This is a genomic window from Pseudoalteromonas sp. SR45-1 (assembly GCF_014163655.1).
Taxonomy (GTDB): Bacteria; Pseudomonadota; Gammaproteobacteria; order Enterobacterales; family Alteromonadaceae; genus Pseudoalteromonas; species Pseudoalteromonas distincta.
Map to the genome: position 1 here is coordinate 88,975 of NZ_JACJDR010000005.1, position 57,671 is coordinate 146,645.

Sequence of the window (57,671 nt, forward strand, 5' to 3'; positions counted from 1 at the left end):
CAATCTTTAAAATTGAACGTGCCTTAGCACACAGTTTTGTGTGCCGACTTAGCTCAGCTGGTAGAGCAACTGACTTGTAATCAGTAGGTCAACCGTTCGACTCGGTTAGTCGGCACCATTTATTTTAGGTAACTTGAAGCAACTGACTTGTAATCAGTAGTCTGTATAAGTTATCCGTTCGACTCGGTTAGTCGGCACCATTTATTTTAGGTAACTTAAAGCAACTAACTTGTAATCAGTAGTCTGTATAAGTTACCCGCTCGACTTCGTTAGTCGGCACCATTTATTTAAAAGCCTCGCTTATAGCGGGGCTTTTTTGTTTTTGTATAGTTAATCTCTTAAACACATTACAAAAAGTTAATTTTAGTATTAAAAATTGCTGATCATTTACTCATTTTTACCGTATAACTGGCTATTATGTTAATTCATCGCTAGCTATGTAATGTTATGTAAAGTAAGTTGAGCAAAATTTGCCAAAGTGCTTGAATTACGTTCATAAATAGCAGTAATTTAGGTTTAATTATGATCTGGCAATGCAAGCCAACCCTACTGGCAATTAGTGTGATGCTGCTCAGCGGCTGTGCGAGTGATTTAAACTCGTCTCAGCGCATGCAAGTCTCTAATAATATGCCTCAGCAATGGCAGCAAGAAGCATCAAGCTCAGTATTAAAAGTACAAGAGCAATGGCTTACACAATTACAAAATCCTACGCTTAATAAATTTGTACAACAAGCACTTAAAAATAACCAACAGCTTTTGCAAACGAGTTATGATGTTGAAATTCAAAAGCAGCAACTTATAGTCTCGGGCGCTGCACTTTGGCCAAGCCTTGATTTATCAACACGTACAAGCCGTAGTAAAGACAACCGCCCTGTAAGTTACGACAACGCAAGCTCAGCTAGTTTAAACTTAACTTACGAGGTTGATTTATGGGGTAAGCTCTCTGACGCCAAGCGCGAAGCTAATCTTAACTATTTAGCTCAGCAGGCACGGTTTGAGCAAGCTAAACAGCAACTTGTTGCTGATGTAGTAACAGGTTGGTTTGATGTGGTTACGGCGCAGCAATTACTGGATTTATTTAAGCGTCGCGAAGCCAACTCACAACAAAATCTCGATATTATTGAAGCTGGCTATCGCCAAGGCATAAACGAAGCGCTCGATGTGTATTTAGCGCGTAATGAGCTTAATAATGAACGCTCTCGCATTGCCACTCAAAAAGCGAGTTTATCGGCATCAGCACGTGTACTTGAGCGTTTACTTGGTGAATACCCAAAAGGCGCTATTACTGCTAGTAGTGACTTACCTGTTATTAATACCGATATTCCTCTAGGATTACCTTCTGAGCTTATAACGCGAAAACCTACTCTACGTGCAAGTTGGTATGAGCTTTTAGCAGCCGACGCATCATTGGCATATGCGCACAAACAACGCTTTCCAAGTTTAGATTTAACAGCTTCATTAAGTGATAGTACAGACAGAGTAAGCGACTTGTTTTCTCCATCAAGCCTTGCATGGTCTTTGTTAGGTAGTATTTCAGCGCCACTTTTTGAAGGTGGGCGCTTAAAAGCCAACGAAGAAATAGCGCGTCTTAATACTCAAAAGCAAGAGCAGCTTTATTTACAAACGCTTTATGACGCATTTGGTGATGTTGAAAATGCAATTTCGCAGCAGCAGTCCCTCAAAGCTCAATATACAAGCACGTTAGAGGCACAAGAAAACGCACTTGCTGCAGAGCAATTGTCGTTTGAGCAGTATCAAAGTGGCTTGGTAACTTACACGACAGTGCTTGATGCCCAAGACCGTTCTTTTGACGCGCAAAGCTCCTTAATCGATATTAAAAACCAATTAATAGCCAATAGAATTAACCTACACATTGCCCTTGGTGGTGATTTTGCAAAGCCCTCAAGTGAACTAAAGAGCAATAACGATGAAAACTAAAACAGCAAAAATTATTATTCCAGCGGTGGTTATTGTTGCCACAATTTTAATTGTTATGTTTATTAAGGGGAATCCACCAGAGGCTAAACGCTTTGGGACACCTCCGAAGGCATCAATAAGTGTGGCTGCGCTTGAGCTAAAACCACAAAATTATCAAGTTATGATAGACAGCTACGGTACGGTAAAACCACGTACACAAAGTTTGTTAGTGGCTCAGGCATCTGGGCAAATAATTGAAGTAAGTGATGACTTTAGAGAAGGCGGTTTTTTTGAAAAAGGCGATGTACTTTTAAAACTAGACGACAGAGATCATCAGGCTGAAGTTAAATCTGCTCAAGCCAATTTATTAACCGCAGAGCAAGGTTTGCTAGAAGAGAAGGCGCGTGGGCAACAAGCCATTACCGATTGGAAGCGCCTTGGCGGCTCAAATCAGGCAAGCAGCTTAGTACTACGTGAGCCACAACTAGCAGCCGCTGAAGCTGAGGTTTTATCGGCTCAGGCAGCACTTGAAAAAGCGATGCTTGATTTAGAGCGCACTAAAGTAACGGCGCCATATGCGGGGCGTATACTTAGCCGCAGTGTTGATTTAGGGCAAGTTGTTACTAACAACACACAGTTAGCAACCATTTACGCAATCGATAGCGTTGAGATTCGCTTACCAATTAAAAATAAAGATCTCCCATTTGTAAATTTACCAGAGCAGTATCGCGATGGTGCTAAAAACCAAGCGGGTTCAATTGTTAAATTTACTTCTGACTTAGTAGGTGAGCAAACGTGGCAAGGTCAATTAGCACGCACAGAAGGTGCTATAGATGAAGGCGCACAGCAGCTTTATGTAGTTGCTAAAATTAATGACCCGTATAAAGCAACAGCAAATAACCAGTACCCAATAAAAATTGGGCAGTATATAAAAGCGCAAATTACCGGCAGAACAGTATCTAACGCACTTATAATTCCTAACAGTACAATTTATCAAGGAACGTACGTTTACATTGTTGAAGGTGGCGTACTTAAGCGCAAAGACATCACACTAGCTTGGCAAAATGCGACTCAGGCGATGATAAAAACCGGTTTAAACGCAAATGATAAGCTTGTTATTACTCCACTTGGCCAAGTAAGTTCAGGAACTCAAGTAAGTATTTTAGGTGAACAAAGCGCAGATCAACCTAAAAGCCGTGGAGTGAATGGGCAAGGTAAAGGAAAGCGTCTGACTCCAGAGCAGCTTGAACAAAAAGCAAAAGAGCTTGGTATTAGTGTTGAAGAGTTAAAAAAACGCCGTCCAGCAAAGCAAGGAGATAAGCCATGATAGCTTGGTTTGCCAAAAACCATGTTGCTGCTAACTTATTGCTAGTAACACTGCTGCTGTCGGGGCTTTTTAGTTTATCGACTAAAATACCGCTTGAAGTATTCCCTTCATTCGAAACCGACATGATAAGCGTGAACGTAAGTTTGCGCGGTTCAACACCAGAGGATGTAGAGCAAGGCGTAACAATTCGTATAGAAGAAGCCGTACAAGATTTAGAGGGCATAAAGCAAATATTTAGCCGCTCTTCTGAAGGCTCAGGCTCTGTAACAATTGAAGTTGAAACGGGCTACGACCCGCGTGAGCTTTTAGCCGATATTAAAAGTCGTGTAGATGCAATTAATACCTTTCCAGCGGATGCTGAAAAGCCAATAGTGGCGCTTGCTGAGCGAATTCGCGAAGTTATCGCGGTTACCGTATCAAGTGATTACGGCGAAAAAGAAACCCGCGAATACGCAGAAACAGTACGCGATCAAATTCTACGTTTACCAAATGTGACGCAGGTAGAGCTAAGTGGTGTTCGTGATTACGAAATTGCCATTGAAGTAAGCCAAGACGTTCTTCGTCAGTACGATTTAAGCCTTGCACAAATATCGAGTGCTATTGCTAATTCAAGCTCTGATATTTCTGCTGGTAACTTGAAAACTGAAGGTGGGGACGTACTTATAAGCTCTAAAGGGCAAGCATATCGTAAAGATGAATTTGCCAATATTGTTGTTAAAAACCAAGCTGACGGCACGATTATTCGTTTAGGCGATATTGCAATAATTAAAGACGATTTTGAAGAAACCCCAGTACGTACTCGCTTTAATGGTAAGCAGGCTGCATTTATCGACGTATATCGAATTGGTCCGCAAAGTGCGATTACTGTTGCTGACGAAGTTAAAAATTACATAAAAGAGCAACAAAGCTCCCTTCCACAAGGATTTGAACTAAGTTACTGGGATGATGATTCGGAGCTGGTTAAAAGTCGAATTGCCACACTAACGACAAATGCCCTACAAGGCGGTATTTTAGTACTTGCTTTGCTTACTTTGTTTTTACGACCTGCAATTGCATTTTGGGTATTTATTGGTATTCCGGTTTCGTTTATGGGCGCGTTTATAGCGATGCCTATATTTGGCGTAACCCTTAATATTATGAGCTTATTTGGCTTTATATTAGTACTTGGGATTGTTGTTGATGACGCCATAGTTACTGGCGAAAATGTCTATACCCATTTAAAAACAGCTAAGTCGGGCGAGCAGGCTGCAATTTTAGGTACTCAAGAAGTCGCAACACCAGTAACATTTGGTGTATTAACTACCGTTGCCGCCTTTTTACCTTTGGCCTTTATTGAAGGGGCGCGCGGTGCTTTGTTTGCACAAATACCGGTAGTGGTTATTCCGGTATTATTGTTTTCATTGATTGAATCTAAATTTGTACTACCCGCACATTTAAAATATATAAAACTACGCCACGAAAAAGGCGAACCTTCAAAGTTTGATGTTATTCAACAGCGTTTTGCAGATGGATTTGAAAACGCGATTTTAAAATATTACCAACCCACTTTAAATTTAGCACTGCGCCATAAATTGGCTTCGGTAAGTTTGTTTGTTGGTGTGTTTATAATAATTTTAACCATGATCACTAGTGGTTGGACTAAGTTTGTATTTTTCCCGCGTATACCAAGCGAAACAGTCCGCGTTAACTTAACACTACCAACAGGTACGCCGTTTGAAGTCACTAATAAATACGTAATTGATATGTCGCAAAAGGCGCAGCAATTACAAGAAAAATACCGCGACCCAGATACAGGTGAAAGCGTTATTTTAAATATATTAGCCACAACAGGTGGGCGCGGTGGTGTATCTAATTCAGGTTCAGTACGCTTTGAAATAACACCGGCTGAAAAGCGTGAATCAGACATAGGATCAAGAGAGCTAGCCAGCGAATGGCGAGATTTAATTGGTGTCATTCCAGGCGCTGAAAGCTTAACGTTTAGAGCTGAAATTGGCCGAAGTTCTGACCCAATTGACGTGCAGCTGAGCGGGACTTCGTTGACTATTTTACAAGACGTGGCTGATCACATTAAAACCCGTTTATCGACCTACCCAACGGTATTTGATATTGCCGATAGCATGTCTGATGGTAAAGAAGAGTTACAAATAGAGCTTACGCAGCAAGGCTTAGCGCTGGGCTTAAATAGAGTCAATGTTGCAGGTCAAGTGCGTAACTCGTTCTTTGGCTCGCAAGTCCAACGTATTCAGCGCGGACGTGATGATGTACGAGTAATGGTACGCTTGCCCATAGACGAGCGCCGCTCTGTAGCCGATTTACAAAATATACTCATCAATACACCTACTGGTGGCTCGGTGCCGTTATCGCATGTTGCAACCCTTACCGCAGGGCAAAGCCCGTCAACTATTAACCGAATAGACCGCTACCGTACTTTAAATGTAACAGCGGATATCGAAAAAAATAACACCAACATGACCATACTTCAGGCTGACCTAACGGAGTATTTAGATGAATTAATGCAGCAATATCCTGGAGTAGATTACAAACTAGAAGGTGAGGCTAAAGAGCAGCGAGAGTCGTTTGGGTCATTGGCTTGGGCGCTTGTGTTTGTATTTTTCATAATTTATGCGCTATTAGCAATACCGCTTAAATCTTACTTACAGCCAATTATAGTAATGAGTGTAATTCCATTTGGCATGATAGGTGCTGTAGTCGGGCATTGGATTATGGGCATGGATTTAACCATTATGAGCTTGCTTGGTATGCTCGCTTTAACTGGGGTGGTAGTAAATGACTCCCTTGTACTAGTTGATTTTATCAATAAAAAGCGCAGTGAAGGCGGCAAATTACTAGATGCGGTTAAAATTGCAGGTGCATCGCGTTTTCGCCCTGTAATGCTAACTAGTTTAACGACCTTTATTGGCTTAATGCCGTTATTATTTGAAAAAGCGACTCAGGCGCAGTTTTTAATACCTATGGCGGTAAGTCTAGGGTTTGGGATTATTTTTGCGACCTTTATTACTTTATTGTTAGTGCCAATAAACTACATGATGATGGAGCGCTTTCAAGGTTGGTTTAAGTAAATAAGCGTAAGCATTTAAAATTTAGCTGTAAGTAAGAAATTGCTTGCAGCTTTTTTTTGCCAAAAATTATAAAAATAATGTACGAAGGTATAGCAAAAAAATGAATAAGTAATAAGAGGGAGTATAAAAATAAGAAGGTGTTCCCCAAGATACGGTACCCGGTTTCAGTCCTGAAACCAGAAGGTTTCAGGGCGGAAATCTGCGGTTTACCGTAGGCTTCTCGGTACATGCCGAGCTTGCACAATAGTAGACGAACAGAAATCCTGGTATAAAATTTATCGGCTCAGGGACTTAACCAAGCTCCGGTACCCCAGGGAACAATTTAAGTATATAAGACATAATCCAATCCTTAAACCCTAAACGTAAAAAATTAAACCGTTCGCTTAGTTTTCCCGCACCTTTAACTCGTCATTTACTTTATCGCATGGTTTTTGAGCTTGATCATACAATTAATTGGAGTTGCTTTTTATCGAGTGGTAGCATTGCCTTAACTTGCAAAGCGAAGATTCGATTATGAACGATTTACCCGATTACGAAAAAGCTCAACTGCTTTTAGAAAAAAACGAAATATTTGTATCACCTGCCGAAGCGCATGGTGTAATTAGTGGTTTACTTGCGTGTGGTTTAACCATTGACGACAAAGAATACTTAGGCCTTTTGAGCGATGTGTTTAACGATGGTGAATCATTTAGTAACGATTTAAAGCAGTTTTTTGGCACTATTTATAAGCAAGTAGTTGCGAGCTTTAATGATGACGAATTTCAGTTTGATTTATTTTTACCAAACGATGACGAAACACTCATCGATCAGGCTAATGGCCTCGTATCATGGGTAGCAGGGTTTATGCTTGGTTTTGGCTTAAAGCAAAAAGATTACGGTAAGTTATCAAGCGATGTTAAAGAGGTTATTACTGACTTTAGCGAAATCACTCGCCTAGATACCACTTTTGAAGAAACCGAAGAAGACAGCCAAGCGCTGCACGAAGTGATTGAATATGTGCGCGTATCAGCACTACTTTGTTTCGCAGAGCTTGGTAAAGAGCAAAACACGCAAAGTACTAAAAAAACACTTCATTAGTTTAAAAAGTTAAACGGATTGGTTAATAATGGTTGAAGTACAAAAGTCAGAATTTAAAGCACGCCGCGAGCGTTTACTTGCGCAAATGGATAAAAATAGCGTTGCTATTATTCCTGCTGCGAGCGAAGTGACGCGTAGCCGCGATACCGAATATGCATTTAGACAAGATAGCGACTTTTTCTATTTAACAGGCTTTAACGAACCCGACGCTGTACTTGTACTATGTAACAACAGCGATGCACCCAGTACTTTATTTTGCTTAGATAAAGACAAGCTTGCAGAAATTTGGCATGGCCGCAGAGTTGGCTTTGATAAAGCTAAAAGCGACTACTTGTTTGATGAAGCTTACCCGCTAAGTGAATTAAACGATAAGCTGCTCGATATACTAAATGAAAAAGATGCGATTTATTTTGCACAAGGTGCTTATCCTTCATTTGATACCAAAGTGTTTACGTTACTAGGTACACTTAGAAGTGGTGCGCGAAAAGGCCTCAAAGCACCGAGTACTTTAAAAGAAATACGCGGCCTTATTCATGAAATGCGTTTGTTTAAATCGACAAGCGAGATAGATGTTATGCGAGAAGGTTGTGAAATTAGTGCGCGAGGGCATATGCGCGCTATGCGTTTTTCACACCCCGGAGCTACTGAATTTCAGCTAGAGGCTGAGCTGCATCATCATTATGCCATGAATGGTGCGCCGCACCCGGCGTACGGCACAATTGTTGGTAGTGGCGACAACGCCAATATTTTACATTACACGCAAAATAGCGACGTATTAAAAAATGGCGACCTGGTACTTATAGACTCCGGTTGTGAGCTACAAGGTTACGCCGCCGATATTACACGTACTTTTCCAGTAAATGGTCAATTTAGCGAAGAGCAAGCCGCGCTTTATAATATTGTTCTTAAAGCGCAAGAAGTTGCTTTTGATGAAGTAAAACCAGGTGGTTACATGTCGCATGCTAATAAACTCGCAATGGAAGTAATGACTCAAGGTTTACTTGATTTAGGTATTTTAACCGGCGACTTTGACGAGCTAATGGCAAAAGGGGCATGTAAAGAATATTACATGCACGGGCTGGGGCATTGGCTTGGTTTAGATGTACATGATGTTGGCGATTACAAAGTAAATAACGTTGAGCGTGCATTTGAGCCGGGTATGGTACTCACTATAGAGCCTGGGCTTTATATCAGCGAAGACTCAAGCGCACCGCAAAAATATAAAGGCATTGGTATTCGTATTGAAGATAACTTGCTAGTTACCGAAACAGGCCATGAAAACTTGACCCTAAGCGTGCCTAAAAAAATTAGCGATATAGAAGCACTTATGCAAAGTGCTAAAAACGTATAAAGCTCGGAGAGTAAAGTGGCTAAGCAGTTTGATGTAGTTGTTATTGGCGGTGGTTTAGCGGGAGCAAGCTGCGCGTTAAGTGTGGCTAAAACTAATCCCGCGTTAAATATTGCCGTTGTAGAAGCTAATCAAGTTACCGGCGATTACCACCCAAGCTTTGACGACAGAAGCATTGCACTTGCTCAGCAATCGGTAGAGTATTTACAAAGCCTCAATTTATTTGAACAAAATGCCCCTTACACCGCCGCAATCAAAAAAGTGAGCGTGTCTGATAGAGGGCACTTTGGCAAAGCGCACATTAATTGCGACGAATTTTCTAAGCCTTCACTTGGTTACGTAGTAGAAGTTAACCCTTTTGGCCGAGCGCTCCACCTGCGTTTAACGCAATCAAATATTACGCTTTTGTGCCCCGATAGCGTAATTGCCATTGAGCAAACTCTGCATAGCAATACACTTACCCTGCAAAGCGGCGAGCAATTAAACGCAGCGCTATTGGTTATTGCTGATGGTGCACAATCACCCACACGTAATTTACTTGAGCTTGGCTTTAATACCCAGCCTTATGAACAAGGCGCAATTATTGCCAATGTAGAAGTAGTTGGTGGGCATAATAATCATGCCTTTGAGCGTTTTACACAAAGCGGGCCTATGGCGTTATTACCCATGAGCAATAACCGTTATTCGTTGGTGTGGTGTATGAGCCAAGATCAGGTTGAACAGCACATGGCACTTAATGAACAAGACTTTATAAGTGCCCTACAAAGTGCGTTTGGTTATCGCGGTGGTCAATTTACTAAAGTAGGCATGCGCACGAGTTACCCGCTCGTTTACGGGCAAGTCGAGTCTTTGACTGCGCACCGTACAGTGGTTATTGGTAATGCCGCACATGCTATTCATCCTATTGCAGGGCAAGGTTTTAATTTAGGCCTTCGCGACGTGCAAGTACTAAGTAATTTAATAGCAAACAGCCAACACGGTTTAGGCAGCTATGCGTTTACACGTGAATATTCTAAAAAGCGCAGTGATGATATAAAAACCGTAATGAGTTTAACCGATGCACTTGTTAGGCTTTTTTCAAACTCATCGCGAGTGCTCGCATTGGGGCGCAGTATTGGGTTGTTTTCGATGGATTTATTTCCCGCATTAAAAGCGCCATTAGCCAAACAGTTAATGGGGCAAGTTAAACAAGGTAGGCGTTTATGAAGCAAGCACAGGTTTGTATTGTAGGTGGTGGCTGTGTAGGGCTAACACTGGCACTTGGATTGGCAAAAGCCGATATAAGCGTAGTTGTACTCGACGGCGCACCAACACAAGCGTTGCCAACTGACGAATATGGTTTGCGCGTAAGCGCGCTAAGCATTGCAAGTCAAACCTTGCTTGAGCAATTAAATGTATGGCCCGAAATTATCGCACAGCGAGCGTGCGCTTATACGCATATGGATGTACGTGATGCCGACAGTTTTGGCAAAATAGCGTTTGATAACAAACAACTTGAGCTTGAGCATTTAGGCCATATTGTTGAAAACGACATTATCCGCTACGCGCTTATAACAGTGCTAGAGCAACAACCAAGTGCCACGCTAATGTTTGATACGCAGTATCAGCAAATACATCAAAGCGAATCAGATGTATTTATAACGCTTAAAAGCGGCGAGCCAATTATTGCAAAACTGCTGGTGGCCGCTGATGGGGCAAACTCAGCTATTCGCAAACAATTTAATATGGCACTTAGCTTTAAAGATTACGATCACCATGCGCTAGTTGCGACTGTTAAAACTAAAGAGACGCACGCAAATACCGCACGCCAAGTGTTTTTACCAACCGGGCCGCTGGCATTTTTACCTCTGAGCGATGCAAATACCCATTCAATAGTATGGTCTACTAGCCCCAACCACTGCGATGAGCTGCTTGCAATGGATGACAGCAGCTTTAATAAAGCCGTAATGGCAGCCATAGATGGCCAATGCGGGCTATGTGAAGTGCAAAGTGCGCGCGCAGCTTTCCCACTTAAAATGCGCTACGCTCAGCAATGGGTTTCAGGCAAAGTGGTCCTCATTGGCGATGCTGCACATACAATCCATCCACTTGCAGGGCTTGGTATGAATCTAGGCCTAAAAGATGCGGCTTATTTAATTGAGCTACTCACAAGTGATAGTAAGGAGTTTGCAAGCACGCGCACACTTCGCGATTACGAACGTACCCGTAAGCTCGATGCGCAAAAGCACATAGCCATGATGCAAGGGTTAAAAGAGCTATTTGAAGGTGCAAACCCGATTAAAAAACTTATCCGCGGAGTAGGGCTATCATTAGTTGATAATTTAGGCCCAATAAAACACCTGTTCGCCAAAGAAGCGATAGGAAAGTAACGTAGGTTGGGTTGAGCGAAGCGAAACCCAACGGATAAAGTAAAGCGATGAGCTTGATTAAAAAAACCGATGTTTAATTTAAACATCGGTTTTTTTTATGAAGGTTTTAAATATATTAAAAGCTGCGCTTTTCACGCGAGCAAGCTCAGCGTCTATATGCAAAGTTTAACACTGAGCTTAATTTTACCTGTAGGCGTTTAGCTTGCTGACGCGACGAGCCTAGCTCGTAATTACTATCGTTAGCTAAAAAGCGCTTTGCGTTAAATCAGTTACAAATTCTTTTGTGCTTCATTCACCATATCCTTGAGAGCATCAATTAACATTGGATCTCGCGAGTTTTGCTTAGCAAGTTCTAATGCGTGTTTCATACTAGTGACGGCTTCTTTGAACTGCTTATTTGCAGTATAGCCTTGCGATAAACGCATGTGAGAATAGGCTGCATTTGGGTAATGGGTAGTAAAGTGTTTAAGCGTGGTAATAGCTTTGGCTGTGTTACCAAATTTTTGCTGGCTATGAGCAAATTCTACATATACATCTTGTGGAATTTTAAGCTCAAACCCATATTTATCACTCAGTGCTTGGTAGTAACCTGTAATAAGCGATACATCAGCAAATCTTCCGTGCTCGTCAGTAACGCTAAAAATTAGGTCGCCAAATAAGTGAATTAGGCTATCGCTAAGGGCTGGTAGTATGGTGCCCATATGACTAAAAGTAGGGTAATGCTTATATTCCCATTTTAGCTGTGTTGGCATTTGTTGTTCTAAATTTACTAAAGTATTTAATACACCTGTATAAAAGCGTGACCCTTCACTTGCTACACTAATAAATAACGATTGACCGCCTTTAGGGCTTTTAGTGTATTTTATAATATTATTTTTTAATTCTTCATCACTCCACCAACTGTTTGGGCTTATAGCTATATAGTTATTAAATAACGCAGGCTGATTAACTAAAGTATAAAGCGCTAAAGTACCTGCATTAGAGTGGCCAATTAACGTGTTGTAGCCGTTAGTTGAGTAGTTAGAATTTATGTATGGCATAAGTTCGTCAGAAACAAATTTCAAAAACTCGTCAGTTTGCCCCGCTTCAGGCCATTTATTTTTTACAAAGGTTTGAAACTCAGTCTTAGGCTCACCATCTACTTTAGGTAAGTAATCACGAACGCGGTTAGTTGTATCAATACCAACAAGCAAGGCATTAGGTATCTGCTCGTAATCAACAAGGGATTTAATAACACCAGACGCCGTATGAAAATGCTCAACACCATCAAGTAAATAAATAACATAAAGCGGCTGATCGTCTTTTACAGTGTCAGGTATGAAAATTTTAATGGGTCTGTCTTCGTTAAGTATTTTTGATTGCAGAATGACTTTTTTACCAACGGTTATGTCAGTTGTATTGGTTTTTGCGTGGCTTAAAAATGGTGTACTAAAAGTAAGTATTAATACAAGCGATAGTAAGAGCTTCATAAATATCCTTATTTAATAATGTATTGCTTAATAATTGCACGGCTTTAAGTTTGAGTAAATACTTATATTTTGAGGCAGGTGTTAGACTTAAGTAATTCAAAGCTGCGCTTTTTTATGCGCGCAAGCTTGGCGTATATGATAAATATTAAACTGCGAGTTTAGCTTTTCCTTTAGGCCTACGGCTTGCTAACGGGATGAGCGAAGCTCGTAATAATTGCCTTTAAACTCTTATCTATAAAAGCTTAAAAAACCTGCTTGCTTAATTATCCGTCTAAGCGTAAAATGCGCGCTCATTTCGGCTTTTAAACTATTAATTCCTTGCCTTAAACCGACCGGCCGAAACGGTAGAAGGCTCTATTAACCGTAAGGAATATCCATGCGTCATTACGAAATCGTATTCATGGTTCACCCTGATCAGAGTGAGCAAGTAACTGGTATGATCGAACGTTATACTGGTTCTATCACTGAAGCTGGTGGTACTATCCACCGTCTTGAAGACTGGGGCCGCCGTCAACTGGCTTACCCAATCAACAAGCTTCATAAAGCTCATTATGTTCTTATGAACGTTGAAGCACCTACTGAAGTAATCAGCGAGCTAGAAACTACTTTCCGCTACAACGATGCAGTGCTTCGTAACTTAGTTATGCGTACTAAAAATGCTGTAACTGAAGCGTCTCCTCTTGCAAGAGAAGAGAAGAAAGAAGCACCAGCTGCTTAATTGTTTTGAGTCCTAGCATGGCATGTAGTCAGCAGTTATTATAATGGTTAGCCCATATATGAATCAGCTGGTTATATCTGGGGTAGTTTGTAAAACTCCCAAGTTTAGCCAAAGCCCTGCTGGCATCCCGCATTGTATTTTTGTTGTAGAACATAAATCAATGCAAACCGAAGCAGACCTTAACCGTAATAGTTATGTGAGGCTTCAGGTAGTTGCCAGTGGAAAGCAAATGCAACAACAGACTCAACATTTGCACGTTGGGCAGGCATTGCAAGTGAGTGGTTTTTTAAATCGCCACGAAGGTCGTAACGGCCTTAGCCAATTGGTTTTGCATGCTCAGCATATAGAAAGAATTATTTGAGGAATTAATCTCATGGCACGTTATTTCAGACGTCGTAAGTTCTGCCGCTTTAAAGCGGAAGGCGTACAACAAATCGATTACAAAGATCTAGCTACTCTTAGAAACTATGTTACAGAAAGTGGCAAAATCGTACCTAGCCGTATCACAGGTACTAGCGCTAAATATCAGCGCCAGCTAGCAACTGCTATTAAGCGTGCTCGCTACTTAGCCCTTCTTCCATACACTGACTTACATAAGTAAGCAGCGGATTAACAGTTTTTAAAAGGTGTAGAAACATGCAAGTTATTCTACTAGATAAGATCGCTAACCTAGGTAGCCTAGGTGAACAGGTTGTAGTTAAATCTGGTTTCGCACGTAACTTCCTTTTCCCGCAAGGTAAGGCAGTTCCTGCGACTAAAGCTAACATTGAAACGTTTGACGCTCGTCGTGCAGAACTTGAAGCGAAAATCGCTGAACAGTTAGTTGCTGCACAAGCACGCGCTGAAAAACTAGAAGCATTAGCAGAAGTTACATTAGTATCTAAAGCTGGTGACGAAGGTAAGTTATTCGGTTCAATCGGTACTCGTGACATCGCTGACGCTATCTCAGCTGTTGGTGTTGAAGTTGCTAAGTCAGAAGTTCGTTTGCCTCTAGGTACTATCCGTGAGACTGGTGAATTTGACGTATCAATTTCAGTTCACTCAGACGTAACGGCTACTATCAAAGTAATCGTAATCGCTGAAGCTTAATTTTTAATTAAGCTAAAAAAGCCGTGCTATTAGCACGGCTTTTTTGTGCCTATAATTTGGCTAACTTCATTAGTTGAGGGCACAATTTAATACAACCTCGCATAAGCCCCTTTTTATTCAATTATTTTTTCATTCCTTTTAAACCTTTTCGAACTGTCATTACGTCTAACTTATCAATACACTTAAATAGCAACTCAACAATAATAATTAAAAGGCGGCATCACGGATGTTACACGTTAAACCCGACCCAGCGCCTTTGTGCGAAGCTGCACTCATTGAGCGAGTTAAATCGGGTGATCAAGGCGCATACACAATGCTTTATGAGTTACATATAAAACGAGTATACGGTTTATGTTTACGCTTATTAGCAGACCAAGCACACGCCGAAGACGCCGCCCAAGAGGTATTTGTACAGGTATGGCATAAAATAGCATTGTTTGATGGGCGTTCGCAGTTTTCTACTTGGCTATATAGTGTTGCCAGTAATGTAGCGATAAGTTACCTGCGCAAGCAAAAAAACTGGTTACAAAAAGTAGTAAGTATTGAACACAGCGGTATGGATGAGCAATCAGCTAACGACTGCAAAGGCTTAAATGGCCTCGATAAGTTAATAGTAAGGCTTCCTGAGCGCGCACGTATGGTATTTGTATTATTTGCTATTGAAGGTTACAGGCACGAGGAAATCGCGGAGCAATTAGGTATGGCTGTTGGTTCAAGTAAGTCACAATATCATCGTGCTAGGCAGTTATTACAAGAGTGGTATGAAAATGAGTAAACCAAACTTTAACGACTACTTAAATAAGTCATTAAACACGCTTGATAAAGAAATTACGCCACAAAAAGATTTATGGGCGGGGATTGATCGAGCAATTGTTAATAATAAGCAGAACCCAAACAGCACTATTATTTGGCCAAAACTAACGGCAATAGCAGCGTGTACTGTGGCTGCTTTAATTGCTGTTAATATATTTGTTATAGCACCTGAACCACAGCCCGTAGTGGCTATAAGTGATTACTTTTCGGCTCAAAAAAATAGTTTGTTAGTTGAATACGAAAATAAAGAAGCATTAACCACTAACTGGCAAACGCAACTACAAGAACTTGAAGAAGCTGAGCAAGCAATAAAGCAAGCTCTTGAAAACGAACCACAAAACCAAGCGCTACTGACAATGTTAGCGCAAATATATCAACAACAACTTGATTTAATTAACAAGGTGCACGCGCCACGTTGGCAGCACATTTAGGAGTACGATATGAAAGCGATTTTATTAGGACTGAGCTTATTTCCACTGGCGGCATTTGCGGGTGAAAAAATAGATAAGCAAATAGACGTACCAAGTGGCGGCACTATTTTTATTGAAAACCAACGCGGTGATATACATATTACAGGCTGGGATAAAAACGAATTTAAAGTATCTGGCGAGCTTGATGATAAAGCACAGGGTTATGAGCTTAAAACAAGTGGTGATAAAACCCAGTTTATTGTAAAAATGCCCCGTAAATCAAATTGGGGCAATAGTGGTGACGGCTCAAACCTAACTATATTTATGCCTAAAAGCAGTAGTTTAGAGTTTGCTGGCGTTAATGTATCGGTGACTGCAAAGGAGCTTAAAAACGGCGCTGAAGTTGATGTGGTTAACGGCGAAATTACGGTAGATGATATTACTGGCAACATTAAGCTCACCACTGTAAATGGTGATGTGAACGCTGAGAACTTAAACGGGAATATTCAGTTTGAAACCGTAAATGGTGAAATTAACGATAGGCAATCAAGTGGTGAGCTGCGTTTTAGCGCTGTTAATGGTGATATTAAATCAACTTCAAGCGCTAATGATGTACGCCTTGAAAACGTAAATGGCGATATAGAATTTACGCTATCGGCTATTAAAAACCTACGTATTAATACGGTCAATGGCGAAGCAGAAGTACAGATTAACGAGCTTTTAAAAGGCGGTGATGTACGTTTTGAATCAGTAAGTGGTGATGCCGACTTTTATTTCCCACAAAGTGTATCAGCAAAGTTTGAAATTAAAGCCCATGCTAATGGTAAAATCATTAACAAAGTCAGTAGTGACAAAGTCAGTAAAGCTAAATATGGCCCAGCCAGTGATTTAGAGTTTAGTATCAATGGCGGTAATGCAAATGTTGAAATGGATACCATTAGTGGACGAATAGAGCTTCGTACCAAATAACACTCATTCCCCATCACGATTACAAAAAGCAGGAAAGATTTCCTGCTTTTCTATTTGCACAGCCCCTGCAAGTCGATAGAATAGAGCCATTCAATTTTACTACTGTGAAGTTATGGCCAAACCAGATAAGCAAGTCGATACTCTTAAAGTTCCTCCCCATTCAATAGAAGCTGAACAATCTGTTTTAGGTGGCTTAATGCTTGATAACCAAGCTTTTGACCGCGTAGCTGAGCTTGTTGTATCACAGGATTTTTATACCCGCACGCACAAGTTAATTTTTGAGGCGATGACGGCACTTGCTGAGATTGGCGATCCGATAGATTTAATCACTATTTCTGAAAGTTTAGAAAAAAATAATAAACTTGCAGGTATTGGGGGTTTTGCTTACTTAGCCGAAATTGCTAAAAATACGCCAAGTGCAGCCAACATTGATGCCTACGCAAACATTGTACGTGAGCGTGCTGTTGTACGTGAAATGATTGGCGTGGCAAATGAAATAGCCGAAGCGGGTTTTAATACCGAAGGGCGTACTAGTCACGACCTACTCGATTTTGCCGAAAGCAAAGTATTTAAAATTGCCGAGCAACGTACAAAAAGTACGGAAGGCCCGCAAAGTATTCATAACATACTCGAAAAAACCGTTGATAAAATAGAAGAGCTTTATCAATCGCCACAAGATGGTGTAACGGGTGTAAGTACAGGTTATGCCGATCTTGATAAAATGACGACGGGCCTGCAACCGTCTGACTTAATTATTGTTGCAGCGCGTCCTTCAATGGGTAAAACCACCTTTGCGATGAATCTTGCAGAACATGCCGCAATGACTCAAGACAAACCCGTGCTAATTTACTCGCTAGAGATGCCTTCAGAACAAATTATGATGAGGATGTTAGCGTCTCTTGGCCGTATTAACCAAACTAAGGTACGTACAGGTCAGTTAGATGATGACGATTGGGCGCGACTTTCATCAACAATGGGCTTGTTGATGGAAAAAGGCAAAATGTATGTTGATGATGCCTCGGGCTTAACACCTACCGATGTTCGCTCTCGTGCACGTCGTATTGCGCGTGACCACGGCGGCATTAGTATGATCATGGTCGATTACTTGCAGCTAATGCGCGTACCTAGCCTTGCTGATAACCGAACGCTTGAAATTGCTGAAATTTCGCGTTCACTTAAATCACTAGCAAAAGAGCTAAAATGTCCGGTTGTTGCGCTTTCGCAGCTAAACCGTACGCTAGAGCAACGTGCCGATAAACGCCCAATTAACTCAGATTTACGTGAGTCAGGGTCGATAGAGCAGGATGCCGATTTAATCATGTTTATTTACCGTGACGAAGTTTACAACGAAGACAGTACTGATAAAGGTATTGCTGAGATTATCATAGGTAAACAACGTAACGGCCCAATTGGTAAAGTGCGTTTAACATTCCAAGGTCAATTTTCTCGCTTTGATAATTACGCGGGACCAGCGGTAGATGACGATTACTAATGCGCTTAGCGACTGCTGAAATTAACTTAACGGCACTTGCGCATAATTTAGCGCAAGTTAAGGGCTTTGCACCTAACAGCAAAGTGATGGCGGTGCTAAAAGCAAATGCTTACGGGCATGGATTGGTAACGATTGCGCAGCATTTAAATAATGCTGACGCATTTGCTGTGGCACGTATAGATGAAGGGCTTGCCCTTCGAGCTGGGGGCTTAACAAAACCAATTGTTTTACTAGAAGGCTTTTTTAACAAAGCCGACTTACCGATTCTGCTCGCCAACAATTTTCAAACTATTATTCACGATGAGTACCAATTAGCGGCGCTTGAAAAAGCAAAGCTAGATGCACCAATAACATGCTGGTTAAAAGTAAATACAGGTATGCATCGATTAGGTATTGCGCCAGAGCAGTTTGAAGCCTTTTATAGCCGCTTGCAAAAAACACCTAACGCTAAAAATACCGTTAATTTAATGACCCACTTTTCGTGTGCTGATGACGTTGATAATGCTAAAACGGTTCAGCAAATTACGTTGTTTGATAATTTAGTGAATGGTATTGACCAAGCGCATTGTTTATCAAATTCGGCTGGTATTATTGCCTGGCCGAGCGGTCATGGCGATTGGGTGCGTCCTGGGCTTATGTTATATGGTGTATCGCCAATGGCAAATAGTATTGGGCAGCAACACAAATTAAAACCAGTTATGCGCTTAACTACGCGCGTAATTGCAGTGCGAGATGTGCCTGCTAATGAGGCTGTTGGGTATGGTGGTCGTTGGAAAAGCGATAAACCAACCAAGTTAGCTGTTGTAGCTATGGGTTATGGCGATGGTTATCCTCGGCATGCTAAAGAGGGGACACCGGTAATAATTGGTGAGCAGCGTTATGGTATTGTAGGTAGCGTAGCTATGGACATGATCAGCGTTGATATAGGCGCTAATGAGCATAATATTAAAGTTGGCGACAGAGTCACTATGTGGGGCCCTGAGCTACCAGTTGAAGAAATAGCACTGTGCGCTGATACTATTCCTTACGAGCTATTATGTAATATTACACCACGCGTAAGTTATGAGTATCAGCCATAGTTAGTTTTTAGCGTATACCAATTGGGTATAATTACTCTTTTATAAAGTAAATGTCGCTAAAGCCCATACGGGCAAATTCTTGGTCGCGAAAGTTACGAACAGAAGCAGACCCTTTTGAGGTCATTTCTATTTGGCGTACCATATTTAAGTAATTTGTTAAATCAATACCCTCGGCAGCAGCAATAGCTTGATACATGTCGTGGTATTTATCTTTTGCGAAGTTAATTTCGCGCGGTTGGTTTTTAAATGTATACGTTATTCTGCGTGCCATAATAAGCTCAGTTAAATTGAGTGTTAGTATAATTTTACACTGTATTGAACTGGCATTGAATGATTTGTTTAAATCAAATAATTAAAAAGTAGAGTTTAAAATGAAATTATCAGTAGAGATCAGTAAATATCCACTTCACCAAGATTACATTCCGTTTATTAAAGGCTTTATTGACCGCTTAAACGAATACGAAAATTTAAAAGTGATTACTAATACGCTATCAACGCAAATTTTTGGTGATTATGATTTAGTAATGCAGGTGTTAAATACCGAAATTAAGCGCTCATATGAAGAATTTGGTAAAGCTATTTTTGTATGTAAGTTTCTCTCTGGCGACTTATCGCCTGAATAATCTATAATACCAATCTGCATAAATCTTTGATCAATTTAACGAATTAAATTGCACTATAACGTCGTTAAAAATTTTTTATTTAGAACAACTAGATACAAAAATTTTTGCCTAGTTTTAGCGTGATTTTCTTAACGTTAAATAGACCCCGTATATAAGCAGATTGGTATAACAAATGGCGCAACTAAACGGTGATTGCATAATATGGACTTTTTAACACAAACCTTAAGCGGTTTTACAGCAATGTCGCATTGGGAATACATTGCGGTAGGATTGTCGATGGCGTACTTATTATTGGCAATAAAGGAAAGCTTATGGTGTTGGCCGGCGGCATTTTTTAGCACGCTCATTTATACAATTATGTACTGGAATGGCGCATTGCTCATGGAGTCGTTACTTAATTTTTATTATATGTATATGGCTGTGTTTGGATGGGTTGTATGGAGAAAAGGCAAAGCTGAAAATTTAAATATTACATCGTGGTCGATAAACCGTCATGCTGTTTTAATTAGTTTAACAACCGTAGCTGCAATTACAATTGGTTACGTTATGCAAAACTATACGCATGCCGATTTTGCTTACCTTGATAGTTTTACAACGTGTTTTGCCGTAGTAACTACTTACTTAGTTGCTAAAAAAGTCCTCGAAAACTGGCTGTACTGGATTGTAATAGATGCAGCTTCCATGTATTTATATTATGAAAAAGGCTATTACCCAACGCTTGCGCTCTTTATATTTTATACCATTATGGCCGCGTGGGGCTTTAAAACTTGGTACGAAGAGTACGAACAAAGCCAAGCTAAGCCGCTAGCTCAGCTTTAATTAATGATTGAGCATAATCAGCTAGTAAAAATGTGTAGGGCGTTTATAGAGCCTACTAGCGTTACTTCAAGCGAGCGACTACTAAATGGTTTTAGTAACGATAATTTTTTAATACGTACCAAACAACAAGGGTATTTATTAAAGTGTTATAAAAGCCATTGGCCAGCCATAGGACTTGAAGCACAGCGTTTTTTAAGTGAGCTTAATATATGTCCTGCGCCTGTTTGGCTCGATAAAAAGAATAGCCGTGCGGTATTTAATTATATTGAAGGTAATACAGCGCAATCGGATATAACGCTTAGCTTTATTAATAAACTTGCTCAAGTGCACAATTACAAAGTGTCTACTGCGCCAATGAATATAGCTAAAGAGCTGCATTTTTATCAAAGCACCGGCGTATATACGCAATATAAACCTCAAATAGAGCAGGCACTCAAAGTAGTTGCAGCCATGCAATTTGATGAAGGCTTTTGTCATAATGACTTGGTAAAAGATAACATTATTGTAAATGCTTCGGGCATGTATTTAATTGATTTTGAGTACGCGCAAACTAACGATGTATATTTTGATTTGGCAGCCCTTGCAGTGAGCTTTAATCTTAATGAGAGCAGTGACAGTACATTGTTAAACAACTATAAAAATAGCGTTGATAAAACAAGCACGTTTTACCCATCAATAGATAAGCTAAATTACTATAAACTGTTTTTTTTGGTGTTATGTATTGCTTGGTATGAGGAGCGCAACATAACTAGTAAATCTATAATGTTACGTGCGCAGCTAAATAAACTTGTTACTAATACTTTTTTATAAAAGTTACAAACCACCAAAGCGTTCAGCGAGCTCTTTGTACTTTGTTACTTCGGCCGCATCAAATTGTGGTTCGCCATTCTCGTCTTCAGATTTAGCAATTAATAAACTTTCTCTAGAGAGACGTTTTACACGCTCTACTTTTACACCTAAAAATTCAGCGACTTGCTCAGTAGACATTAAACTCATTATTATTTCCTCGTATTAAACTAATCCTCACAGCGACAATCATAATTTTAATGTTACTAAACCGTTACTGTTTCTTATCTAATAAGAATAAATAGCGTGTTTTTAAGCCTTTGTGAAGTGTTTTATTTAAAAGAGTTTAATTAATAAGCATATAAGCTGATCTTACTGGTATTTATTTAAAGATCTCTTTATCATTGCGGGTGCTAAAGCACTGATATCGCGAGTTGGTGCGGCGGCAACAAATGTGCTCTCGTGGTGAAATGGATATCACGTGGCCCTCCGGAGGCTGAGTTGTAGGTTCGATCCCTACCGAGAGCGCCATTTGCTTTTATATGTATTAATTATCCTCTCTATATTACCTAGCTTCTTATTAATTACTCTTGTATTTAAAAATGCATTTACTGCAAAAACTTTGAAAGTTAATTTTAAAAACAGCTTTCTAGTTATTTATACAATGCAAAATTAGCATCCAAAAATCATGTTGTAATTATTTGCATATAAGTTTTAGTGATAAATGAGGAAGACCGATTTAATGTTAAATAGTCAATTAGAGATACTAGCTCAAGGACACGCTTATCTTGAAGGTGTAACTAAAGAGGACTATTCCCAAGTCATCACTCCTAACTTTATTAGCTCGGCTGGAGCTCATATGCGACATATTATCGATCATTATCAATCTTTAATGACCGGCTTTAGCACGCAAAAAGTAGATTATGATTGCCGCTTAAGAGGAGGAGATATTGAAAACTCTCCAACTGCTGCAATAAAAAAAATTGCCGAAATAACAACGTGGATTGAACAGCTAAGTCCAGATGATTTTAATAAACCGTTATCACTTTCAAGCGAAGTTTCAATTAAATGCAAAAATGTACAAACAGTAACCACATCACTTGCGCGAGAGCTTATTTTTGTAGGCAGTCACGCTGTGCACCATTACGCGATGATTTCACAAATTTCTTTTGCTCAAAAGTCGCAGCTCGATCAAAGCTTTGGTTTAGCACCAAGTACAGCTACTTTTTTAAGAGAAAATAGCCAGCCAGCACAACCAAAATCGATGCAAAATTAAAATGTGCACGTTAAGCTACTTTTTAACTGATGATGGCTACGAGCTATTTTTTAATCGCGATGAGCAAAAAACACGAGAAACGGCAATCGCTCCAAGTAAGCACCAGGGCAATGCAATTTTCCCCATTGATCCGCAAGGAGGAGGTACTTGGCTTGGGGTATCGCATTTTGGGCAAACACTCGCATTATTAAACGATTACCAAAGTATATTTGATATAACTGCGGTAAAGCATAGTAGAGGTTTGTTAATCCCTCATTTACTGAGCAATAAAGCCCCTGCATTGTACCAATTACAAAACATGGATTTATCGGGCTACGCGCCTTTTAAGTTATGTATTTTTCCGGATGGACTATCGATAAATAACAATAACGTGGTTTTTGTTAGGTGGGATGCAAAGCAGTTGATCCACTGCCAAGTTGAACCACTTGCTACGTCATCAGGTGTTGAGCTTGAAACGGTGACACAAAAACGTAAACAACAATTTAAGCAACTTATTGATTTAAGACATCCTGAAAGTGAGCAGTTTTTAGCGTTTCATTACAGTAAAGCCGAACAAGGGCAATATGGCGTAAATATGCTAAGGGAAGATGCAATGACGGTCAGTATTAGCCATATTAAAGTTGGTAACACTATACGTTTTAATTATTTTGATAAGCAGTCTCAGCTCATTAGTAGCATTGGTTGTTTAAAAGTGGCTGCTGCTTAACTAAATATTTTTATAGCTGTTACATAACTAAAAAAGTCGACGCAATTAATAGCGTCGACTTTTTTTGCTCAATTTTTACCTGCTATATTAATACAGCAGGTAAAAATTATGAGTGATTTATATAATCATCCTTTTTATCACCAAGGTAGAGCTTAAGTAGCTTTTCAGGCGCACTTGGTAGGTGCACACTTAAAAGTAATCCTGGCGTGTGATTAAAGTTGCTATCAATGCCCATGTAATGAAATTGAGCGCCTAGCTTATGGTATTGCTTTAATAAAATCGGTATGTCTTTTTTATCTTCTTCTATTCCCATAACCAATGCTGATACATGGCCTATGTTTAACGTGTGGTCATTAATAAAGTCTTCAAACTCTGGGTGGAGCTTATTATTAAAAGGCGTATTGGCGCTAACACCTTGTTTATTATTAACCATTGCATGGTCAATAATTGCAACAGAACGAGGGTCATAAAGTTTACTTAATGAAACAGTGCCATATAAAGTCCTATAGCGTGGATTTTGCGCCATAAACGCACCAATCCCTTTAAATAGCAGCAATAAACCATGGTAACTGCCCTGATGCTTTTGAACTATAAACGATCGACCCATTTCTAAGCACGGCTGTTGCTGATTAATAAAAGAAGGTTCGAAGTTAAACATTTGCGATAAATAAAGAGCGCTCACGTCGCTATTTTTTTGTAATAAATCGGTTTGTCCAATTCTATAAGCACCAATAATTTCTTCATTTTTATGATCAAAAATAAACAAATGCATGTAAGTCGCATCAAACTTATCTGTGTCGCATGGCTCGCCACTTCCTTCGTTTAATGTGCGAAAAGTTATTTCTCTGAGGCGTGTTATTTCAGTAACGCAATTAGGTATTTGCTCTTGGTAGCCGTAATAAACTGAGTAACCTTTAAAGTCGACTAAATGCTGCTCGCTTGGCAAGTTTGCAAGCTCATTTTTCATTTTTGTTTTATCAACTTCCTGCATAATGGCTTTGAGCTGTGTTGATTGGTTATCCTCTTGCCAAGGCGTTACAAAGCGCTCATCGTTTAAGTAACACTGCAAGCGTGTAAGTGCGTTTATGTCGTCAGTTTTTTCAAACTTATTTAATAATTTGGGTGTAAGTAAATTACCAGCGCTTAAGCTAATAGAGCTTTTTTGAATTTTAAGTAATTCGCGTATTAGCATTAATAATCTAAATCGGTAGTAAACACGCCCCAAGTTATAAAAGGTTGAGCTATTCTGACCGCTAATAAATACAGGCAATAAAGGAGCTTGTGTTTTTAAAGCTAGTTGAGCGGCTAAGCGATTCCATTGCCCGTCAGTTACACGTTGTTTTTCTGATTGAAAAAATGACACTCTTCCTGCAGGAAAAACCACAAGTAAGCCATCATTTTTAACATGACTAAAACACTGTTTTATTGCGCTGGTATTAATGGCTGCTTTTGGTTTTAGTGGGTTAGCAAAAATAAAATAGTCTTTAATTTCTTTAAATATTTTTAAACCCACGTTAGCCATTACTTTTGTATCGCTACGATAATGGGTGAGTAAATTTGCAATAATTACGCCCTCAATCATGCCATAAGGATGATTACATACCACTATGCAAGGGCCATGCTTTGGTATTTTGTTAATAACACCTTGTGCACCAAGCACATTAATACCTAATACATTTAACAGCTTTTCACTAAACTCTTGTTTATCTAAACCCGATAAATTATTAGAGAGGTATATATCACGCAGCTTATTGATGCCCAATAGGCTATCGAGCAGCGGAGCGGCTATTTTTAGTATATGACTCAAAGGAGAAACGGTGCTTATTGCCGCTACACTTAAGTTTGATACGGGGTGGTTTAATTTTGTCATATACGTTGATGCTCTTAAATTTTTATAGCTGTTGTGTATATTTAGACCGAGGAAAAACCACATTATGTTCAAATTAGGTTAATTAAGTTTGTTTAAAAGCGTAAAAATAATACCCAAATAGCCTTTTAAGTACTAAGTGGCTGTAGGTTATTAAGAAAATAGAAGAGGGTTTTAATTATCCATAAAATAAGGTTACCCACTACAGCTAATAAGAGTGATACAGCAAGTAATCCTTTGTAGTTATATATCACTACTTACAACTCAAAAACTAGACTTTTAAGCTTAATTAATGCTATTTAAGGTACATCTACTTTAAATGTAAAAAATCTCACCTTTATGCTAATTACTTTGCCTGTGTCTGAGCTCACCCCTGGTATGTACGTTGATAGTGTTACTAAGCAACACGAGGGGATCAATAGCATAAAAATTAAGACCAGTGGCTTGGTGCGCGACAAATCTATTATTAAGCGTTTAGTGTCTGAAGGGGTGCTCGAGCTGCTTATAGATTTTACTAAAGGTGATGCGCCAGTTCCTGCTAAATATAAGCCCCAAAGCGCACCTAAAACATCTAATAGCCAAAAAAAAGTAGAAAAAACCCCTATAGCTATTTCTATCGAACAGGAGTTTGCTAAAGCGACTGTAAATTACGATCAGCATGGCAGAAAGTTACAATCATTATATGGCGATTTAACATCTGGCCTGAGTGTTAATATAAAAGTGCTTGATGAAATTGCCAGCGAGATAGTCAGCTCAGTTTTTCGTAATGCTAACGCTATGACTATTCTTACTCGTATAAAAGACAAACATAGCTATAACTGGCGGCATATGATCAACTGCGCCATTTTTACTGCTGTATTTGCTAAATACTTAGGGTATGGAAAAGCTGTTGTACAAGAGCTTGCAATGGGGGCGTTACTTCATGACTTGGGCCAAGCTAAATTACCGCAGGGTATATTTTCCAAGCCAACTAAACTAAGTAATAACGAGCTAGCAGCAATTAAAAAGCATGTTGCCCAAGGTTTAGGTTTAGTTAAAGGTGAGAAGGGTATAACTCCCCTTATGCTCGATATGATAGTAAATCATCATGAGCGTTTAGATGGCTCTGGTTATCCGCGAGGCCTGCAGGCTGAAAAGTTAAGTCGCCCGGCGCGTATAATGGCAATTGTAGATGTGTACGATGCTATGACAGCCGATAGAATGCACCAAGAGGGTGATGAGCCTATTAATGCATTACGCTACTTATTAGCCAATAAGCACTTGTTTGATGGTGAGTTAGTTCAGCGCTTTATAAAGTGCTTGGGGGTCCATCCGGTAGGGACTATTGTAAAATTAACGAATGAACGTTTAGCCTTAGTGCTTGAGGGGAACGTATTAAATCCTATTAAACCTAAAATTAAGCTATTTTATAATGCTAAGCATAATCATCATGTTACACCTAAAGACATAGATTTAAGTGAGCACACCCAAGAGCTTAAAATACTAGCGAGTGTTAAGCCTCTTGATTATCAGATTAATTTGTCTCGCCTGCTAAAAGAGCATTTGTTGAACTAGTTTTACTGCATTGCCTTTTTTTAGTTTGTTTTGCAGAAATAAACGCACCCAAAAAACAACTCCCCATCAGTGTTAACCATAGCAAAGTACCTAACTCTACATGCAATGCAAAACAACAAAGCGCTAAAGAAATCAACGCATTTAACATTGCCCCTAACCAATAATGGTTTACGGGGTTATCGCATTGTCCTGCTTGAGTGCATGCGCAGTAGTTTGCTTTGTAAAAGCAAAATACACTCGCCCCACAAAATATTAGCCCTGTAATAATAAATAAAATGATCACAGTTTTACTTCCTTTGCGATTTTATAGTGAGTGTAATTTGCTATATATTTCAAGTCAATCTAAATGATAATTAATTACAATTAGAGCTTTAACTCTAATAACACATTTCTCATCCGATGAGTTTTAAATAGTTGTTAAAATGTCGTTAAATAACATGTTTTTTGCTGTTTTTTGACGCATTCATAGAGTTTTTTACAAAAAATTAAGGTAGTGTAGCAAAGTTTCAAATCCTAATAACAACACACATAGTACCCAGACAGTCAGTTTGGTTAAGGACTCAACAATGAAATTTTCTAAAACTCTTATTGCAGCTTCGCTTGCATTTGTTTCAGCTGATAGCTTTGCAGCTGCGTTTCAATTATCAGAGCAAAATGCATCGGGTTTAGGCCGTGCATACGCTGGTGAAGCTTCTATCGCAGACGATGCGTCTGTAGTTGCACGTAACCCAGCACTAATGACTTTATTTAAAGATAAACAACTAAGTGTTGCTGCTATTGGTGTAATTCCAGATGTAAGTATTGAAGGCGAAAGTACTAATAACGGTATTGACCCAAGTGCATTAGATGACGACAGCATTGCACCAAGTGCTGTAGTACCTGCTGTTTACTTTACTATGCCTTACAACGATAAAGTATCGATTGGTTTTGGCGCATTTTCTAACTTTGGTTTATCTACAGAGTTTAACGACGAATACGTTGCTGGCCAAATTGCTGGCGAAACAGAAATCTTTACTGTTAACCTTAATGCAAGCGTTGCTTATAAAGTAACTGAGCAATTCAGCTTTGGTATTGGTTTAAACGCTATTTATGCTGATGCAACTGTTATTCGTAAAGTGGGTGCTAATGCAAGCGGTATTGATTTTGGTGCTGATGCTGTAAACCTTCAAGGTGATGATACTGGTTTTGGTTTAAACGTTGGTTTAATGTACCAGCTAGATGATAACAGCCGTTTTGGTTTTAACTATCGTAGCGAAACAGACATCACATTTGATGGTGACTTCTCAAACGATCTACCAGCAGCTATTGGTGGTACAGGCGGCGCTAAGCTACCAGGAGCTGTTGATCTAACACTACCAGCTATTGCTGAGTTTTCTGGCTCACATCAGTTAGATGATAAGTTAGGCCTACATTACAGTGTATTATGGACAGGTTGGAGCAGCTTTGAATCACTAGAAGCACAAGTAACGTTACCAACTGGTGATAAGTTTGTTGCGTTTGAAAAGCAAGAGCAGTTTGATGACTCTTTCAGATACTCTGTAGGTGCTGATTACCAATACAACGAAGATTTACTACTTCGTGCCGGTGTTGCATTTGATGAGTCTCCAGTATCACAAACGCACCTATCAATCTCTATTCCTGATACCGATCGCTTTTGGTTCTCGTTTGGCGGTAACTACACAATTGATCAAAACTCTAACGTTGATCTTGGTGTAAGTATCATCCGTGGTAAAACACAAACGTTCACAGAAGCTGATGACTCGGGCAGCCAGTGGGGCTTCGAATCTAAAGGCCACGCGGTATTACTTGGCGCTCAGTATAACTACAAGTTTTAATGTAGAAGTGTCTCGTGGTTAATCACAGGGCACAAAAAAGCCGCTCACTTTAATTAAAGTGAGCGGCTTTTTTAATGCCTATTAAATAGTGTTAATAGGCATTTTATGAAAGCTTATAAGCTTTCTATTTTAGTTTTTTGCTCAAGTAGCTTAGTTTTAGCATCGCTAAACTCAGCCAGTTTTGCATTTTCTTTAGCAAGTACCGCTTCAGGTGCGTTATTAACAAACTTTTCGTTAGCGAGTTTGTTTTGCACTTGTGCTAGGCCTTTTTCTGCTTTTTCGAGTTGCTTATTAATACGTGAAAGCTCGGCTTCTACATCAATTAAGCCCGCCATTGGGATCATGATCTCAAGGTTGCCAACATAAGACGTTGCACATGCAGGTGCGTCGTCTTTGTTTTCAAGCATTGTAAACTCTTCAATTTTTGCAAGTGATGCTAAAAATGATTTGTTTTCTTCAATACGGCGCACGTCGTCGCTTGATGCATTAGCAAGTAATACGCTAAGCGGTTTACTTGGGCTAATATCCATTTCACCACGAATGTTACGAATAGCTAAAATGAATTGTTTAACCCACTCTAAGTCGTCCATCGCTTTAGCATCAACGCTTGCTTCATTATATACAGGGAACGGCTGAACCATAATGCTGGTGTTTGTTGTTTCAAGGCCTGCAAGAGGTGCAACACGTTGCCAAATCGTTTCAGTGATGTACGGCATCATTGGGTGCATTAAACGCAGTAAGCTTTCAAGTACGGTAATAAGTGTATTACGTGTACCACGTTGCTGCGCTTCATTACCTTTAAATAATACCGGCTTAGTTAGCTCTAAGTACCAATCACAGAACTGGTTCCAAGTGAATTCGTAAAGCGTATTAGCAGCTAAGTCAAAGCGGTAGTTATCAAGGTGCTCAGTGTATGTTTTAACTGTTGACTCAAATTGACCTAAAATCCAGCGGTCAGCTAATGAAAGCTCTTTTTGTGCATCGTTTGCAAAACCACAGTCTTGCTCTTCTGTATTCATTAATACGTAACGGCTAGCGTTCCATAATTTATTACAGAAGTTACGGTAACCTTCAAGGCGGTTCATGTCCCAGTTAATATCACGACCGGTAGATGCCATTGCAGCAAGTGTAAAGCGAAGGGCGTCGGTGCCGTGTGCCTCAATACCGCCTGCAAACACTTTACGCGTATCTTTTTCAATTTTAGCGGCAAGTTTTGGCTGCATCATGTTACCAGTACGTTTTTGTACTAGGTCTTCAAGTTCAATGCCGTCAATCATGTCTAGTGGGTCAAGTACGTTACCTTTTGACTTAGACATTTTATCGCCATTGTCATCACGTATTAAGCCCGTTACATACACGGTTTTAAACGGAACTTGTGGTTTGCCATTTTCGTCTTTCACAAAGTGCAGCGTCATCATAATCATGCGCGCAACCCAGAAGAAAATAATATCAAAACCAGTTACCAGCACGTCAGACGGATGGAAGGTTTTTAAATCATCGGTATTTTCAGGCCAACCTTGTGTAGAGAAAGTCCAAAGTGCTGACGAGAACCACGTATCAAGTACGTCTTCGTCTTGGCTTAGTGTTACGTTATCTGCAATGTTGTTTTCACGGCGTACTTCGGCTTCGTCGCGACCAACAAATACATTGCCTTCACTGTCGTACCAAGCTGGAATGCGGTGACCCCACCAAAGCTGGCGTGAAATACACCAATCTTGTACGTCGTTCATCCACGAGAAGTACATGTTTTCGTATTGCTTAGGTACAAATTGAATGTCGCCGTTTTTAACAGCGTCTTTTGCAGGTTCAGCAAGTGGTGCAACACGTACATACCATTGGTCGGTAAGCAGTGGCTCAATTACCACACCAGAGCGATCGCCGTAAGGAACCGTTAAACCATGGTCTTCAATTTTTTCAAGTAAACCTAGTTCTTCAAATTCTGCCACAATTGCTTTACGAGCAGCAAAACGATCTAGGCCGTGCAAGCGCTCAGGTATTGGTGCATCAAACTCAAGCTCTTTACCGTCAAAGGTGTATGTTTCACCTTGGGTAAGAATAGCGGCGTCTTTATCGAAAATGTTGATCATAGGCATTTGATGACGCTTGCCCACTTCGTTATCGTTAAAGTCGTGCGCTGGGGTTATTTTTACACAGCCCGTGCCTTTATCTTTATCGGCGTGTTCGTCAGCAACAATTTTAATACGACGATTAACGATGGGTAATAAAATCTCTTTACCGATTAAATCTGTGTAGCGCTCATCATCAGGATTTACTGCAACACCCGAGTCACCCAACATGGTTTCAGGACGTGTTGTTGCTACTACTATGTAGTCTTTTCCGTCTTGTGTTGTAACGCCATCAGCTAATGGGTAACGTAAGTTCCACATGTGGCCTTGCTTGTCTTTGTTTTCAACTTCAAGATCAGAAATAGCCGTGTGTAATTTTGGATCCCAGTTTACTAGGCGCTTGCCTCGGTAAATTAGGTTTTCTTTATGGAGGCGTACAAACACTTCTTTAACAGCTTCAGATAAACCATCATCCATGGTAAAGCGTTCACGATCCCAATCAACCGATGCGCCAAGGCGACGAAGCTGCTTAGTGATAGTACCGCCAGATTCTTTTTTCCATTCCCAGATTTTATTAATAAAATCTTCGCGGCCTAAATCGTGGCGTGTTTTGCCTTCTTCGGCATGCAGTTTACGCTCAACCAACATTTGCGTTGCAATACCTGCGTGGTCAGTACCTACTTGCCATAATGTGTTGTTACCTTGCATACGTTTAAAACGCGTTAGGGTATCCATTATTGTATCTTGGAAGGCGTGGCCCATGTGTAAGCTACCAGTGACATTTGGCGGCGGGATCATAATTGAATATGGTACGCCTTGGCCAGATGGCTTAAAGTAGCCTTTTTGTTCCCAGTCTTGATATAGAGACTGTTCAATATCTTGCGGATTGTAGGTTTTATCCATTACACAGAACCTTAAATAAGTACTTAAATTAGTTGGTTAGTTTGCCTGATTGGCTAGCTATTAATATCTTGCGTGGTGAGATTGGCACCGAGTTGGCGTAGCTTTTTAAAACGCTCGCGGGCTGCTTGCTTAGCAGCTGGTTCTACGGGTACAAAATCAAAAACTTGGTTAAACCGACGAATGTAATCCGGTAACTGAGTAGCCAAGTTAATTAAAACTTTACGATTGCCAACAGGTGGCGTAATACCAATTTCTACAGGTGCGCCGCCTTTAGGGCCTTCACCTTGTAAATTATGTGGCACAAAACTATCTGGATCGAATGCCCAAATTATTTCATCAATGGCACAGGCTGCTTCGTTATCGTTAACACAAATAAACACACGCTGCCCATTTCGATACTGATCGGCTGCAATTTGAGCTGCCAATGCAAAATGATCGTCAGCCTTCGCTTTAGACTCATCTTGTTGCTTTAGAACGAAAAATTTAGCGTTCATGTTCATTGTATCGGGGTTTCCCATGACATTGAATGTATACCAAATTGATATACACAAATTAAGAGGCAGATTTTGCCATATAACGGGGTTTGCTTCAATTAATACACAAATAAATAAGGCGCCAAATGGCGCCTTATAAATAGCTAAATAGATTATTAATCGTGCGTAGCTTCGCTTACACCCGCTCGATTTAATAAATACTGAGTAAGCATAGGAACAGGACGGCCCGTTGCGCCTTTTTTAGCGCCACTGCGCCACGCTGTACCGGCAACATCTAAATGTGCCCAATTATACTTTTTAGTAAATTTAGATAAGAAACATGCCGCAGTAATAGTACCCGCAGAGCGTCCACCTAAGTTCGTAAAGTCAGCAAATGGGCTTTCTAGTTGATCTTGATAGTCATCCCATAACGGTAACTGCCATGCACGGTCGCCACTTTGCTCAGACGCTTTTAATAAATCGTGCGCAAGTGGGTTATGGTTTGATAGTAAACCAGTAGCATGCGCGCCAAGGGCTACAATACACGCGCCAGTTAGCGTTGCTACGTCAATAACCGTATCTGGATTAAAGCGTTCAACATATGTTAGTGCGTCACATAATACTAAGCGGCCTTCAGCGTCGGTGTTTAATACTTCAACTGTTTGCCCTGACATTGTTGTTAAAATATCACCTGGACGATACGCATTTGAGCCAGGCATGTTTTCACAACCCGCTAAAACACCAATAACGTTAATCGGCAATTGCATTTGTGCAAGTGCACGCATTGCGCCAATAACGCCTGCTGCTCCGCCCATGTCGTATTTCATTTCGTCCATGCCTTCGCCTGGTTTTAATGAAATACCGCCTGAATCAAACGTTAGGCCTTTACCAACAAGTACAATAGGGGCTTGGTCATCAGCGGCGCCTTTGTAGTTAATAATCGACATAATCGATTCGTTATCACTACCTCGGCCAACAGCTAGGTAAGAATTCATACCAAGTTCTGCCATTTGCTTTTCGTCAATAAGATCAACAGTGATGTTGTCAAAATCAGTTGCCAGCTCTTGTGCTTGTTCACCTAAGTACACAGGATTACAAATATTTGGTGGCATATTAGCTACGTCTTTACATAGCTTACTACCTGCTGCAATGGCTAAACCATGCTCAATAGCGCTTTCGCCAATAGTTAGTTCGCGTCGTGTTGGTACGTTAAACACCATTTTACGCAGTGGACGGCGAGGGTCTACTTTTTTACTTTTCAGTTGGTTGAACGTATATAAGCAGTCTTGCGTTGTCTCAACTGCCTGACGTACTTTCCAGTAGGTGTCGCGACCTTTAACGTGTTGCTCTGTTAAAAAGCAGACTGCTTCCATAGAGCCCGTTTCGTTTAAGGTATTAATAGTTTTAGAAATGATTTGTTTATATTGCTTATCATCAAGCTCACGCTCTTTACCACAACCAACAAGCAATATGCGCTCGCTTAATACATTAGGTACATGATGCAATAATAAAACTTGGCCTGGCTTACCTTCTAAATCGCCACGGCGAAGTAAATTAGAGATATAACCATCACTAATTTTATCGAGTTGTTCACCAATGGGGGATAACCTACGTGGCTCGTAAACGCCAACCACAATACATGCGCTGCGCTGTTTTTCTGGGCTACCACTTTTTACGTTAAATTCCATTGTTACTCCTGGTTTTGAGTCGTTTAAGTTACTAAGTTGGGGCTAAAAAAGTATTTTCTAGTCTTATCTACGTAACTTATGTAAGGATAATTCTTATTTTAGCTGATTTTGTTAGACTCTTACTGTGTAATTGAACTTTATATGCTTAAGGGCTACTAATGCAACATTATATCGTGCACTTAGGTAGGATAATTAATTTTGATGGCTTATAATAATAGCCTATTTGCCGGTATTAATTGGGTAAAATAGCTATTTAACTATTCAATTCTCACTATCGTAGTGAAATTCCATGTTTAACAGGGGCGAGCATTGCTAATTTTCCGTTATTTGACCGCTGAGGTTTTAAAATCGCAGGTCGCCGTATTTTTAACTTTGATGACAATATTTTTGTCACAAAAGTTAGTTGGTATTTTAGGTGATGCCTCTGAGGGCAGCATTCCTGCTAAATTAGTGCTATCGATGATTGCACTAAAACTTCCACAACTAGCCTCGCTAATACTTCCGCTGAGTATATTTTTAGGCATTATTTTAGCCTACAGCCGTATTTACGCCGATAGCGAAATGACCGTACTTAAAGCCTGTGGCGTAAGTGAATGGTATGTTGTGCGCGTAACACTTATATCAAGTGTAGGGCTTGCTATATTAGCCGCAGCACTGACTATGTATATTGCGCCGTGGGCAAGCGAGCAAGAGTATCAATTAAAAGAACAAGCCAAAGCCGATGCGGGGCTATCCGCACTCAGAGCTGGGCGGTTCCAAGAAACCGGTAACGAAAAAGCCGTGGTGTTTATTCATAATATTGAAAAGGGTGGCAAAGAGCTCAATAAGGTATTTGTTGCACAGTTACCCGATAGCGAAAAAGGCAACCTAGCGCGCTTAGTATATGCAGAGCAAGGTGTTGTGGTTGAAGCCGTAAATGGTGAGCAACAGCTCGTGCTAACAGACGGTAAACGCTACGAAACAGATGGCACAACGCCTGCACTTAACTTAACAGAATTTGATGGTTACAGCGTACAAATACGAGAACAAGAAATAGAGCACCAACGCCGTAAATTAGAGGCTGTGCCTACTAATCAATTACTCGCCATTAATACTCCTGAATCTATTGCTCAATGGCAGTGGCGACTCGCTATTCCATTATCAATTCCGTTACTTACCTTACTGGCAGTACCGCTAAGTGTGGTTAATCCTCGCCAAGGTAAATTTGCAAAACTAGTGCCTGCTATAAGCTTGTACTTAGGCTATTTTATTTTACTAAATGCCGCTAAATTTGCAGTTGAAGATGGCAAAATTCCGCCTTCAATTGGCTTGTGGTGGATTCATCTAAGTGCCTTGTTTATAGGTGGATTATTAATTATAAAAGGGCGGCCGTTGGGCGCTTGGCTTAAAGCCGTTGTAACTAAGCGGGAGTTAGGCTCATGATGAAAACGCTTGATTGGTATTTAGGCCGCAGTATTTTACAAACTACCGGCTTTGCATTGTTGGTACTTGTTGGTATTAGCACCTTAATTAAGTTTATCGACCAGCTAAAGTCGGTAGGGCGTGGCAGTTACGATTTAATGACCGCAATGCTTTACACGCTTTACACAATACCTGGCGATTTAGTGGTGTTTTTTCCGATGGCTGCGCTAATTGGTGGCTTAACGGGTTTGGGGGCACTTGCCTCAAACAGTGAGCTGGTAGTGATGCAAGCGGCTGGTATGTCGCGCTTACAAATAATTGGCTCTGTGATGAAAACGGCCATATTAATGGCTGTATGCATGATGGCACTTGGCGAATGGGGTGCACCTGAAGCGCAATTACACGCCAAAGAAATGCGTAACCAAGCAATACATGGCGGCGATGTATTTAACACACAAAAAGGTGTATGGGCTAAAGACGGCAGCAATTTTATTAATATTGAAGATGTTGACGAAAACGGCAGGCTCAATGGGGTACACATGTACCACTTTGACAAATCGTTAGAGCTTACCCAAATCACTAAAGCAAAAGATGCACTGAGCCGAAAAGATGGCTGGCTACTTCGTGACGTAAATAAGGTTATTATTACTAGCGAAAAAACCACAACAGAGCAATTACCTGAAGAGTTTTATTCTTCGCAATTGACCGCTGAAAAGTTAGGGGTCGTTTCGGTAAAACCAGAGTCACTTTCATTTACTGGGCTTTGGTCGTATTTAACTTACTTAGAGCAAAACGAACAAGACACCAGTACCTACGAGCTCGCTCTGTGGCGTAAGCTTATGCAGCCTGTATCTGTAGCGGTAATGCTGCTGGTGGCGCTCTCGTTTATATTTGGCCCACTGCGTACCGTTACTATGGGCGCACGTATTATTATGGGTGTTGTAACGGGGATCGTGTTTCACTTAACTAATGAAATATTTGGCCCTGTAGTTATGGTTTACCAAATACCTGCCATTATAGGGGCGGTATTACCTAGTATTATATTTATAGGCTTTGCGACATATTTGATGAATAAACGGGTATAGAGTACCTATTCAAAGTATGAAAAAGGGTGACCAGTGGTCACCCTTTTTGCTTTTTAATTACCAGTTTTGGAAAGCAGGTATTAATCAAGCTCACTATAAATACGTCTGTTTTCTTCTTTAGTAAGTGCAATAACTTCTGTTTTAGAGATGTAATCTTGCAGTGCTTTTTTGTTTTTAAAATCGACTAACACCACCAAATTACCTAGACCGAGTAAAGCGCTAACGCTGCGGATAATTGATTGCGGCCAGCTAATTAAATTACCTTCAAGAGTTTGTACTTTTAAACGCCATGCACGCATGCCAATGGTTTGCCCGCTTTTAGTCCAAAAGTAGCCAAAAAATACTAAGCTAACAATAATTAAAAGAGCGGTACGAATACCCGAAAGAAGATTTGAATTTTGAATAAATGCAGATACATCCTCTGCGCCATTTAAACTAATTACATCGAGAGAAATAAGCCCCTGTACTGCAAATAAATACAGCACTACAGTTAACATCGCAAACGCAATAATGGCTAACGTATCGTAGACCAACGACGCAAAACGGCGCCAAAAACCAGCACGTGGAAACTCACCCGACATAATTACACTCTCACTATTAATATGCGAGCTAGTTTAACAAAAAAGCTTACAAATACTAAGACATGTTAATGTTTAGAGAGAATTGATTTTATTGCTGTAAATTACTACCTACGGAGGGGAATGAAAAAGACCCTACTATTTACAGTAAGGCCTTTTAATTTATAGCGAGTTTAACCTAGCTTAATGGCAAGGTATTTTATGTCGTCACCACTTATTTGCGGTAAAAAATAAATATCGCCGTATTTAAAATACTGCTGTGAGTTAATTATTACGGCCTGTGCTGTCTGAGGCAATGAATCGTAAGTTTGGCCCAAGCTATAGTCATTCACATTACCCACTTTTACTGCCTGATTAAGGCGAGTTGATGGCTCATCAACAACCGTATAACCATCATTATCCGCAATGTAGTACACATTTTGATAAGTGTAGTAAGTCGTATTATGGTGTTTAAAATGCCTGTAATTTCTTGGTAGCGTATTTATACGCAGGCCTCTAGGTGGTTTAACAACATGGTAGCCTCTTTTAGCTTTACGGTAATAAAGGCCGTCGTTAAACGTAAACGAAATACCATTAAATCTGATTGATGCGCTATTGCGTGGTAAATGGTTTATAAATCGATTTTTTCTGTAAGTGACTGAATTGTGATGGCTTGTTAAGTAGTTATATTTTCGCTGGTTGTAGCGGTGTAGTTCACGCTTTTCCTGTTTGTACTTAGCAAGTTTACGTTTTTCTTGCTTACGGTCTTCTCGTTTTTCTTTTTTATGCTCAATACGCTGCTTTTTTTCATGGCGGCGTTCATCGCGTTTATATTCAACACGTTTGTCGTGATCGCGTTTAAAGCTTTTATCATTCTCTCGCTCGTTTTGTGCTCCAAGCGCAGAGCCTGATACTGCGCCAATGGCGAGCAGGGCAGGTAGTAAAAAAGTAAGTTTCATAGTATTGCCTCGTTTATGTTTTTACATAACTGGGTTCAATACTAGCGGCTCAAACTGAATGTTAACTGACATACAACAGCAAACGGAGTTATGCTTACAGCTTTTTACATTTTACTGACGGTTCTTGACATAATCTCTAGTTTTTGACGATTTTAGGAATATTTTAATATACCAAAATGATTAGTCGTGTCATAAAAAATGGCTATTAAATTAGTAATTAAGCCTTCCTTGGCTTTGCTGGTTAATTACTTTTGATAAAAAGGATAATCGCTATAACCTACTTCAGTACCGCCATACATAGTGGCTGCATCAGCTTCGTTAAACGTCCAATTATTTGCTATACGCTCTGGTAAATCAGGGTTAGCTATAAATGGGCGACCAAATGCAAATAAGTCACCGTAACCTTCACCTAAAATACGCACTGCTTTTTCTACTGTGTATTTACCTGCATAAATAATGCGCCCTGAAAATTCAGCTCGGACTGCTTTATAAAATTCTTGTGGTAAATCGGGAGCGTTATCCCAATCAGCTTCCGCAATCGATAAGTAAGCAATACCTGCTTGCTCAAGCACTTTAACGGCCTGGATATAAGTGTGATGAGGGTTTGATTCAACAAGCCCTAAATACACTCGTGTTTCATCTGTGCTTTCAAATAAAGGAGCAAAGCGAACACCTAAACGATCAGAGCCTACAACGTCACTTACCGCTTCAACTATCTCATTTAAAAAGCGCAGGCGATTACTAAGCGTTCCACCGTATTGATCGTCACGGTTATTAGTATGCTCAGAAATAAACTGATTAACTAAATACCCGTTAGCACAATGAAGCTCCACACCATCAAAGCCAGCTTCTAAAGCATTGCGTGCAGCTTGAGCGTACATGTTTACCAGTTCACCAACCTCAGTAGTACTTAATGCACGAGGCTCACTTGGGTCAGCCAATGCGCCTTCACCAGGTGCGGTTTCAATAAATACTTTTACATTGTCAGCAATAATATCTGAAGGACCAACCGGTTTACCTGAATTTGGTTGTAGTGTGGCGTGCGATACGCGCCCTACATGCCAAAGCTGAGCAAAAATAACACCGCCTTTAGCGTGTACTGCTTGTGTTACTTTTTTCCAGCCTTCAATTTGTGCTTGCGAGTGAATACCTGGGGTCCAAGCGTAACCTTGCCCACGAGGTTCTATTTGTGTGCCTTCGGTAACCATAAAACCAGCCGATGCACGCTGCGCATAATACTCAGCCATTAATTCATTAGGAATATTGCCAGGCTGAGTGCTGCGAGAGCGAGTAAGAGGAGGCATCACAATACGGTTTTTAAGTGTAAAAGGGCCAAGCTCAATTGATGAGAATAAAGGAGCGGTATTAACTAAATCTGATTTCATTTTAAATTCTCTTATAAAGCAAACAAAGGCTTAAATAGTGGTTAAGCAACATTGGCAGCATAGAGATTTAAAGATACAATTTGAAACAACACTTTTTTGTGCAGCATACAATTATGAATGGTATCAGTCGGCTCGATATAAAGCAGTTAAGAGTACTCAGTAGCTTATTAGAACTGCAAAATCTTTCACAAGTAGCCAAAAAAATGGGGTTAACGCAACAAGCTATTAGTGAGCAACTACGAAAGCTACGAGACTTATTTGACGATCGCTTGTTTATTCGCCAAGGCAATAACATGGTTGCTACTCCTAAAGCGCAAGGTCTCAAGGCACCTATTAATAATATTTTAAAGCAATTAGAGTTGTTACTAGAGCCCGAGCAGTTTATCCCGCAAACTTATAAAGGTGTGTTTACCATAAGCGCAACCGACTACGCCACGCAGGCCTTATTGCCGCAATTATTTAATATTACCCGCCGCGAAGCGCCAGGTTTAAAGCTGATTGTGCGCGACTTTGCATCAGATAACGTTAATCAACTTATAACGGCAGGCGAGCTTGATTTGCTGATAAGCTTTCCAGAATTTATACCCGACAACCTTTCTTATATCACCTTGTTTGAAGAACAACATTTGTGTATTACCGGTATAGGTAACACTACTTACACTGAACCTTTGAGTTTGGCGCAATTTGCAAAGCATCCACAGCTAGTGGTGTCGCCATCTCGTGCAAATTTGCGCGGATCGCACGATCAGTGGTTTGAAAGCCAAGGGTTAAAACGTAATATTGTAATGTCGGTACCAAGTTTTTCTGCGGTGCCCGACATTTTACATACAACCGATATGCTCGCGTTTTACCCATCAAGATTATTACCAAACAGCAAAGTTAAACAGCTAAAAATAGAAGCTCTGCCCCCTACATTTAAAGTAATAGCCGCATGGCATCCGCGTACTAATAACAGCCCTATTCATAAATGGTTGATAGAGCAATTACAAAACTTATAACGATATAAAACATCTAAAGTGACTACTTTTTACTGTTAAATTAGCAACCCAATATTTAGATTAAATCATTTAACCCCTCCTTAACCCTCGACCTAATAAGCTATGTGTAATGGTACTAATTAGGCATAGTTAAATGGTTTATTTTAAAAAGCACTCAACCGGTTTTTTACTTGCACTTAGTTGTACGCTTGCTGCATGTAGTAGTCAGCCAAGCTATCAAGGTAATAGTACTGAGCGGTCGCTAAAGCAACATACAAACTGGCAGTACACGCAAAGTAACGCACAGCACGTAAATTACATTACCGATTTGGTGAATATAGAAGGGCTTGATTCGCTTATTGAGCAAGCTGTTACTAATAATCCATCGTTTAATCAAGTGCATGTTGCATTAAAACTAGCTTATGCGCAGCGTGATGTAACCGCTGCAAGTCAGTGGTTTAGTGTAGATGCGGGATTTGACGCGCAGCGCAGTGAAACCGAAGGCACGCAATATAGCTCATCAGTAGGTATAAGTTGGGAAGCTGATATATGGCAAAAAATTGCTGACAATGTAGCCGCGCAAGATATGACTATTGCCAGTAACCAAGCTACTTATCAAGGTGCTAAAGACACATTAGTAGCGAGTGTTATTCGTACTTATTTAAATATTATTTTGCAGCAAAATTTGCTCGATATAGAGCAGCAACGTTTAGTTGTTTTACAAAATAATGAGCAAAGTATTGTAGAGCGCTACCAATATGGGTTAGGTGATTTAGAAGCGCTTGATACCGCCCGTACTAGCACGGCATCTACCCGCGCGACCATTGCCGATTACAAAGAACAAATAGCAAAAGCAAAGCGTGCTTTAATGCTAATTGTAGGCACTGATAAACTTCAAAACCTGCCAAGTACATTAACTCTACCAAGCGTTATTGAGCCATTAAGTACCTTACCAGAGCAAGATTTAGCGCGCCGACCTGACTTACAAAGTGCCTATTACAACATTCAGGCAAAGCATTACTTGGTTGATGTATCGTACAAAGAGCTACTACCGAGTATTTCGCTTTCGGCATCACTGAGTGATTTAGCAAGCACGCCAAGCCAAGCATTATTAACTAGCCCAGTGTGGAGTTTATTAGGCAGTTTAAGTGCCCCTTTATTTGAAGGTGGAGCACTGCGTGCGCAAGTTGATATTGCAAAATTAAATGCCGAGCAAGCGTTTTGGCAGTACCAAGATACGCTGCTAAGTGCGGTAAACGAAGTTGAAAATGCACTCGGGCAGGAGCAATCATTAACCGAGCAGCAACTGCAAATTAGCAATGCACTTGCTAGCGCTAAACGCAGCTTTAGTAACTATCAAAGTAAGTATCAACAAGGTTTGGTTGATATTTTAGATTTGCTAACAGTGCAACAAAAAGTATACGACCTGCAAGCCCAGCTTAGCCAAATAAACTACACCCTTTTAACTAACCGCATAGATTTAGGCCTCGCTTTGGGCCTTGGAGTATCGTCATGAAAATTTCGCCAACACCGGTTGTTGTAACGCTTGTTGCTATTGTTTGTATAGGGCTTGCTATTATGTATAACGGTCAAAAAATGGCTGAAAAAGCAAATAGTCCACAACCTGCCGCTATTAAAGCTATTGCCCCAAATATATCGGTAATTAATGCAGCTCCGAGCACTTATCAGGCTTATGTTAGCGGCCACGGTGAAGCTAAAGCGCATTGGTCACTTAGCTTAAAAGCACAAGTTAAAGGCGAAGTAACCAGTATGAGCGAGCAATTTTCGACCGGTAACTTAATAACTAAAGGGCAGGTGTTTGCACAAATTGATGACACCGAATACTTACAAGCTCTAGCTAGCGCAAAAGCAACATTGGCTGATGCAAAACTAGCACTGCAAGAAGAACAAGATTTAGGTAATCAAGCAAAACGTGAATGGGATCGCTCAGGCGTTACGCAAGCGCCAAGCTCGCCGCTTGTATTTAGAACGCTACAACTAGAAGCCGCGCAAGCTACGCTCGATAAAGCACAATATGCACTTAAAACCGCACAGCGTGATGTAAATAACACCCAGTTAAGTGCACCATTTGACGCTGTTATTTTATCGCGCGATATAGATTTAGGTACTTATGTGAGTATTGGCGATACGCTTGCCACGCTAAACAGCACTGACAAAGTAGAAATAACGGTGCCGCTTTCATTAAGTCAGTGGCAAAACCTAGCAAATAATAAATCAGGCGATGTTATTTTAACTGATGTAACCACTAATACTAAATGGAACGGTTATATTGCACGTTTTGAGCAACACCTTGATGACAGCTCGCGCCAACGCAGCGTAATTGTTGCCTTAGATAAACCGTTTGAGCAAACAACGCCGTTACTGCCTGGTACATTTTTAGCGGTAGAAATTGCCGGTAAGCAGTTAAGTAACGTAATAAAACTGCCTGCTTCGGCGGTATCTCAAGATGGCTTAATTTGGTACGTAAATGATCAAAATAGCTTAGTAAGCACACACGCTAATAAAGTATTTGAGCGTGGGGATTACGTATATATTACGCCAGTAGATGGTGCTAAAAATCTAAAAGTGGTGGCGCGCCCACTTGTTAGTTACTTAAACGACATGAAAGTAAATCCAATAGTTGAGGAGATACAATAATGAGCCCTCATCAACCACCTCAAATACCCAGTAATAATAACCCGCTGCACGGTATTATTAATTGGTTTGCAAATAACTCTGTTGCCGCTAACTTATTGTTAGTTAGTGTGATTGTAATGGGTATTATGTCGCTTACGACTTTACGTAAAGAGGCTTTTCCGAGTTTAGAGCCAGATACTATTTCGGTATCGGTGGTTTACGACAGTGGCGATGCATTGCAAGCCGAAGAAGGAATAGCGTTAAAAATAGAAGAAGCGCTCGAAACCGTATCGGGTATTAAACGTATTACCTCTACATCCGATGCTAGCGGTAGCCATGTAAGCATTGAAAAAAGTACTGATTACTCACTCGATGAGTTACTTGTTGACGTTAAAAACCAAGTTGACGCTATTAATAACTTTCCGGCAGATGCTGAGCAACCTGTTATTGATAAAGCCCGTAGGCAAGATCATGCATTAACGCTGCAACTTTTTGGGGATGCAGATCGCCATACATTACAAAACCTGGGTGAAAAACTTAAAGCCGATTTATTAGCGCAATCAGGCATTAGCGACGTAGAGCAATCGGGTGTGCTCGACCCGATGATGTCCATAGAAATCGACGAAGGTAAATTACAAGCGTATGGCTTAACTATTAGTGATGTAAGTGAGGTCATTAATAATGAGTCATCAAGCCCGCTTTCGACTAGTTTGCGCGATAGCAGTAAAATTATACGCTTAAAAGCCGCCGACCAAGCTTACTGGCAGCGCGACTTTGCCAATATTGTATTGTTAACAACCGCATCAGGCACACAAATTAAGTTAGGAGATGTAGCCACAGTTACCGACTCATTTGCCGAAGATAGCAACTCATTAAGCCGTTATAACCAACAAAATGCCGTAGGCGTTGAAATTTTAATGGGCGATAACAGCGATATAACTACCATTGTTAAGCAAGCTAATAGCGTAATAGATAAATGGCACGAAAGCGGTTTATTACCTCAAAACGTAGAGCTTGAAAGCTGGCACGACAAAAGCACCATGATCACCGAGCGTTTATCGCTACTTACTAAAAATGCCGTAACCGGTATTATTATGGTGTTTGTAATACTTGCCATATTTTTAAACGTACGCGTAGCGCTGTGGGTTGCTGGTGGCTTGCCGTTTGTATTTTTTGGTACGCTTTATTTTATGACCGATGGCTACACCGCACTAACCATAAACGAAATGACTACCTTTGGCTTTATTATGGCGCTGGGCATAGTGGTAGACGATGCCGTTGTTGTAGGCGAGAGTATTTACACCACACGTAAAAAGCATGGCGATACATTAAATAATACAGTTTTAGGTACCATGAAGGTTGCTGTGCCAACAATATTTGGGGTGTTAACCACGGTGGCTGCGTTTGTAGCGCTTTCGAATGTGTCAGGTAACTTAGGTAAAATTTACTCTCAATTTGCCACTGTAGTGACTATTTGTTTACTGCTTTCAGTTGTTGAATCAAAACTTATTTTACCCTCGCATTTAGCCCACATTAGTACTAAACGCCAAGTTAAAAAAGGCTTAGCAGGTCTGTGGTCAAAAATACAACATGGTGCTGATAGCGGCTTAAGCTGGTTTAGCAAAAACATTTACTGCAAGGTTATTGAATTTTCACTGCGCTTTAGATACGCCGTAGTGGCTGCGTTTATCGCCTTTTTTATATTAGTTATTGGCATGCCGATGACAGGCACAGTTAAAGTTGGTTTTTTCCCAAGTATTGCAGGCGATACCGTAACAGCCGATTTGGTTATGCAAAACGACGCCGCTTATGGGCAAACAAACACAAACTTACTAACGCTTGAGCAAAGTGCATTACAAGCTGAGCAAAACTTAATGACTAAGTTGAACTCTGACAAAAGCGAAATAACCAGCCTACAAGTCATTAGTAGCAGCGACACCAGCGGTGAAGTAAGCGTTGAGCTATTAAACGAAGGCGCTTTTACAGCAAGCGAATTTGCTCAAGAGTGGCAGCGCGTAGCAGGTAGCCTTGAGGGCAGTAAAAAATTACAAATATTAGCCACGCGTAAAATGGTTGATAACTTTAAAGTTGAGCTTAAAGCGTGGGACGACGAAACCGTAATGGCGGCGGGCGCACTATTTAAGGAGCGCTTACAAAATACCGCAGGCGTTAACGGAATAGACGACAACTTAAACCCAGGTCAGCCACAACTTAAATTTACCCTAAATGCACAAGGGCGCGCGCTTGGCATGGATACAGCTAGTTTATCAAAGCAAGTACTGCAAGCCTTTGGTGGTGCAGTTGTACAGCGCTACCAACGTAATAAAGACGAAGTTAAAGTACGTGTACGCTACCCAGAAGATGCTCGTAAAACACCTGCCGATATAATGCAGTCGCGTATTCGCCTGCCTGATGGCACCGTTGTCCCTTTAGTTAACGTAGCCACAGTAAGCAGTGAATATCAGCAAGATGAAATAACCCGCATTGATGGACTTCGTGCAATTTATTTAAGCGCCCAAGTAGATAAAAACGTGATTGCTCCAAACGAGTTAGTTTCTAACTTAAAGCGCGACTTAATTCCAGAGTTAACACAGCAATTTCCTAACTTAAGTGTGTATTTTGCAGGAGAGGCAGAGCAACAAAGCGAAACCACCAGCTCAATGAGCACTATGTTTGTAGCCGCTTTATTAGTTATTTACGTGTTGCTGGCTATTCCGCTTAAATCGTACATTCAACCTATGTTGATTATGGTAGCAATTCCGTTTGGCATTGTGGGCGCTATTTTAGGACATTGGTGGAACGACTTAACCATTAGTATATTGTCATTAAATGGTATTTTGGCGCTCAGTGGGGTAGTTGTAAACGACAGCTTATTACTTGTTTCACGCTTTAACGAACTAGTAAAAGAAGAGAGCATGAGCACGCACGATGCCATAGTTGAGTCGTGTACGAGCCGATTACGTGCGGTATTACTTACCTCAATTACGACGTACGCAGGCTTAGTGCCGCTACTTAGCGAAACCTCAATGCAGGCACAGTTTTTAATTCCTGCTGCGGCATCACTTGGCTACGGTATTTTGTTTGCCACGGTTATTACCTTAATACTTATACCGGCATTATTGATGATTCAAACCGATGCTAAACGCGGTATTGATGCTGTGCTAATATCGCTAGGTGCTAAAAATAAAACGCAGGAAGTAGCCTCTTAATGATAAACGTACTACTGGTTGAAGACGACATAGATTTGGCAACCACCATTGTTGATTATCTCGAAATTGAGTCAATAGAGTGTGACCATGCAAGCAATGGCGTAATGGGTTTAAATTTAATAGAACGTAATCAATATCAAATGATTATATTAGATGTAAACATGCCCAAAATGGACGGTTTAACCATGTGTAAATCATTGCGTGAGCAAGGCATTGATATACCTGTATTAATGCTGACAGCGCGCGATAGCCTCGACAATAAGCTTGAGGGGTTTGCAGCCGGTAGTGACGACTATTTAGTAAAACCATTTGCGATGAAAGAGCTAGTAGCGCGGGTTCAAGTATTAGCAAAGCGTAAAAGTGGAGAGGTTAAGCGACTTACCTTTGCTAATTTAACACTTAATTTAACCGCGCATACAGCAACAGTGGCTGCGCACAGTTTAAAGTTATCACCCATTACTTTTAAGTTATTAGAAGTGCTTGTACGAGAGCAGCAAAAACCGGTAACCCGACAGGTAATTATGCAAGCAATATGGGGAGACGATCAGCCAGACAGCAATAGCTTAAAAGTGCATATTCATCATTTGCGTAAACAGCTAGAGCAAGCGCATTGCCAAGCCGTACTAGAAACAATACCCAGTGTAGGGTTTGCGCTAAAATTAAAAAATGGGACACAAGCATGAAAATTAGACCCAGCCTGAGGTTGTATTTTTTTGCCACCATGGTGCTTTTAAGTTCATTAATGGCAATTGGTTTTTCGTTTTTAAGTGTTAATTATTTTATTGATGGCTTAGACCGAGGGTTAAATGGCGTAATGCATGCGCTTTCGCAATCTACTGAGGTTAAAAACGGTGAACCTGCAGAAATGATTGGCTTTAAAATAGCGAGTCGCTGGGAAGACATGCCAAGCGAAATTCAGCAACGCTTTACAAAGCCTACAGAGATTGGCGTATTGCAAAAAAGCAAAGTAAAACCATCGTTTTTTTCAATGCCGGAAGACCTCTATTTTGTAGCGTATTTTCAAAACCCTGCAGGGGAGCCCCGTTACGTATCACGTATTATGCTTGAAAAAGAGCGCCTTAAAAAACAAAGCTCACCCGATAAACCTATAAAAAAGTTGGCATGGATAGCGTTAACAGGAGTTACGGCAATTGCTTTATTTACCTTCTTTTTGTTTATGGTAATGAAAAAAATAGCTAAGCCAGTAGAGTCACTACGCGGTTGGGCTAAGTCGTTAAATCAAAAGAATTTACAAAACACGCCGCCCGACTTTACCTATAACGAACTAAATACCTTGGCAACGTTAATACGCAGTAGCTTGCTTTCTGCTCACGACAGCCTTGAGCGAGAACAGCGCTTTTTAAGTTATGCGAGCCACGAGTTACGTACACCAATTTCGGTTATTCGTAGCAACGTTGAATTACTTAACCGCTTAAGCGAAAAAGCACCTTTAAGCGATAAACAACACCTTACACTGCAGCGAATAGAGCGCGCCGGTTTAACCATGAGCGATTTAACCGAGACGTTATTGTGGCTTAGCAGAAATGACGACCAGCAAAGTGCACCAGAGCCCGTAAACCTAGCCGAAAAAATAACGACCTTGGGTAACGAACTCGATTATTTACTCAATTCAAAACAAGTTGATGTACTTATAAATACCGATAACCAAAATACGACTATTAATACCGAAGCTACCGCATGTCACATTGTACTTACTAACTTAATACGTAATGCGTATCAGCATACACAACAAGGGCAAGTGCGAATTACTCAGCAGGGTAGCCGTGTAATTATAGTAAATAGCAGCGCACAAACAGATACGCCACACAGTGCTAATAACACAAACAAGCCCGCTAATATTGGCTACGGTTTAGGATTAGAGTTAAGCGAAAAAATAATAAAACGACACGGTTGGGTATACGAAGTAAACGACATGCCTGGGCGTTATGAAGTGGTGGTCGATTTTAGTTAATACGCTTTTTTTAATACTTAACCTGAACTCTGGTTAAGAGATTTACTAACATATTAAATCATAGTGATATTTAAATTTATTTTATCTAGCCAGAAATTTTCAGTGAAAACAAGGCGAAATTACGCGTCAATAGCTGGTCTATTGTAAGTAAATTCAACGCAGTTAGCGCTGAAAATAGCTGCTTGAGATAGATTTATTATCCAGAGTTTAGGTTACTTAGATTTAAAATGTAAAACCGCGCTAGGACATTGTAAAGGTGACTTATATGGCTTTTGACGTCTATTTAACTAATTAATAAGTACATTGGTACTGCGTTAAACACGCCAATACCAATGCTTACAATATTGAGTTTAGAGCTCAGAGCTTAGTCCACTGAGTTCAAACTTATAAATCGCTGCGCCAACCCATACCAGACTCTTCCATTAAACGCTCGTACACGCCTTCTATGTTAAGTGGTAACCATGCATCAAACTGTTTAAAGTCACTAAATTGGTCTAATTTTACATTTTGTTTAATTTCGTCAAGCGTATTACCGGCTAAAACGCCTGCGGTTACTTGGCTATACAAAAGCTCTAAATAACTTAAGTAACGCGCTACATCTGCTTTACTGCCAATATCGGCATGTCCGCCTACAAAATTATTAAAGTCATATTTGAGTACCGCTTGAGTTGAATTAATCATGCCTTGAATATCGTAACTCCACAGTTTTTGCCACGGCATTCTGCCAATAACAATCCAATCAACCACAAACAAGGTTTTTTGCTTTTCGAATAATATACTAACCGAACCACGACCATCGTTTGGACCATGGTAGTTAAGCTTTACTGTTGAATCACCAAGGGTAAGTAGTAGCTCGTTATCAAAAGTAAGGCTGGGCATTACCGTTTTCATTTGTGTGTTTTTAATATCTTGCGCGGCGAGTTTATGCGCCACAAAAGTGGTGTGCGGGCTTTTGAATACTTCGGCGCCGTAAATATGATCGCTGTGATTATGGCTATAAATTACATACTTTACCGGTACGTTATAGCGAGTTTTAATTTGCTCGTTTAACCAGATGGCGGCTTTTTTGTTAAGCGGGTCGGTAACAATTGCGCCCTCAGGAGTGATTAAAAATACTGAGCGGTGTCTGTCGTCTATAAAGCGGTGTAAGCCATCTCCTAAGTCTTCTATTTCATAGGCTTGTGTGGCAAAGCCTATAAACAATAGGGCTGTGGTTAATAGTTTTTGTAGCAAGCGGGGCATACACCATTCCTTTTTAAATTGATTAAATTAATAACGCTATTAAAAGAAGAAAGCATTAAGCAGTAAAAAATTTCAGCTATTGGTTAAATTAAAGCTTAAACTTAAGCTTAAGCTTAAGTAAAAGGATCAAATATAAGGATGAAATAAAAAGCCATTATAAAAATGGCTTTAGATAGCTTGGTTGGGTTTATCTTTGCGTTAGTTGTTGGTTTATTTCTTCAAAGATACTGGCATCATCTATGGTTGAAGGTATTTGTAGCTCTTCGCCATCAACCAATTGGCGCAAATTTTTACGCAGTATTTTACCCGAGCGTGTTTTGGGCAACCTATCTACGCTAACTATATTTTTAAGGCACGCAATAGCGCCAATCTGATTACGAACACTTAAAACAAGCGCTTCTTCCACGTCGGTACTTGAGCCCATAAAATCATTTTTAAGCACGATCATTCCCATAGGAAGTTGCCCCTTTAGAGGATCGTTCACACCAAAAACAGCGCATTCAGCAACAGCAGGGTGCGCGGCTACTATCTCTTCCATTTCGCCGGTAGAAAGCCTATGGCCTGCTACATTTATAACGTCGTCGGTTCTGCCCATAATAAATAGGTAGCCGTCTTCATCAATATAACCACCATCGCCAGATAAATAATAACCCTCGTATTCATTTAGGTAGCTTGCTTTAAAGCGCGGGGTATCTTGCCAAATTGTTGGTAGGCAACCCGGTGGAAGTGGCAGTTTAATTACCACGGCGCCTTGCTCGTTAGCTGCGCATTCATTGCCATCCATATCTAATATCCGCACGTCAAAACCTGGAGTAGGCACGGTAGAGCTGCCAGGTTTTGTTGCTAAGTACTCAAGCCCTACAGGGTTACAAGCAATAGCCCAGCCGGTTTCTGTTTGCCACCAATGATCGAGCACTGGCAGTTTGGTTTTTTCTTTAAGCCACTCATAAGTGGGAGGGTCTAACCGCTCGCCAGCTAAAAATAAACGTTTTAAGCTTGAGGTATCGTATTGATTAAAACCATCGGCATTGGGGTCTTCTTTTTTGATTGCTCTAAAGGCGGTGGGGGCACTAAATAATGCATTTACTTTATATTCTTCAACCACGCGCCAAAATGCGCTGGCGTCGGGGGTTTTAACCGGTTTACCTTCATATAATACGGTCGCACAGCGATACATTAGCGGTGCGTAAACTATATAAGAGTGCCCAACTACCCAGCCAATGTCAGACGCTGCCCAAAATACGTCGCTGGGCTTCATACCATAAACGGTTGCCATGCTGTATTGCATTGCCACTGCGTGACCGCCATTTTCGCGTACTACGCCTTTGGGTGTGCCTGTCGTGCCCGAGGTATATAAAATATAAAGCGGATCATCTCCATTTACAGGCACCGGATCTGCGCTTGCAGCTGTTTGCATTGCCTGAGTCCAATCTATGTCTCGTTTAGGCTTAAGAGTGGCGGTTACTTGTGGACGCTGATAAATAACGCAGTGTTCTACTTTGTGCGCAGCTAAGTCTATTGCGTTATCAATAAGTGGTTTGTATTCAATAACGCTGTTTACTTCAACACCGCATGAGGCGCTAAGTATAAGTTTGGGCTTGGCATCATCAATGCGTACAGCTAATTCGTGTGCAGCAAACCCACCAAATACCACCGAATGAATAGCACCAAGACGAGCGCACGCCAACATACCAATAACAGCTTGTGGGATCATTGGCATATAAATAACAACGCGGTCGCCTTTTGTAACACCTAACGATTGTATTACGCCTGCAAATCTAGCAACTTCTTGTTGTAGTTGTGAGTAGCTATAAGTTTGCTTTGTATTAGTGACTGGGGAGTCGTAAATCAGTGCAGTTTGCTCGCCAAATCCGGCAATAACGTGTTGGTCTAGTGCTAAAAAACTGGTGTTTAATTGCCCGTCACTAAACCAATGGTAAAGCCCGTCGTCGTCTTGTGTGTATGCTTTTGTGGGGGGGTTATACCACGGAATATTTTTACTTTGTTCGAGCCAAAATTGGGCTGGGTTTTGTTTAAAACCCTTATATTGCTGTTTATATTTGCCTGACATGTAAGGCTCCTAAAACTAAATTTGTGTGTGAGAGACCTTACAAAATGTAGGCTTTTTTTAGCAAGCAAGCTATTCGACCTTGGTCGGCTAAAAGTTAATCAATACACTGGTTTTAAAAATACAAAATTGACAACACAAAGCGTGTGGTTCAGCATGGCGGGCAGTAAAAATAAGAGAAAATACGATATGAGTAACGTAGTAAGAGTAGGGGTTGCGGTTATCATAAAGCATCAAAACACAATTTTACTAGGTGAGCGCATTGGCGCGCATGGTGCTAATACATGGGCAACACCTGGTGGACATTTAGAGTTTGGTGAAAGTGTTGAACAATGTGCAATACGAGAAGTGTTTGAAGAAACAGGTTTAAAGGTAAGTAAAGTTACTAAGCTTGATTTTACCAATGATATTTTTACAGCAGAGAACAAACACTATATTACGTTGTATGTAAAAGCTGATTTTGAAGGCGGAGAGCCTGAGCTTAAAGAGCCTAATAAATGTTTAAAGTGGCGCTGGTGCGATATTAATAATCTACCAACGCCACTGTTTACATCACTAAAAAATTACTTATCTGAGGCTGTACTAGCCTAGTTATTTTGTTGGCGGTGTCGCTGGGCTTAACTCTAGTTTACTAAAGCTTACTTGAGCGTAATCGCCATTTTGTTTATCTGTAGTCCAATCGCCAGTGCCTAAACAACCTGGGTACCAAATACCTTTAGCGCTCTTAGTGCTACATTGGTTATAAGCGCCGGCTTTAAAGTAATGCCAATCTGCAGCGTAACCATGTGGATGGTCTTTTTCGTCCACTTTGCCATAAGCATCTACGTTATTACCTAAGTTAATAGAGTAGTTAACGTCTTCTTTGCCTTGTGCGCTAAATGTAAGGTGCATAACATTTTTATACACATTTACCGTGTAGCTAAATTCTTCACCTAGTGCAATACCGGCGCTGCCTGGCTCGTTAGGGTTTTCCCATGTATTACCCCAAACAGGGTAAGTAATGTCTGTACGGTCAGGATTTGTTTTAGCTAAGTTACGTTCGTAGTTCCAAAAAACTGAGCCTGTTTTATGTCCTGGCCATTTTTTGTAATATATTTTAAGTGGTTCATTGCCCCAGCCATAACCAAGCTTGGTATCAATAAGTGCCTGATCTTTACCTGCGTGAATTTGCCCTACAACAACCGAGTAAGCCGCTTTTTTATCAGGATCAGTCGCACGAAGTGCAACGTGATCTACTTTTAACGTTGCTTCCATTTTTCCACCAACAGAACCAAATCGGTCAGATAGCGGGTGAACAGCTAAAGCAAAGTTGTTTTTAGAGTGTTTAGTTTTAATTTTAGTATTTGATCCACGGATCATTTGTCTAAGTTCACTACGGGTATTAGTAGAATTGGCACTTGTAAGCGCTTTATTAGGGGAGGTAAATACCATGTAGCCTTTATTATCAAGATAGAAAAAATCAGGGTGTGCGTAAGTCTGAATTTCTTCTACATCTATTTCATCAATTTTACCGTCGTTGTTTAAATCAACTGGTACATTTATTTTCCAGTGTGATAAATCAAACTTTGTTGCAGGTACCGGCGCATCGCTTTGCTGATTAGTGCTTTGGGTACTTGAACAAGCCGTAAAAAGTAGAGGTGTGATAACGGCTAAAGCCGTAAGTTTAAATGTGGATGTATTTTTTATCATTATTGTCTCTGTGTGATGAAGTAAAAATTGCGCGGTACAGGCGTCGCTTAACTTCAATCTAACATACCAATTTAAAAATTAAAACTTACCAATTTGTAGTTCTTTATAATTAATTGTTATTTTAATGACGGTGTTTTGGTTAACCAATAGGGTTGGTTAACGTTATTATGTTATTTAAAATTGTTAAACAGAGGTGTTTTTCATCATATTTGGTAGCGCTTGATGTTTGCTAATATACTTATTTAAATAGGTTTAATTTATAGAAGGAGGAAGAGGGAGTTGCCACTTTTTTAAATGGCTTGGTATTCGCCACTTACTTTTATAGTTTTTAATGCCTGCGAGATTAAGTTTGCTGTTTTATCGTCAAGCTGATTATTAGCAGCAAAATAGAGTATTGAAGGAAAATCAGCTAAATGAAGTCGTTTAGTTATTAAGTCTGGGTCGAGCCCTGACATTTTTAGTTCATTATCTAAGGTGAGTGTATTCATAAGGACAAAGTCAGTTCTACCCTTATAAAGCATTTGCCATGCCTGCTGATAATAACTAGCTAGTATTAAATTTTTATCTTCTTCAAACCCCATCTTTATTAAATATTTGGCACTCAAATATCCACGAATAGTGCCTACTTTATAAAATTTTGCATGATTTAAATGAGTTACTTCGTCTTTATGGCTTTTTAAACTAACTAGGTAGGCATCAGTAAAGTATACCGCTCCTAACCATTTAAACTGACTTTGCCTAGCGGGAGTTTTTAATAAAGAGAGCATAATTGTGTTTGGATTAGCTGCTAGCTGATGAAAGGCTCGTGCCATTGGCATTATTTCAAATTTAGCTTGTAGCTTTGCTTCTCTTAAAACAGCCTTAGCAATATCAACGGAAGCTCCGTCAGCTTCACCGCTTTTGTTTTTAAAATGGTAAGGGTGTAAATCTTCGGCAATAAAAGTAAGAGAGCTTACTGCCCTTACATTACTGCAAAAAATAAAAACGAAAATGAAAACTACAACACGCAGATACATAAGAGAATCTTTCTAACTACAATACTTTGAGTTTAAAGGGTCTTGTCTGAAATATATACTCAAATGTATAAAATAAGTAAATGAATAAGTATGTAGAGAGTCTATTGCATAATTAAAGAAGTGAAAATTGAACGTGTATTGAGTAAAGTTTTATATACCCACAAGCACTGTAAAAATAATTAAGCGCTTGTGGGTATATGCAATGATTAAAAGTAGTATTGAATTGCAAATTTAGCCGATGTACTACTTGTATACCAATGTTGGTTTTTAAGCTCAGTACGTATAGATAAATTACGTGATAAGGAGTAATTCCACTTTATTGCAAAGTCACTGTGTTTATCTGCTTGGCCATCTATTAACCATGTTATGTTTGCTGTAAGAGCGAGTTTATGACTGTTATTTATTTGCCATATTGCACCAGCTTCACTACCAATGCCTGTTGTTAGGTTGTCTGTTATGTCACCATTATTAAATTCAACTTGGCCAAGTAAATAGCCGTGTAACGTGTTTGGGTTACCGATTGATTTTCCGTATCCACCTTTAGCAAACCAACGACCTTGTTGAATATTATTAGGCTGACGATCAAAGCCCATTTTAAAGTTCCAAGACCAGCTATCAAACACGCGGTTATCGGGTGCAAGTGACATAGCATCTAATAAATAAAAATGCTCAAGGCGTGTGTTACCCCTGTCGCTTATGGCACCTTCAATATCAAAAAAGCTAATTTGAGCACCAGGAATAAATCCAGCTGAGCTATCTAATAAATCATGGTATGCAAGGCGATACGCAAAGCTTGTTAAGTCACTTTGATGGGCGTACTCAGTTCTTCCAAGCGTTACTTTAGAAGATCCATGACCTTGCTCTGGAGAAGCAATAGGACGACTTGGCTTAGTAAATGGCGAAGCTACTTTATATTTGCTGCGCATTAGTAGTAGCTTAGTTAGTCGCGGTGCAATTTCTTCACGCTTTAATGCTTTATCGTAAAATTCAAAATTTAACCATTCATACGCCATTTCTAATATTGCGACTAATTGCGACTGTGAGTAATTACGAGTATTGAGGGAGCCACCTTGCATTAACTCTCTTGCATCATCAAGTTGTTCGTTAGTCATTTGAGTAGAGTAATGGTAAAGCTTAGTGCCAAAAGCAGGGCGGTAATTAGGAGTTTGTAGTAAGTTGTTATTTCTTAGTACTGCAACGGTATCAGAGGGAATAGCTTGTATATTAAATGACGATGTTAAATCAAGATCCTCTTGTGCGAGTTGTAATAATGCAAGTAATTGATAAGAGCAGTTTTCATCAATAAAAAAGTAATCAAATGTAGCTGATTGTAGCTCCCATAAGTGCAATAAAATAAGCTCTACTTGTAGCTCAGATAAATTAAGTTTGTATTCCCAAATATCACGAGATTCTAAATCATTATATTCGCGTACTTTTTTATAGTACGGCATAAGCGAAAATTTACCAGGATAGCTGCCAATCAGGCCTTTTAGTGCGTACATAGCTGCATTGTCTGAGCCGTTTGGTTCTGCTGCAAAATTAACTGCGAATGCGAGCAACTCTTTATGGCGGGTCTGATCTTTTGCATCAATACGAAGTAAGGTGTGACCAAACATTGATGATGGGCTATTCATAAATGCAGTAGGAAAAACTAACGTAACCCCTTTTGGGTTTATTATTTTTTGCCACGCCTGAAGCTCTGGGCAATTAAGCGCGGGCCAGTTATTTTTAATTTTTGTTTTTAGCCATTTATAGCGTGCTGGAAACCGACAGCGAGATTGTGTTGTTTTTGGGTCAGTATTTTTACCACTAAATGCGGCTATAGTGGCTTCAAGTTCGTCCAGTGGACTTGTTTTACCTATAGGAGATAAAAAAAACTCAGCACTATCTACTTCACTTTTCCAACCACCTAATGTGGCCCCACGGTAATGACCTAATTTGAGCCAGTAAGGGTCGGTTGCTAAGGTGTCATTTTTAAAACTTTGAGCGTTTACGTAAGTACTAAACAGCGCAATTGATAAAACAAAGAATATTTTTTTCATAATCACTAAACAATAAAAGCCGCTAGAGAAATACTCCAGCGGCTTTATTTATACGTATAAAACCGGCTAATTTAGCTGATTAAGAAAGAGTATAAGAAGCAAGTTGTGCGTTACTTGCAAGAACAGTGTTTAGGTTTTCTAAAACTGTTTGCGAAGTTACGTTTTCAGAAGTAAATACTGAAGAAAACTGTGCTTGAGCAAGCGCGTTGAATGCTGCTTTATCTTGATCTGCAACACCCCAAGCTTCAGCTAGAGTAGCTAAAGTTTCGCCTTCACCTTTTGACATATCACGAGCAAGTTGCTCCATGTTACCGTCAATGAATAAAGCAATTTTTTCTGAAGACGTTACTGTACCAGTACCATCACAACCTAAAGTACCAAAAGTGATACCAAAAGTTTGGTTACCAGAAGTACCGTTTGTTGTAGCGCCTAAAATTTTAACGCCTTTACCTTGCTGACCTGCAAATAACATAGAACCAAGACCACAACCAATATCTTGGTCAGCCATTGCATTTGAGAAAGGTAGTAAAGATAGTGCAGCTACTGCGATTAGTTTTTTCATTTTCATAAATCCATATATGATTGTCTTTATTTAGGGTAAATAAAGTTCGCGAAAGATTCTAACAGACTTGCAGAGAAAAAGAACAGCTTAAAACATGAATATTTTACACTCTAATTTCTCTACTATATTAAAGCGAATGCAGGGAGAAACTAGACCAGTTCAATAATTTTTTATTGAACTGGTGGTGGTTTTTTACTTCTTGGGGCACCTAACAAAATACAGGTATGGCAAATACATACAGATAAAAATGCACTAATACCTAGTGCACCACCGTAGCCGTCAAGTTTTGGTACAAGAAATTCAAATAATATTGAAAATAAAACAGATGAGCTTGCTACCGTATAAATACCAAAACGATGCGGGGCGCTCATGCCAATAAATGTACCGCCAAAAAATATAATCGCGTATAAATCGGGGTTTAAATTCAATGCGCTAAAAATTAAGTAAGCAATAATAGAAAGTGAAGAGGATGCTCTTATACCATCAAAGCGACTATGTTTAGCTAAGTAAAACGTTAAAAAAGCACCAAGCAGTACAAGTAATGGGTATTCAATACTCATAGTACGATTCCTTTAGCTAATACAAAAAGTGCCACGCTTGCAAAAGCGACACTGCCAAGTTTGCCACCAAAGCCTGTAAACATATTCATAGTAAGCACATACAAACTTGAGCCAATAAGCGAAATAATAGCAATTTCACAGTAACTGGTAATTAAATGGGTTGAACACATACCGGCAAAACTACCAGCATAAATTGCAGCATAAGGATGGTTTTTATAACGCGCAGGAAAAGGAATAAAAGAGCCAATAAGCCCCGTTAGCGCGGCAGAAATTACTAAAGGCAGTGCAAAAGTAGTGTGCATAGCAAAGCAAGCTACAAAGCCTAAAAAGAAAGTAATGAATTTTAAAAGTAAGAATTTAATCATAGCGGCGCATTTTAAACTAATCCTTTTGCGCTTTCTAATACTCTCTAACAAATAAATGTTATAAGTAATTACACATTTAAAAAGCGTGTTTTTTAAACGACTCTTAGGTATTAAATATGCTTAATAGCGTTGCTGTTAATGTTCTATAAATCACAAATTATGTATAATGGCGATAATTTAATGTATTAAAGT

The 57,671-nt window shown here is 40.1% G+C and carries 50 protein-coding genes, 2 tRNA genes, 1 other RNA gene and 1 pseudogene; 34 read left to right on the forward strand and 20 right to left on the reverse strand.

The features are described 5' to 3' along the window. The first annotated feature begins 42 nt into the window (after positions 1–42). From H5089_RS06985 to H5089_RS07000, 4 genes are all read left to right on the forward strand, one after another. A tRNA-Thr gene (locus tag H5089_RS06985) sits at positions 43–118 on the forward strand. A 404-nt stretch (positions 119–522) separates the two neighbouring features. Continuing rightward, positions 523–1,938, forward strand: coding sequence for a TolC family protein (locus tag H5089_RS06990; protein WP_182711834.1), 1,416 nt, complete (start codon positions 523–525; stop codon positions 1,936–1,938). Further along, positions 1,928–3,244, forward strand: coding sequence for an efflux RND transporter periplasmic adaptor subunit (locus tag H5089_RS06995; RefSeq protein ID WP_182711835.1), 1,317 nt, complete (start codon positions 1,928–1,930; stop codon positions 3,242–3,244). Before H5089_RS06990 ends, H5089_RS06995 begins: the two co-directional genes overlap by 11 nt. Continuing rightward, positions 3,241–6,324, forward strand: a complete 3,084-nt coding sequence (locus tag H5089_RS07000; protein ID WP_182695411.1) for an efflux RND transporter permease subunit — start codon at positions 3,241–3,243, stop codon at positions 6,322–6,324. The genes H5089_RS06995 and H5089_RS07000 overlap by 4 nt, the downstream gene beginning before the upstream one ends. A gap of 137 nt (positions 6,325–6,461) precedes the next feature. Here the strand turns inward: H5089_RS07000 and ssrS are convergent. After that, positions 6,462–6,644, reverse strand: a non-coding RNA gene (ssrS, locus tag H5089_RS07005) — 6S RNA. Positions 6,645–6,837: 193 nt separating this feature from the next. On the opposite strand from ssrS, the gene H5089_RS07010 reads away from it, so the two are divergent. Genes H5089_RS07010 through H5089_RS07025 form a run of 4 tightly spaced genes read left to right on the forward strand, consistent with a single transcriptional unit; the run spans position 6,838 to position 11,118 of the window. Next, entirely contained in the window at positions 6,838–7,401 is a 564-nt protein-coding gene (locus tag H5089_RS07010; protein ID WP_002962745.1) for a UPF0149 family protein, read from the forward strand. A 28-nt stretch (positions 7,402–7,429) separates the two neighbouring features. Continuing rightward, complete coding sequence (gene pepP, locus H5089_RS07015) at positions 7,430–8,752, forward strand: Xaa-Pro aminopeptidase (RefSeq protein ID WP_182711836.1); 1,323 nt, start codon at positions 7,430–7,432, stop codon at positions 8,750–8,752. Between the two features lie 15 nt (positions 8,753–8,767). Then, positions 8,768–9,955, forward strand: coding sequence for a 2-octaprenyl-6-methoxyphenyl hydroxylase (gene ubiH, locus H5089_RS07020; RefSeq protein WP_182711837.1), 1,188 nt, complete (start codon positions 8,768–8,770; stop codon positions 9,953–9,955). Next, the gene (locus H5089_RS07025) at positions 9,952–11,118 is read left to right on the forward strand and encodes an FAD-dependent monooxygenase (protein ID WP_182711838.1); all 1,167 of its coding nucleotides are present in this window, start codon (positions 9,952–9,954) and stop codon (positions 11,116–11,118) included. Before ubiH ends, H5089_RS07025 begins: the two co-directional genes overlap by 4 nt. A 269-nt stretch (positions 11,119–11,387) precedes the next feature. Here the strand turns inward: H5089_RS07025 and H5089_RS07030 are convergent, their stop codons facing one another. Then, complete coding sequence (locus H5089_RS07030) at positions 11,388–12,587, reverse strand: alpha/beta hydrolase-fold protein (RefSeq protein ID WP_182711839.1); 1,200 nt, start codon at positions 12,585–12,587, stop codon at positions 11,388–11,390. A 376-nt stretch (positions 12,588–12,963) separates the two neighbouring features. Here H5089_RS07030 and rpsF point away from each other — a divergent pair, with 376 nt between their 5' ends. From rpsF to alr, 9 genes are all read left to right on the forward strand, one after another. Further along, entirely contained in the window at positions 12,964–13,305 is a 342-nt protein-coding gene (rpsF, locus tag H5089_RS07035; protein WP_002962750.1) for a 30S ribosomal protein S6, read from the forward strand. Positions 13,306–13,348: 43 nt separating this feature from the next. Then, complete coding sequence (gene priB / locus H5089_RS07040; protein WP_004588456.1) at positions 13,349–13,666, forward strand: primosomal replication protein N; 318 nt, start codon at positions 13,349–13,351, stop codon at positions 13,664–13,666. A gap of 12 nt (positions 13,667–13,678) precedes the next feature. Continuing rightward, on the forward strand, positions 13,679–13,906 hold the full coding sequence (gene rpsR, locus H5089_RS07045) for a 30S ribosomal protein S18 (protein WP_002962753.1): 228 nt from the start codon (positions 13,679–13,681) through the stop codon (positions 13,904–13,906). Between the two features lie 35 nt (positions 13,907–13,941). Further along, positions 13,942–14,394 carry a 50S ribosomal protein L9 gene (gene rplI / locus H5089_RS07050; protein ID WP_002962755.1) on the forward strand — a complete coding sequence of 151 codons (453 nt, stop codon included), beginning with the start codon at positions 13,942–13,944 and terminating at the stop codon, positions 14,392–14,394. Positions 14,395–14,620: 226 nt separating this feature from the next. Further along, the gene (locus H5089_RS07055) at positions 14,621–15,169 is read left to right on the forward strand and encodes an RNA polymerase sigma factor (protein WP_182711840.1); all 549 of its coding nucleotides are present in this window, start codon (positions 14,621–14,623) and stop codon (positions 15,167–15,169) included. After that, positions 15,156–15,638: a hypothetical protein gene (locus tag H5089_RS07060; protein WP_182711841.1), complete on the forward strand. Its 483-nt coding sequence runs from the start codon at positions 15,156–15,158 to the stop codon at positions 15,636–15,638. Before H5089_RS07055 ends, H5089_RS07060 begins: the two co-directional genes overlap by 14 nt. 9 nt (positions 15,639–15,647) lie before the next feature. Next, positions 15,648–16,586 (forward strand): DUF4097 family beta strand repeat-containing protein, encoded by a 939-nt coding sequence (locus H5089_RS07065; RefSeq protein ID WP_002963051.1) that lies wholly within the window; start codon positions 15,648–15,650, stop codon positions 16,584–16,586. Between the two features lie 112 nt (positions 16,587–16,698). Next, positions 16,699–18,078 carry a replicative DNA helicase gene (gene dnaB, locus H5089_RS07070; RefSeq protein ID WP_002963050.1) on the forward strand — a complete coding sequence of 460 codons (1,380 nt, stop codon included), beginning with the start codon at positions 16,699–16,701 and terminating at the stop codon, positions 18,076–18,078. After that, positions 18,078–19,157 carry an alanine racemase gene (gene alr / locus H5089_RS07075; RefSeq protein ID WP_024596806.1) on the forward strand — a complete coding sequence of 360 codons (1,080 nt, stop codon included), beginning with the start codon at positions 18,078–18,080 and terminating at the stop codon, positions 19,155–19,157. Before dnaB ends, alr begins: the two co-directional genes overlap by 1 nt. A 31-nt stretch (positions 19,158–19,188) precedes the next feature. Here alr and H5089_RS07080 read toward each other — a convergent pair whose 3' ends face one another. Beyond that, the gene (locus H5089_RS07080; protein WP_002963045.1) at positions 19,189–19,428 is read right to left on the reverse strand and encodes a DUF2960 domain-containing protein; all 240 of its coding nucleotides are present in this window, start codon (positions 19,426–19,428) and stop codon (positions 19,189–19,191) included. 100 nt (positions 19,429–19,528) lie between these two features. Here H5089_RS07080 and H5089_RS07085 point away from each other — a divergent pair, with 100 nt between their 5' ends. The 3 genes from H5089_RS07085 to H5089_RS07095 all read left to right on the forward strand — a co-directional run bounded on the left by H5089_RS07085 (position 19,529) and on the right by H5089_RS07095 (position 21,409). Further along, complete coding sequence (locus tag H5089_RS07085) at positions 19,529–19,780, forward strand: hypothetical protein (protein WP_002963043.1); 252 nt, start codon at positions 19,529–19,531, stop codon at positions 19,778–19,780. A 201-nt stretch (positions 19,781–19,981) separates the two neighbouring features. Further along, the gene (pnuC, locus tag H5089_RS07090; RefSeq protein WP_002963042.1) at positions 19,982–20,599 is read left to right on the forward strand and encodes a nicotinamide riboside transporter PnuC; all 618 of its coding nucleotides are present in this window, start codon (positions 19,982–19,984) and stop codon (positions 20,597–20,599) included. 3 nt (positions 20,600–20,602) lie between these two features. Next, on the forward strand, positions 20,603–21,409 hold the full coding sequence (locus H5089_RS07095; protein ID WP_182711842.1) for a phosphotransferase: 807 nt from the start codon (positions 20,603–20,605) through the stop codon (positions 21,407–21,409). A gap of 3 nt (positions 21,410–21,412) precedes the next feature. On the opposite strand, the gene H5089_RS07100 is transcribed toward H5089_RS07095, so the two are convergent. Further along, positions 21,413–21,595 carry a hypothetical protein gene (locus H5089_RS07100; protein WP_039490259.1) on the reverse strand — a complete coding sequence of 61 codons (183 nt, stop codon included), beginning with the start codon at positions 21,593–21,595 and terminating at the stop codon, positions 21,413–21,415. A gap of 246 nt (positions 21,596–21,841) precedes the next feature. Between H5089_RS07100 and H5089_RS07105 the strand changes: the two genes are divergently transcribed. From H5089_RS07105 to H5089_RS07115, 3 genes are all read left to right on the forward strand, one after another. Beyond that, a tRNA-Arg gene (locus H5089_RS07105) sits at positions 21,842–21,916 on the forward strand. A 211-nt stretch (positions 21,917–22,127) separates the two neighbouring features. Continuing rightward, entirely contained in the window at positions 22,128–22,661 is a 534-nt protein-coding gene (locus H5089_RS07110) for a DinB family protein (protein WP_182711843.1), read from the forward strand. A 1-nt stretch (position 22,662) separates the two neighbouring features. Next, complete coding sequence (locus tag H5089_RS07115) at positions 22,663–23,367, forward strand: NRDE family protein (RefSeq protein WP_182711844.1); 705 nt, start codon at positions 22,663–22,665, stop codon at positions 23,365–23,367. A gap of 106 nt (positions 23,368–23,473) precedes the next feature. Here the strand turns inward: H5089_RS07115 and H5089_RS07120 are convergent, their stop codons facing one another. Continuing rightward, entirely contained in the window at positions 23,474–25,237 is a 1,764-nt protein-coding gene (locus H5089_RS07120) for a lysophospholipid acyltransferase family protein (protein ID WP_182711845.1), read from the reverse strand. Between the two features lie 336 nt (positions 25,238–25,573). On the opposite strand from H5089_RS07120, the gene H5089_RS07125 reads away from it, so the two are divergent. Then, entirely contained in the window at positions 25,574–26,788 is a 1,215-nt protein-coding gene (locus tag H5089_RS07125) for an HD-GYP domain-containing protein (protein ID WP_182711846.1), read from the forward strand. On the opposite strand, the gene H5089_RS20275 is transcribed toward H5089_RS07125, so the two are convergent. Continuing rightward, a complete protein-coding gene (locus H5089_RS20275) occupies positions 26,748–27,071 on the reverse strand; it encodes a hypothetical protein (RefSeq protein WP_154903641.1) in 324 nt (107 codons plus the stop codon). The two genes, H5089_RS07125 and H5089_RS20275, sit on opposite strands and share 41 nt — an antisense overlap. Positions 27,072–27,354: 283 nt before the next feature. Here H5089_RS20275 and H5089_RS07130 point away from each other — a divergent pair, with 283 nt between their 5' ends. Further along, positions 27,355–28,623 (forward strand): outer membrane protein transport protein, encoded by a 1,269-nt coding sequence (locus tag H5089_RS07130; RefSeq protein ID WP_154903642.1) that lies wholly within the window; start codon positions 27,355–27,357, stop codon positions 28,621–28,623. 113 nt (positions 28,624–28,736) lie between these two features. Here the strand turns inward: H5089_RS07130 and H5089_RS07135 are convergent, their stop codons facing one another. From H5089_RS07135 to pepA, 3 genes are all read right to left on the reverse strand, one after another. Continuing rightward, entirely contained in the window at positions 28,737–31,592 is a 2,856-nt protein-coding gene (locus H5089_RS07135; RefSeq protein WP_182693182.1) for a valine--tRNA ligase, read from the reverse strand. 53 nt (positions 31,593–31,645) lie between these two features. Then, positions 31,646–32,092, reverse strand: coding sequence for a DNA polymerase III subunit chi (locus H5089_RS07140; protein WP_002962020.1), 447 nt, complete (start codon positions 32,090–32,092; stop codon positions 31,646–31,648). Positions 32,093–32,241: 149 nt separating this feature from the next. After that, a complete protein-coding gene (gene pepA, locus H5089_RS07145; RefSeq protein WP_024595639.1) occupies positions 32,242–33,753 on the reverse strand; it encodes a leucyl aminopeptidase in 1,512 nt (503 codons plus the stop codon). A gap of 309 nt (positions 33,754–34,062) precedes the next feature. On the opposite strand from pepA, the gene lptF reads away from it, so the two are divergent. Together lptF and lptG are read left to right on the forward strand one after the other, a co-directional pair. Further along, positions 34,063–35,175 carry an LPS export ABC transporter permease LptF gene (gene lptF / locus H5089_RS07150; protein ID WP_002962016.1) on the forward strand — a complete coding sequence of 371 codons (1,113 nt, stop codon included), beginning with the start codon at positions 34,063–34,065 and terminating at the stop codon, positions 35,173–35,175. Then, entirely contained in the window at positions 35,172–36,239 is a 1,068-nt protein-coding gene (lptG, locus tag H5089_RS07155; protein ID WP_182711847.1) for an LPS export ABC transporter permease LptG, read from the forward strand. Before lptF ends, lptG begins: the two co-directional genes overlap by 4 nt. A gap of 80 nt (positions 36,240–36,319) precedes the next feature. On the opposite strand, the gene H5089_RS07160 is transcribed toward lptG, so the two are convergent. The 3 genes from H5089_RS07160 to H5089_RS07170 form a co-directional block, all read right to left on the reverse strand. Then, on the reverse strand, positions 36,320–36,820 hold the full coding sequence (locus H5089_RS07160) for an RDD family protein (RefSeq protein WP_002962012.1): 501 nt from the start codon (positions 36,818–36,820) through the stop codon (positions 36,320–36,322). Positions 36,821–36,990: 170 nt separating this feature from the next. Beyond that, entirely contained in the window at positions 36,991–37,755 is a 765-nt protein-coding gene (locus tag H5089_RS07165; RefSeq protein ID WP_182711848.1) for a DUF6515 family protein, read from the reverse strand. A gap of 245 nt (positions 37,756–38,000) precedes the next feature. After that, positions 38,001–39,140, reverse strand: a complete 1,140-nt coding sequence (locus H5089_RS07170; RefSeq protein ID WP_182711849.1) for an alkene reductase — start codon at positions 39,138–39,140, stop codon at positions 38,001–38,003. Positions 39,141–39,220: 80 nt separating this feature from the next. On the opposite strand from H5089_RS07170, the gene H5089_RS07175 reads away from it, so the two are divergent. The 6 genes from H5089_RS07175 to H5089_RS07200 all read left to right on the forward strand — a co-directional run bounded on the left by H5089_RS07175 (position 39,221) and on the right by H5089_RS07200 (position 47,935). Continuing rightward, positions 39,221–40,138, forward strand: a complete 918-nt coding sequence (locus H5089_RS07175) for a LysR family transcriptional regulator (protein ID WP_220486921.1) — start codon at positions 39,221–39,223, stop codon at positions 40,136–40,138. A gap of 133 nt (positions 40,139–40,271) precedes the next feature. Further along, complete coding sequence (locus H5089_RS07180) at positions 40,272–41,633, forward strand: TolC family protein (protein ID WP_182711851.1); 1,362 nt, start codon at positions 40,272–40,274, stop codon at positions 41,631–41,633. Next, positions 41,630–42,775 (forward strand): efflux RND transporter periplasmic adaptor subunit, encoded by a 1,146-nt coding sequence (locus tag H5089_RS07185; protein ID WP_182711852.1) that lies wholly within the window; start codon positions 41,630–41,632, stop codon positions 42,773–42,775. Before H5089_RS07180 ends, H5089_RS07185 begins: the two co-directional genes overlap by 4 nt. After that, entirely contained in the window at positions 42,775–45,963 is a 3,189-nt protein-coding gene (locus H5089_RS07190; protein ID WP_182711853.1) for an efflux RND transporter permease subunit, read from the forward strand. Before H5089_RS07185 ends, H5089_RS07190 begins: the two co-directional genes overlap by 1 nt. Beyond that, positions 45,963–46,646, forward strand: coding sequence for a response regulator transcription factor (locus H5089_RS07195; RefSeq protein ID WP_024596691.1), 684 nt, complete (start codon positions 45,963–45,965; stop codon positions 46,644–46,646). The genes H5089_RS07190 and H5089_RS07195 overlap by 1 nt, the downstream gene beginning before the upstream one ends. Beyond that, the gene (locus H5089_RS07200) at positions 46,643–47,935 is read left to right on the forward strand and encodes a HAMP domain-containing sensor histidine kinase (RefSeq protein ID WP_182711854.1); all 1,293 of its coding nucleotides are present in this window, start codon (positions 46,643–46,645) and stop codon (positions 47,933–47,935) included. Before H5089_RS07195 ends, H5089_RS07200 begins: the two co-directional genes overlap by 4 nt. Before the next feature lie 384 nt (positions 47,936–48,319). Here the strand turns inward: H5089_RS07200 and H5089_RS07205 are convergent, their stop codons facing one another. After that, positions 48,320–49,177: an MBL fold metallo-hydrolase gene (locus H5089_RS07205; RefSeq protein ID WP_024596687.1), complete on the reverse strand. Its 858-nt coding sequence runs from the start codon at positions 49,175–49,177 to the stop codon at positions 48,320–48,322. A 187-nt stretch (positions 49,178–49,364) separates the two neighbouring features. Beyond that, positions 49,365–51,248: a propionyl-CoA synthetase gene (locus H5089_RS07210; RefSeq protein ID WP_182711855.1), complete on the reverse strand. Its 1,884-nt coding sequence runs from the start codon at positions 51,246–51,248 to the stop codon at positions 49,365–49,367. 186 nt (positions 51,249–51,434) lie between these two features. On the opposite strand from H5089_RS07210, the gene H5089_RS07215 reads away from it, so the two are divergent. Further along, positions 51,435–51,836 carry an NUDIX hydrolase gene (locus tag H5089_RS07215; protein WP_024596686.1) on the forward strand — a complete coding sequence of 134 codons (402 nt, stop codon included), beginning with the start codon at positions 51,435–51,437 and terminating at the stop codon, positions 51,834–51,836. Here the strand turns inward: H5089_RS07215 and H5089_RS07220 are convergent, their stop codons facing one another. The 6 genes and pseudogenes from H5089_RS07220 to H5089_RS07245 form a co-directional block, all read right to left on the reverse strand. Next, positions 51,837–52,934: a polysaccharide lyase family 7 protein gene (locus H5089_RS07220; RefSeq protein WP_182711856.1), complete on the reverse strand. Its 1,098-nt coding sequence runs from the start codon at positions 52,932–52,934 to the stop codon at positions 51,837–51,839. It lies immediately after the preceding gene. Between the two features lie 252 nt (positions 52,935–53,186). Then, a pseudogene (locus H5089_RS07225) lies at positions 53,187–53,950 on the reverse strand (substrate-binding periplasmic protein). A gap of 206 nt (positions 53,951–54,156) precedes the next feature. Continuing rightward, positions 54,157–55,992, reverse strand: a complete 1,836-nt coding sequence (locus H5089_RS07230; protein WP_182711857.1) for a DUF4105 domain-containing protein — start codon at positions 55,990–55,992, stop codon at positions 54,157–54,159. A 79-nt stretch (positions 55,993–56,071) separates the two neighbouring features. After that, entirely contained in the window at positions 56,072–56,554 is a 483-nt protein-coding gene (locus H5089_RS07235; protein ID WP_002962856.1) for a DUF3015 domain-containing protein, read from the reverse strand. A 170-nt stretch (positions 56,555–56,724) separates the two neighbouring features. Further along, a complete protein-coding gene (locus H5089_RS07240) occupies positions 56,725–57,114 on the reverse strand; it encodes a hypothetical protein (protein WP_002962855.1) in 390 nt (129 codons plus the stop codon). Beyond that, positions 57,111–57,416: a hypothetical protein gene (locus H5089_RS07245; RefSeq protein ID WP_182711886.1), complete on the reverse strand. Its 306-nt coding sequence runs from the start codon at positions 57,414–57,416 to the stop codon at positions 57,111–57,113. Before H5089_RS07245 ends, H5089_RS07240 begins: the two co-directional genes overlap by 4 nt. Between the last annotated feature and the right edge of the window lie 255 nt (positions 57,417–57,671).

What these genes read in the sequence shown, in the direction of transcription:
- H5089_RS06990 (WP_182711834.1), top strand. Translation starts at nt 523, where the DNA reads ATGATCTGGCAATGCAAGCCAACCCTACTGGCAATTAGTGTGATGCTG.
- H5089_RS06995 (WP_182711835.1), top strand. Translation starts at nt 1,928, where the DNA reads ATGAAAACTAAAACAGCAAAAATTATTATTCCAGCGGTGGTTATTGTT.
- H5089_RS07000 (WP_182695411.1), top strand. Translation starts at nt 3,241, where the DNA reads ATGATAGCTTGGTTTGCCAAAAACCATGTTGCTGCTAACTTATTGCTA.
- H5089_RS07010 (WP_002962745.1), top strand. Translation starts at nt 6,838, where the DNA reads ATGAACGATTTACCCGATTACGAAAAAGCTCAACTGCTTTTAGAAAAA.
- pepP (WP_182711836.1), top strand. Translation starts at nt 7,430, where the DNA reads ATGGTTGAAGTACAAAAGTCAGAATTTAAAGCACGCCGCGAGCGTTTA.
- H5089_RS07025 (WP_182711838.1), top strand. Translation starts at nt 9,952, where the DNA reads ATGAAGCAAGCACAGGTTTGTATTGTAGGTGGTGGCTGTGTAGGGCTA.
- H5089_RS07030 (WP_182711839.1), bottom strand. Translation starts at nt 12,587, where the DNA reads ATGAAGCTCTTACTATCGCTTGTATTAATACTTACTTTTAGTACACCA.
- rpsF (WP_002962750.1), top strand. Translation starts at nt 12,964, where the DNA reads ATGCGTCATTACGAAATCGTATTCATGGTTCACCCTGATCAGAGTGAG.
- priB (WP_004588456.1), top strand. Translation starts at nt 13,349, where the DNA reads ATGGTTAGCCCATATATGAATCAGCTGGTTATATCTGGGGTAGTTTGT.
- rpsR (WP_002962753.1), top strand. Translation starts at nt 13,679, where the DNA reads ATGGCACGTTATTTCAGACGTCGTAAGTTCTGCCGCTTTAAAGCGGAA.
- rplI (WP_002962755.1), top strand. Translation starts at nt 13,942, where the DNA reads ATGCAAGTTATTCTACTAGATAAGATCGCTAACCTAGGTAGCCTAGGT.
- H5089_RS07055 (WP_182711840.1), top strand. Translation starts at nt 14,621, where the DNA reads ATGTTACACGTTAAACCCGACCCAGCGCCTTTGTGCGAAGCTGCACTC.
- H5089_RS07060 (WP_182711841.1), top strand. Translation starts at nt 15,156, where the DNA reads ATGAAAATGAGTAAACCAAACTTTAACGACTACTTAAATAAGTCATTA.
- H5089_RS07065 (WP_002963051.1), top strand. Translation starts at nt 15,648, where the DNA reads ATGAAAGCGATTTTATTAGGACTGAGCTTATTTCCACTGGCGGCATTT.
- dnaB (WP_002963050.1), top strand. Translation starts at nt 16,699, where the DNA reads ATGGCCAAACCAGATAAGCAAGTCGATACTCTTAAAGTTCCTCCCCAT.
- alr (WP_024596806.1), top strand. Translation starts at nt 18,078, where the DNA reads ATGCGCTTAGCGACTGCTGAAATTAACTTAACGGCACTTGCGCATAAT.
- H5089_RS07080 (WP_002963045.1), bottom strand. Translation starts at nt 19,428, where the DNA reads ATGGCACGCAGAATAACGTATACATTTAAAAACCAACCGCGCGAAATT.
- H5089_RS07085 (WP_002963043.1), top strand. Translation starts at nt 19,529, where the DNA reads ATGAAATTATCAGTAGAGATCAGTAAATATCCACTTCACCAAGATTAC.
- pnuC (WP_002963042.1), top strand. Translation starts at nt 19,982, where the DNA reads ATGGACTTTTTAACACAAACCTTAAGCGGTTTTACAGCAATGTCGCAT.
- H5089_RS07095 (WP_182711842.1), top strand. Translation starts at nt 20,603, where the DNA reads ATGATTGAGCATAATCAGCTAGTAAAAATGTGTAGGGCGTTTATAGAG.
- H5089_RS07100 (WP_039490259.1), bottom strand. Translation starts at nt 21,595, where the DNA reads ATGAGTTTAATGTCTACTGAGCAAGTCGCTGAATTTTTAGGTGTAAAA.
- H5089_RS07110 (WP_182711843.1), top strand. Translation starts at nt 22,128, where the DNA reads ATGTTAAATAGTCAATTAGAGATACTAGCTCAAGGACACGCTTATCTT.
- H5089_RS07115 (WP_182711844.1), top strand. Translation starts at nt 22,663, where the DNA reads ATGTGCACGTTAAGCTACTTTTTAACTGATGATGGCTACGAGCTATTT.
- H5089_RS07120 (WP_182711845.1), bottom strand. Translation starts at nt 25,237, where the DNA reads ATGACAAAATTAAACCACCCCGTATCAAACTTAAGTGTAGCGGCAATA.
- H5089_RS07125 (WP_182711846.1), top strand. Translation starts at nt 25,574, where the DNA reads ATGCTAATTACTTTGCCTGTGTCTGAGCTCACCCCTGGTATGTACGTT.
- H5089_RS07130 (WP_154903642.1), top strand. Translation starts at nt 27,355, where the DNA reads ATGAAATTTTCTAAAACTCTTATTGCAGCTTCGCTTGCATTTGTTTCA.
- H5089_RS07135 (WP_182693182.1), bottom strand. Translation starts at nt 31,592, where the DNA reads ATGGATAAAACCTACAATCCGCAAGATATTGAACAGTCTCTATATCAA.
- H5089_RS07140 (WP_002962020.1), bottom strand. Translation starts at nt 32,092, where the DNA reads ATGAACATGAACGCTAAATTTTTCGTTCTAAAGCAACAAGATGAGTCT.
- pepA (WP_024595639.1), bottom strand. Translation starts at nt 33,753, where the DNA reads ATGGAATTTAACGTAAAAAGTGGTAGCCCAGAAAAACAGCGCAGCGCA.
- lptG (WP_182711847.1), top strand. Translation starts at nt 35,172, where the DNA reads ATGATGAAAACGCTTGATTGGTATTTAGGCCGCAGTATTTTACAAACT.
- H5089_RS07160 (WP_002962012.1), bottom strand. Translation starts at nt 36,820, where the DNA reads ATGTCGGGTGAGTTTCCACGTGCTGGTTTTTGGCGCCGTTTTGCGTCG.
- H5089_RS07165 (WP_182711848.1), bottom strand. Translation starts at nt 37,755, where the DNA reads ATGAAACTTACTTTTTTACTACCTGCCCTGCTCGCCATTGGCGCAGTA.
- H5089_RS07170 (WP_182711849.1), bottom strand. Translation starts at nt 39,140, where the DNA reads ATGAAATCAGATTTAGTTAATACCGCTCCTTTATTCTCATCAATTGAG.
- H5089_RS07180 (WP_182711851.1), top strand. Translation starts at nt 40,272, where the DNA reads ATGGTTTATTTTAAAAAGCACTCAACCGGTTTTTTACTTGCACTTAGT.
- H5089_RS07185 (WP_182711852.1), top strand. Translation starts at nt 41,630, where the DNA reads ATGAAAATTTCGCCAACACCGGTTGTTGTAACGCTTGTTGCTATTGTT.
- H5089_RS07190 (WP_182711853.1), top strand. Translation starts at nt 42,775, where the DNA reads ATGAGCCCTCATCAACCACCTCAAATACCCAGTAATAATAACCCGCTG.
- H5089_RS07195 (WP_024596691.1), top strand. Translation starts at nt 45,963, where the DNA reads ATGATAAACGTACTACTGGTTGAAGACGACATAGATTTGGCAACCACC.
- H5089_RS07200 (WP_182711854.1), top strand. Translation starts at nt 46,643, where the DNA reads ATGAAAATTAGACCCAGCCTGAGGTTGTATTTTTTTGCCACCATGGTG.
- H5089_RS07205 (WP_024596687.1), bottom strand. Translation starts at nt 49,177, where the DNA reads ATGCCCCGCTTGCTACAAAAACTATTAACCACAGCCCTATTGTTTATA.
- H5089_RS07210 (WP_182711855.1), bottom strand. Translation starts at nt 51,248, where the DNA reads ATGTCAGGCAAATATAAACAGCAATATAAGGGTTTTAAACAAAACCCA.
- H5089_RS07215 (WP_024596686.1), top strand. Translation starts at nt 51,435, where the DNA reads ATGAGTAACGTAGTAAGAGTAGGGGTTGCGGTTATCATAAAGCATCAA.
- H5089_RS07220 (WP_182711856.1), bottom strand. Translation starts at nt 52,934, where the DNA reads ATGATAAAAAATACATCCACATTTAAACTTACGGCTTTAGCCGTTATC.
- H5089_RS07230 (WP_182711857.1), bottom strand. Translation starts at nt 55,992, where the DNA reads ATGAAAAAAATATTCTTTGTTTTATCAATTGCGCTGTTTAGTACTTAC.
- H5089_RS07235 (WP_002962856.1), bottom strand. Translation starts at nt 56,554, where the DNA reads ATGAAAAAACTAATCGCAGTAGCTGCACTATCTTTACTACCTTTCTCA.
- H5089_RS07240 (WP_002962855.1), bottom strand. Translation starts at nt 57,114, where the DNA reads ATGAGTATTGAATACCCATTACTTGTACTGCTTGGTGCTTTTTTAACG.
- H5089_RS07245 (WP_182711886.1), bottom strand. Translation starts at nt 57,416, where the DNA reads ATGCACACTACTTTTGCACTGCCTTTAGTAATTTCTGCCGCGCTAACG.